General features: G+C 57.8%; 45 protein-coding genes, 1 tRNA gene and 4 pseudogenes (1 of these 50 running past the window's edge). 29 read left to right on the top strand and 21 right to left on the bottom strand.

Annotation, left to right across the window (positions count from 1 at the left end; all coding sequences use genetic code 11):
• Nucleotides 1–496, top strand: partial view of a lysylphosphatidylglycerol synthase transmembrane domain-containing protein gene (locus HDF10_RS19125; RefSeq protein ID WP_183816315.1) — the end only. 524 nt of this gene lie to the left of the window's left edge; only the last 496 of its 1,020 coding nucleotides appear in the window; the start codon falls outside the window, past its left edge; the stop codon is at nt 494–496.
• Between the two features lie 284 nt (nt 497–780).
• A complete protein-coding gene (locus HDF10_RS19120) occupies nt 781–2,814 on the top strand; it encodes an arginine--tRNA ligase (RefSeq protein WP_183816313.1) in 2,034 nt (677 codons plus the stop codon).
• Nucleotide 2,815: 1 nt separating this feature from the next.
• Here the strand turns inward: HDF10_RS19120 and HDF10_RS19115 are convergent, their stop codons facing one another.
• The 3 genes from HDF10_RS19115 to smpB form a co-directional block, all read right to left on the bottom strand.
• Nucleotides 2,816–3,262 carry a pentapeptide repeat-containing protein gene (locus tag HDF10_RS19115; protein WP_183816311.1) on the bottom strand — a complete coding sequence of 149 codons (447 nt, stop codon included), beginning with the start codon at nt 3,260–3,262 and terminating at the stop codon, nt 2,816–2,818.
• A gap of 31 nt (nt 3,263–3,293) precedes the next feature.
• A complete protein-coding gene (locus HDF10_RS19110; RefSeq protein WP_183816310.1) occupies nt 3,294–4,850 on the bottom strand; it encodes a leucyl aminopeptidase in 1,557 nt (518 codons plus the stop codon).
• A gap of 63 nt (nt 4,851–4,913) precedes the next feature.
• Nucleotides 4,914–5,453 (bottom strand): SsrA-binding protein SmpB, encoded by a 540-nt coding sequence (gene smpB / locus HDF10_RS19105; protein WP_260178021.1) that lies wholly within the window; start codon nt 5,451–5,453, stop codon nt 4,914–4,916.
• Nucleotides 5,454–5,665: 212 nt separating this feature from the next.
• Between smpB and HDF10_RS19100 the strand changes: the two genes are divergently transcribed.
• The 6 genes from HDF10_RS19100 (at nt 5,666) to HDF10_RS19075 (ending at nt 12,404) form a co-directional block, all read left to right on the top strand.
• A complete protein-coding gene (locus HDF10_RS19100) occupies nt 5,666–8,260 on the top strand; it encodes a cohesin domain-containing protein (protein WP_183816308.1) in 2,595 nt (864 codons plus the stop codon).
• Nucleotides 8,250–8,783, top strand: coding sequence for a type II secretion system protein (locus HDF10_RS19095; protein WP_183761282.1), 534 nt, complete (start codon nt 8,250–8,252; stop codon nt 8,781–8,783). Before HDF10_RS19100 ends, HDF10_RS19095 begins: the two co-directional genes overlap by 11 nt.
• Nucleotides 8,777–9,319: a type II secretion system protein gene (locus HDF10_RS19090; RefSeq protein ID WP_183816306.1), complete on the top strand. Its 543-nt coding sequence runs from the start codon at nt 8,777–8,779 to the stop codon at nt 9,317–9,319. Before HDF10_RS19095 ends, HDF10_RS19090 begins: the two co-directional genes overlap by 7 nt.
• Nucleotides 9,320–9,429: 110 nt before the next feature.
• Nucleotides 9,430–10,677: a M48 family metallopeptidase gene (locus HDF10_RS19085; RefSeq protein WP_183816304.1), complete on the top strand. Its 1,248-nt coding sequence runs from the start codon at nt 9,430–9,432 to the stop codon at nt 10,675–10,677.
• Between the two features lie 198 nt (nt 10,678–10,875).
• The gene (locus HDF10_RS19080; RefSeq protein WP_183816302.1) at nt 10,876–11,436 is read left to right on the top strand and encodes a carbonic anhydrase; all 561 of its coding nucleotides are present in this window, start codon (nt 10,876–10,878) and stop codon (nt 11,434–11,436) included.
• A gap of 59 nt (nt 11,437–11,495) precedes the next feature.
• On the top strand, nt 11,496–12,404 hold the full coding sequence (locus tag HDF10_RS19075; RefSeq protein WP_183816300.1) for a hypothetical protein: 909 nt from the start codon (nt 11,496–11,498) through the stop codon (nt 12,402–12,404).
• 58 nt (nt 12,405–12,462) lie between these two features.
• On the opposite strand, the gene HDF10_RS19070 is transcribed toward HDF10_RS19075, so the two are convergent.
• The 3 genes from HDF10_RS19070 to HDF10_RS19060 all read right to left on the bottom strand — a co-directional run bounded on the left by HDF10_RS19070 (nt 12,463) and on the right by HDF10_RS19060 (nt 14,605).
• Nucleotides 12,463–13,167 carry a CbtA family protein gene (locus tag HDF10_RS19070; protein ID WP_183816298.1) on the bottom strand — a complete coding sequence of 235 codons (705 nt, stop codon included), beginning with the start codon at nt 13,165–13,167 and terminating at the stop codon, nt 12,463–12,465.
• 192 nt (nt 13,168–13,359) lie between these two features.
• The gene (locus HDF10_RS19065) at nt 13,360–13,578 is read right to left on the bottom strand and encodes a CbtB domain-containing protein (protein ID WP_183816296.1); all 219 of its coding nucleotides are present in this window, start codon (nt 13,576–13,578) and stop codon (nt 13,360–13,362) included.
• 268 nt (nt 13,579–13,846) lie between these two features.
• Nucleotides 13,847–14,605, bottom strand: a complete 759-nt coding sequence (locus tag HDF10_RS19060; RefSeq protein ID WP_183816294.1) for a DUF4386 domain-containing protein — start codon at nt 14,603–14,605, stop codon at nt 13,847–13,849.
• A 251-nt stretch (nt 14,606–14,856) separates the two neighbouring features.
• Here HDF10_RS19060 and HDF10_RS19055 point away from each other — a divergent pair, with 251 nt between their 5' ends.
• The 7 genes from HDF10_RS19055 (at nt 14,857) to HDF10_RS19025 (ending at nt 21,503) form a co-directional block, all read left to right on the top strand.
• Entirely contained in the window at nt 14,857–15,429 is a 573-nt protein-coding gene (locus tag HDF10_RS19055) for a histidine phosphatase family protein (protein WP_311732827.1), read from the top strand.
• Between the two features lie 131 nt (nt 15,430–15,560).
• Complete coding sequence (gene queF, locus HDF10_RS19050; protein ID WP_183816292.1) at nt 15,561–15,989, top strand: preQ(1) synthase; 429 nt, start codon at nt 15,561–15,563, stop codon at nt 15,987–15,989.
• A gap of 240 nt (nt 15,990–16,229) precedes the next feature.
• Nucleotides 16,230–17,501, top strand: coding sequence for a spinster family MFS transporter (locus HDF10_RS19045; RefSeq protein WP_183816290.1), 1,272 nt, complete (start codon nt 16,230–16,232; stop codon nt 17,499–17,501).
• Between the two features lie 43 nt (nt 17,502–17,544).
• The gene (locus tag HDF10_RS19040) at nt 17,545–18,300 is read left to right on the top strand and encodes a DUF899 family protein (RefSeq protein WP_183816288.1); all 756 of its coding nucleotides are present in this window, start codon (nt 17,545–17,547) and stop codon (nt 18,298–18,300) included.
• Nucleotides 18,301–18,326: 26 nt separating this feature from the next.
• Nucleotides 18,327–19,526, top strand: a complete 1,200-nt coding sequence (locus HDF10_RS19035; protein ID WP_183816285.1) for a glycosyltransferase family 2 protein — start codon at nt 18,327–18,329, stop codon at nt 19,524–19,526.
• A gap of 361 nt (nt 19,527–19,887) precedes the next feature.
• Nucleotides 19,888–20,946 carry a catalase family peroxidase gene (locus HDF10_RS19030; RefSeq protein WP_183816283.1) on the top strand — a complete coding sequence of 353 codons (1,059 nt, stop codon included), beginning with the start codon at nt 19,888–19,890 and terminating at the stop codon, nt 20,944–20,946.
• Complete coding sequence (locus HDF10_RS19025; protein WP_183816281.1) at nt 20,943–21,503, top strand: cytochrome b; 561 nt, start codon at nt 20,943–20,945, stop codon at nt 21,501–21,503. Before HDF10_RS19030 ends, HDF10_RS19025 begins: the two co-directional genes overlap by 4 nt.
• A 163-nt stretch (nt 21,504–21,666) precedes the next feature.
• Here the strand turns inward: HDF10_RS19025 and HDF10_RS19020 are convergent, their stop codons facing one another.
• Both HDF10_RS19020 and ispG read right to left on the bottom strand, forming a co-directional pair.
• Entirely contained in the window at nt 21,667–22,476 is an 810-nt protein-coding gene (locus tag HDF10_RS19020; protein WP_183816279.1) for a hypothetical protein, read from the bottom strand.
• A 448-nt stretch (nt 22,477–22,924) separates the two neighbouring features.
• Complete coding sequence (gene ispG / locus HDF10_RS19015; protein ID WP_183816277.1) at nt 22,925–24,157, bottom strand: flavodoxin-dependent (E)-4-hydroxy-3-methylbut-2-enyl-diphosphate synthase; 1,233 nt, start codon at nt 24,155–24,157, stop codon at nt 22,925–22,927.
• A 65-nt stretch (nt 24,158–24,222) separates the two neighbouring features.
• On the opposite strand from ispG, the gene HDF10_RS19010 reads away from it, so the two are divergent.
• A tRNA-Arg gene (locus HDF10_RS19010) sits at nt 24,223–24,299 on the top strand.
• Nucleotides 24,300–24,769: 470 nt separating this feature from the next.
• On the opposite strand, the gene HDF10_RS19005 is transcribed toward HDF10_RS19010, so the two are convergent.
• Nucleotides 24,770–25,180, bottom strand: coding sequence for a hypothetical protein (locus HDF10_RS19005; protein WP_183816275.1), 411 nt, complete (start codon nt 25,178–25,180; stop codon nt 24,770–24,772).
• A 911-nt stretch (nt 25,181–26,091) separates the two neighbouring features.
• Between HDF10_RS19005 and HDF10_RS19000 the strand changes: the two genes are divergently transcribed.
• The 5 genes and pseudogenes from HDF10_RS19000 to HDF10_RS18980 all read left to right on the top strand — a co-directional run bounded on the left by HDF10_RS19000 (nt 26,092) and on the right by HDF10_RS18980 (nt 30,016).
• Nucleotides 26,092–27,111, top strand: coding sequence for an amidohydrolase family protein (locus tag HDF10_RS19000; RefSeq protein ID WP_183816273.1), 1,020 nt, complete (start codon nt 26,092–26,094; stop codon nt 27,109–27,111).
• 194 nt (nt 27,112–27,305) lie between these two features.
• Nucleotides 27,306–27,515: pseudogene (locus tag HDF10_RS21495) on the top strand (IS21 family transposase); the annotation flags it as partial.
• Nucleotides 27,516–28,027: 512 nt separating this feature from the next.
• On the top strand, nt 28,028–29,083 hold the full coding sequence (locus HDF10_RS18990; protein WP_183816269.1) for a multiheme c-type cytochrome: 1,056 nt from the start codon (nt 28,028–28,030) through the stop codon (nt 29,081–29,083).
• A 96-nt stretch (nt 29,084–29,179) separates the two neighbouring features.
• The gene (locus HDF10_RS18985) at nt 29,180–29,563 is read left to right on the top strand and encodes a hypothetical protein (RefSeq protein ID WP_183816267.1); all 384 of its coding nucleotides are present in this window, start codon (nt 29,180–29,182) and stop codon (nt 29,561–29,563) included.
• 54 nt (nt 29,564–29,617) lie between these two features.
• On the top strand, nt 29,618–30,016 hold the full coding sequence (locus HDF10_RS18980; RefSeq protein WP_183816265.1) for a hypothetical protein: 399 nt from the start codon (nt 29,618–29,620) through the stop codon (nt 30,014–30,016).
• A 21-nt stretch (nt 30,017–30,037) separates the two neighbouring features.
• Here the strand turns inward: HDF10_RS18980 and HDF10_RS18975 are convergent, their stop codons facing one another.
• Together HDF10_RS18975 and HDF10_RS18970 are read right to left on the bottom strand one after the other, a co-directional pair.
• Nucleotides 30,038–31,132, bottom strand: a complete 1,095-nt coding sequence (locus tag HDF10_RS18975) for a tetratricopeptide repeat protein (RefSeq protein ID WP_183816263.1) — start codon at nt 31,130–31,132, stop codon at nt 30,038–30,040.
• 566 nt (nt 31,133–31,698) lie between these two features.
• Entirely contained in the window at nt 31,699–35,262 is a 3,564-nt protein-coding gene (locus HDF10_RS18970; RefSeq protein ID WP_183816261.1) for a TonB-dependent receptor, read from the bottom strand.
• A gap of 468 nt (nt 35,263–35,730) precedes the next feature.
• Here HDF10_RS18970 and HDF10_RS18965 point away from each other — a divergent pair, with 468 nt between their 5' ends.
• On the top strand, nt 35,731–37,485 hold the full coding sequence (locus HDF10_RS18965) for a CRTAC1 family protein (RefSeq protein ID WP_311732826.1): 1,755 nt from the start codon (nt 35,731–35,733) through the stop codon (nt 37,483–37,485).
• Between the two features lie 307 nt (nt 37,486–37,792).
• On the opposite strand, the gene HDF10_RS18960 is transcribed toward HDF10_RS18965, so the two are convergent.
• From HDF10_RS18960 to HDF10_RS18950, 3 genes are all read right to left on the bottom strand, one after another.
• Nucleotides 37,793–40,471, bottom strand: a complete 2,679-nt coding sequence (locus HDF10_RS18960; RefSeq protein WP_260178018.1) for a glycoside hydrolase family 9 protein — start codon at nt 40,469–40,471, stop codon at nt 37,793–37,795.
• Between the two features lie 178 nt (nt 40,472–40,649).
• Complete coding sequence (locus HDF10_RS18955) at nt 40,650–43,334, bottom strand: glycoside hydrolase family 3 C-terminal domain-containing protein (RefSeq protein ID WP_183816434.1); 2,685 nt, start codon at nt 43,332–43,334, stop codon at nt 40,650–40,652.
• A gap of 120 nt (nt 43,335–43,454) precedes the next feature.
• A complete protein-coding gene (locus tag HDF10_RS18950) occupies nt 43,455–44,711 on the bottom strand; it encodes an alpha/beta hydrolase-fold protein (RefSeq protein WP_183816257.1) in 1,257 nt (418 codons plus the stop codon).
• A gap of 281 nt (nt 44,712–44,992) precedes the next feature.
• Between HDF10_RS18950 and HDF10_RS18945 the strand changes: the two genes are divergently transcribed.
• The 6 genes and pseudogenes from HDF10_RS18945 to HDF10_RS18925 all read left to right on the top strand — a co-directional run bounded on the left by HDF10_RS18945 (nt 44,993) and on the right by HDF10_RS18925 (nt 52,267).
• Nucleotides 44,993–46,570: an alpha-N-arabinofuranosidase gene (locus HDF10_RS18945; protein ID WP_221271894.1), complete on the top strand. Its 1,578-nt coding sequence runs from the start codon at nt 44,993–44,995 to the stop codon at nt 46,568–46,570.
• A 258-nt stretch (nt 46,571–46,828) separates the two neighbouring features.
• Entirely contained in the window at nt 46,829–47,833 is a 1,005-nt protein-coding gene (locus tag HDF10_RS18940; protein ID WP_260178017.1) for an alpha/beta hydrolase, read from the top strand.
• On the top strand, nt 47,745–49,886 hold the full coding sequence (locus HDF10_RS18935) for a beta-L-arabinofuranosidase domain-containing protein (protein ID WP_260178016.1): 2,142 nt from the start codon (nt 47,745–47,747) through the stop codon (nt 49,884–49,886). The genes HDF10_RS18940 and HDF10_RS18935 overlap by 89 nt, the downstream gene beginning before the upstream one ends.
• 565 nt (nt 49,887–50,451) lie before the next feature.
• Nucleotides 50,452–51,432: pseudogene (locus tag HDF10_RS18930) on the top strand (TIM-barrel domain-containing protein); the annotation flags it as partial.
• Between the two features lie 89 nt (nt 51,433–51,521).
• Nucleotides 51,522–51,620, top strand: a complete 99-nt coding sequence (locus HDF10_RS21490; RefSeq protein ID WP_406706800.1) for a hypothetical protein — start codon at nt 51,522–51,524, stop codon at nt 51,618–51,620.
• The gene (locus tag HDF10_RS18925) at nt 51,620–52,267 is read left to right on the top strand and encodes a glycoside hydrolase family 31 protein (RefSeq protein ID WP_183816251.1); all 648 of its coding nucleotides are present in this window, start codon (nt 51,620–51,622) and stop codon (nt 52,265–52,267) included. The genes HDF10_RS21490 and HDF10_RS18925 overlap by 1 nt, the downstream gene beginning before the upstream one ends.
• A gap of 21 nt (nt 52,268–52,288) precedes the next feature.
• Here the strand turns inward: HDF10_RS18925 and HDF10_RS18920 are convergent.
• The 7 genes and pseudogenes from HDF10_RS18920 to HDF10_RS21085 all read right to left on the bottom strand — a co-directional run bounded on the left by HDF10_RS18920 (nt 52,289) and on the right by HDF10_RS21085 (nt 56,726).
• A pseudogene (locus HDF10_RS18920) lies at nt 52,289–53,161 on the bottom strand (beta-galactosidase).
• Nucleotides 53,161–53,298, bottom strand: a complete 138-nt coding sequence (locus HDF10_RS21105) for a beta-galactosidase (protein WP_260178015.1) — start codon at nt 53,296–53,298, stop codon at nt 53,161–53,163. The pseudogene HDF10_RS18920 and the gene HDF10_RS21105 overlap by 1 nt, the downstream one beginning before the upstream one ends.
• 232 nt (nt 53,299–53,530) lie before the next feature.
• A complete protein-coding gene (locus HDF10_RS21100) occupies nt 53,531–54,082 on the bottom strand; it encodes an apurinic/apyrimidinic endonuclease family protein (protein WP_260178014.1) in 552 nt (183 codons plus the stop codon).
• Between the two features lie 810 nt (nt 54,083–54,892).
• On the bottom strand, nt 54,893–55,111 hold the full coding sequence (locus HDF10_RS18910) for a hypothetical protein (RefSeq protein WP_183816249.1): 219 nt from the start codon (nt 55,109–55,111) through the stop codon (nt 54,893–54,895).
• A gap of 58 nt (nt 55,112–55,169) precedes the next feature.
• Entirely contained in the window at nt 55,170–56,183 is a 1,014-nt protein-coding gene (locus HDF10_RS21095) for a sodium:solute symporter family transporter (RefSeq protein ID WP_260178013.1), read from the bottom strand.
• A 22-nt stretch (nt 56,184–56,205) separates the two neighbouring features.
• Complete coding sequence (locus tag HDF10_RS21090; protein WP_311732825.1) at nt 56,206–56,478, bottom strand: sodium:solute symporter family transporter; 273 nt, start codon at nt 56,476–56,478, stop codon at nt 56,206–56,208.
• A gap of 32 nt (nt 56,479–56,510) precedes the next feature.
• Nucleotides 56,511–56,726 carry a sodium:solute symporter family transporter gene (locus tag HDF10_RS21085; RefSeq protein WP_260178026.1) on the bottom strand — a complete coding sequence of 72 codons (216 nt, stop codon included), beginning with the start codon at nt 56,724–56,726 and terminating at the stop codon, nt 56,511–56,513.
• Nucleotides 56,727–57,264: 538 nt separating this feature from the next.
• Here HDF10_RS21085 and HDF10_RS18900 point away from each other — a divergent pair.
• A pseudogene (locus HDF10_RS18900) lies at nt 57,265–57,671 on the top strand (sugar kinase); the annotation flags it as partial.

The raw sequence follows: 57,671 nt of genomic DNA, 5'->3' as shown, positions 1-57,671 counted from the left end.
CAGCCTGCAGGCGCCAGTGCAGCGGCTCTTCGCCCGTCTCCCTGCCGGCCCCCTGTTGAAAAAAATCGAACACTGGATCACCCTCGCCCTCGACGCAACCGGCCGCCTCGGCGTCGTCGGCTCTCTCCTTCTGCTCTTGCAATCGGTCGTCATCTGGACCTGCGAAGGCATGATCTTTCTCTCTGCCATCCGTCTCCTCGGTCTTTCGGTCGACGGCATAGCCGCCTGGCTCGCCGTCTCCTTCGCCAACCTCTCCTATCTCATCCCCAGCTCCCCCGGCGCCATCGGCCCCTTCGAGCTAGCCGTCAAAACCTCTCTCGTCAACCACGGTGCGTCGATGTCGCAATCCGCTGTCTTCGGCCTCGCCATCCACGTCTGGATGCTCCTCTCGGTCACCGGAGCCGGTGGCATCATCTTCCTCATCCATCGCATCCGCATCCACAACCACAAGCCTCTGCTCGAAGAGATTGAAGATCTGCCGGCCCGGCTGCCGTAAAAGATAGGTCCTGCCAGACGGGCCTCCGGCGCTTAGTCACCCCACAAACGAAGACCTGTTTGTGGGGACCCCGATTCGGCGGGCGTTCACACGCCTTTTTAGAGCTTCGCGTGCTCCTCCCGTTGGTCGGCACAAGATCCCTCGCGACCAACGAGAGCGCAACCGAAGGGGTATACAAGTCACGAAGTGACCGCCCCACGCGCAGTGGGCCCGTCCGGCAGGACAAGCCTCTAGTAAACTGAACCCATCTTCCAACTGAATTGCAAAGTGGTGACCCCCAAAGCATGTATCGCACAATCCAGCAGTCTCTGTTGGCCCGCATCCAGGCCATCCTCCTCGCGAAGTACGACGTCACCCTCACCAACCTCGTCGTCGAGCAGCCCCCCAGCATCGCCCTCGGCGAACTAGCCCTCCCCGTAGCCTTCGAGCTGGCCAAGCGCCTCCGCAAAGCCCCCCGAGCCATCGCGACGGAGCTAGCCGTCGAGCTCTCCACCCAACTCCCCGAAGGCGTAGCCAGCGTAGAAGTAGCAGGCGCAGGCTACCTCAACATCCGCCTCGACCGCGCCGCCGCCGTTCGCCGCATCGCCGCCGACCAGCACGCCAACATCGGCGGCCCCGGCTTCCGTCTCGTCGAGCACACCAGCATCAACCCCAACAAAGCCGCCCACATCGGCCACCTCCGCAACGCCATCCTCGGCGACACCTTCCAGCGCCTCCTCCGTCCCGACACCTTCAAAACGGGCTACGAAGTCGGCGTACAAAACTACATCGACAACACCGGCGTCCAGGTCGCAGATGTAGTCGTCGGCCTCGTCTACCTCGAAGGCAAGACCCTCACCAGCACCCGCGAGCTCCTCACCGAACTCCTCGAGACCAACCAGCGCATCGACTTCTACTGCTGGGACCTCTACGCCCGAGTCTCCCAGTGGTACACCGCCGACCCCGAACACATCGAAGCCCGCAAGCAGCTCCGCCTCGACACCCTCCACGCGCTCGAAATGGGCCACAACGACACCGCAGATATAGCCGACCTCATCTCCACCGCCGTCCTTCGTCGTCATCTGCAAACCATGCAGCGCCTCAACATCGAGTACGACTTCCTCCCCCGCGAAAGCGAGATCCTCTCCCTCCACTTCTGGGACGCCGCCCGCGAACTCATGCTCGAAAAAGGTGTCCTCTACCTCGAAACCGCTGGCAAGAACAAAGGCTGTTACGTCATGCGCCGCGCAGGCACGCAAGAAGAACGCGCAGACACGTCAGAAGAAATAGCTGTCGAAGACTCCAGCCTCCCCGACGAAGACGCCAAGGTCATCGTCCGCTCCAACGGCACCGTCACCTACGTCGGCAAAGACATCGCCTACCACCTCTGGAAGTTCGGCCTCCTCCCCGGCAAGGACTTCGGCTACGCAAAGTTTCACGAGTACCCCGACCACTGTTGCTGGATCTCCACCTCCGGCCCCAGCGACCCCAAGCACCCTACCTTCGGCAAAGCCGACACCATCTACAACGTCATCGACTCCCGCCAGAACGATCCGCAGAACAACGTTATCGCCGCCCTACGCGGCATGGGCTACACCGAAGCCGCCGACCGCTACACCCACTTCAGCTACGAGATGGTCGCCCTCACCCCCCGCTGCGCCGTCGAACTCGGCTACACCATCAGCGAAGAAGATCAGAAGAAGCCCTTCATCGAAGTCAGTGGCCGCAAAGGCCTCGGCGTCAAAGCCGACGACCTGCTCGACCGACTCATCGCCGCCGCAAAGTCCGAAGTAGACACCCGCCACCCCGAGATCCAACCCACCGAGCGCCTCACCATCGCGACACAGATCGCAGTAGGCGCCCTCCGCTACTTCATGCTCCGCTTCACCCGCAACACCATCATCGCCTTCGACTTCAAAGACGCCCTTAGCTTCGAAGGCGAGACCGGCCCCTACGTCCAGTACGCCATCGTCCGCGCCGCCAACATCTTTCGCAAAGCCAACACCACCGAAGCCGCATCCCTCGCAGCCATCGCCACACTCGACCTCTCCACCCTCCTCGACACCGAAGAGGGAAGCAGCCTCTGGGAGACCTGGCTCTTAGCCTCAAAACTCACGCTGCTCATCGAGCAATGCATAGCCACGGCCGAGCCAGCCTACCTCGCGAAGTACGCCTTCCAGCTGGCCCAGCAGTTCAACAACTTCTACCACCGCCATCACGTCCTCAACGAAACCGACCCCACCCGAAAAGCCCTTTTACTCGCCACCGCAGCAGTAGCCCAACGCGAGATGACCCGCGCCCTGGCCTACCAAGGCATAGAAGCCCCGCCCGTCATGTGAGCTATTTTTCTACGAACAACATCCCTTGCGACTGTGGATCGAAACCTGCGGGGAAGATAGTCTCGCGGTTATATCTTGAGCCTTTGAGGTCGGCACCTTCCAAATTCGCTGATGAAAAGTCTGCCCCGAGTAGGCTGCATCCTGAGCGCAAATTATCGAAGGAAATATATGCGCCGTCAAGATTTGCAAATCGAAAATTTACGAAATCGAGAACAGCTCCACAAAAACGAGCTTTTAAAAAAATGCCTCCTTCGCAATTGGCTCTGAAAAAATTGGTCCAGTAGAACGTAGTTCCGCTGCAATCGGATTCGCGAAGGTCGGTATCCGAGAAATCATACCCTTCCAGATCCAGATGCGAAAAGTCTGCGTGGCGTAGAGCAGCTCCATCTAGCTGCGTCGTTTCATCCATCTCAATGAGAACATTTCCTGCTCTATCCTTGATCAGCATCCTATCCCGCGTGCCCTCGCTAGAGTCTCTTCTAAGCCTCGTACCCTCTTACCCACTCCAGAATCGACCGCACCGCCACCCCGCTAGGCCCATTCGCAATCCACGGCTTATTCTCATCGTGCCACGCACACCCAGCAATATCCAGATGCACCCACGGCGTCTCCCCCACAAACTCCTTCAAAAACATCGCCGCCGAGATCGCCCCACCCCAACGATTCGCGCCCGTATTCCGCATATCCGCGATATGGCTCTTGATCTGATCCTTGTAATCATCGGTGCAGGGAAGCCGCCAGAACTTCTCCCCCGAGATCTTCGTCGCGTCCACAAACTTCTGCCAAGTCGCCTCATCATTCGAGAACAGCCCCGCATTCACAATCCCCAACGCCACCACACAAGCACCAGTCAGCGTCGCCGCATCGATCAGATGCGTACACCCCAGCGTCTTCGCATAGTGCAAACCATCCGCCAGCACCAGCCGTCCCTCAGCGTCGGTATTAATCACCTCAATCGTCTTACCCGACATCGCCGTCACCACATCGCCCGGCCGATAAGCCTTCCCATCCGGCATATTCTCCGCCGAGCACACCACCCCGATCACCCTCACCTTCGGCTTCAGCTGCGCAATCGCCTGCATCGCGCCAATCATCGCCGCCGCACCCGCCATGTCGTACTTCATCTTCTCCATGCCATCGCCCGGCTTGATCGAAATCCCGCCCGTATCAAACGTAATCCCTTTCCCCACCAGCCCCAGCACCGGAGCATCCTTAGCCAGCACCTCACCCTTCCCGAGCTTCGGCTCGTACGTCATCACAATCAGCGCCGGCGGCTGCTCCGATCCCTGCGCCACCGCAGCAAACGCGCCCATCTTCAACTCCAGCAGCTTTGCCGTCGAATGCACCTCGCACTTCAATCCCATCTCCGCGCACATCGCCGCCGCGCGCTTGCCCAGCTCCGTCGGCGTCAGCACATTGCCCGGTTCATTCACCAGCGACCGCGTAAAGTTCTGCGCCGCCGCCACAATCACTCCAGCATCAAAGCCCTCCTGAATCTCCTCCCGAGTCGACTTCTCCGCCTCCTTCGCAATCACCGAAAGCGACCGCACTGAGCGGTCCTTCCGTTCACTCCGATACGTATCCCAATCCTTCTCCGCCAGCTCCGCTCCCTCTACCAGCACACGCGACAGCAACGCACAGGGCAGCGTCTCCAGATGCTCGTCGTCCAGCGCATGGTCTTCCGGAAACGCAATCGCCATCTCCCGCACTCCCAGCGGCTTGGCCGTGCGCACCGCAGTCCCCGCGCCCTTCCGCACCTCATCCACCGACAGGCTCTTCGCCTTGCCCAGCCCCACCACCAGCAACCGCTCCGTCTTCAACCCATTCGGGCCGTGCAGCAGCAACGTTTCGCCCACCGTAGCTTTGAACTCGCCCGAAGCCAGAACCTTCGCCACCGAATTCGCCACCGCATCAGACGTCGTCAACAAAGCCACCAGCGGCTCCGCATCTTTGCCCACTGCGATATCCACGGCAAATACAGCCAGCAGCGGCGTCTGGAACCCAGCAGCATCCTGAAAGAGTAACTTCGTGTCCATGTGTCTATCGTAACCCGACTGCACGTCGATCACTTTGGAAGTAAAACTACAACGAAAGTAGAACTACCCTCGTTGACTCCGGGCAACCGCGGCCTTGGCCTCGTTATCGGCCTCGCGCTTGCGTTCGGTGGCGCGCTTGTCCCACTCCTGCTTGCCCTTGGCCAGCGCGATCTCGCACTTCACCCGCCCGTTGCGAAAATAAAGTCGTGTAGGGATCAGCGTAAATCCCTTCTGCTTCGTCATACCCTCGAGCTTCCGCACCTCGCTCTTATGCAGCAGCAACTTCCTGGTACGCAGCGAATCATGGTTCATCGCATTTCCATGAGAGAACGGTCCGATGTGCGCATTCAGCAGAAAACACTCGCCGTCCTTCAGCAGCCCATACGCGTCCTTCAGATTAGCCTTCCCCTCACGGATCGACTTCACCTCGGTCCCGCGCAGCGCCACGCCGGCCTCAAACTTGTCTGTCAAAAAATAGTTAAAACTCGCCGACCGGTTGAACGCGGCATCTCTCTTGCCCGCCGCAACCGGGTCGCGGTCCTTCTCCTTCACCACCGGCTTGGGCTGGTGGGCGGCTGTCGTGTTGGACATAGAACGTGCCATGCAATCTCTTACTTTAACATGTCTGCAACTTTCGATTGACACCCGAGCCCTCACCCGCGCAAAGCCCCGCGCGTCTAATCACAACCTCGTCCGTCAGTCCTGGTTGACGTCATGAGTTCTGCCCAATCGTCCAGCCGCGAGCCGTGCCCCAAAACGACCGCGGACCAACCCAGACACCTACCCACTTTTTGACGAGGTCGACTTTGGAGCGAATGCTATACTCACCCGAGCGCAGCAGCCTGGCAGGCACGGCCCCCACAGGCAGCGCCCACGCCGGAAAGATCTTCCCGGCAGGCGTTATCTCCGGCAAACGCCAGACTCTTCACGGTGTAAAGGACGAAAACGGAAGCAGCATGGGTCGCCTGTACAAATCAATCAGCAATCTATTCATCACTCTTCGTCGTGTGCTCCCTGCTTTGCTCTTCTGCAGCATCGCAAGCCTCTGCGCCACAACCGCCCACGCCCAGTCGGCCGCCAAGTGGGACAAGCGCGGTCAAGACGCCGAAGCGCGCCAGGACTTCGACACAGCCTACGAGGACTATCACAAAGCAGTCCTCAAAAAGCCGAAGGACCTCCGCTTCCAGGAGCACTTCGACCGCATGCGATATCAGGCCGCAGTCTCCCACGTCGATCGCGGCCGTGTCCTCCGCCAGAGCGGCGACCTTCAGGGGGCTATGGCCCAGTTCACCCGCGCCCTCCAGATCGACTCCGGCAACCAGGCCGCTCAGCAGGAGATCAATCAGATCCAACGGGAGCAGCAGGTAGAGCGCGACAATACTCCGCAGGCGCAGGAGCAGATGTCGCGCCAGAACGAGACCCTCAGCACGCTTGGCTCCATCGCTGGCCCGGTCGAACTTAAGCCCGTCACTAACGATCCCATCACCCTCCACATGGTCGAGGATGTGAAAGTCATCTACGAGGCCATCGGCAAGGCAGCCGGCCTCAACGTCCTCTTCGACCCCGACTACAGCTCCAAGCGCATCCCCGTCGATCTCACCAACGTTACCCTCTCGGACGCACTCCGCATCGTCGGCACCATCTCCGGCACCTTCTACAAGGCCATCACGCCCAACACCATCTTCGTCGCCACCAACTCGCGCACCAAGCGCACCGACATCGACGAACAGGCCGTTCAGACCTTCTATCTCACCAACGCCAGCCAGCAGAACGACGCCAACGAAGTCGTCATCGCCATCCGCAATCTGCTCGACCCCAGCGTCAAGATCTATCTCGTCCCCAGCCAGAACGCTATCGTCATGCGCGCCACGCCCGACCAGCTCCTCCTCGCTCAGAAACTCCTCAACGACCTCGATCGTGCCCGCCCCGAAGTGGTCGTTGATGTAGCCGTCCTCGAAGTCAACAAGAACGTCGAGCACAACCTCGGCATCACACTCCCCACCTCCATCACCATCACCCCGCAGGCCACCCCCACCAGCTCGTCCAGCAGCGGCAGCGGCAGCACCCCGTCCAACGGCAACAACACCCCCTCCAACTTCACCCTCAACACCCTAGCCCACCTCAACGCCAACAACTTCGCCGTAGGCATCACCGGCGGCACCCTCAACGCGCTCCTTAGCGACGTTGATACCCGCATCCTCCAGAACCCCAGCATCCGCGCCACCGACGGCCAGCGCGCCACCATGAAGATTGGTTCGAAGATCCCCGTCGCCACAGGTTCCTACAACGCCGGTGTCTCCACCGGCGTCGCCAGCATCGGCGTTCAGACCCAGTTCACCTACCTCGACATCGGCGTTAACATCGACATGACGCCTACCGTCCACTATGACCGCGAGGTCACCCTCAAGATGAAGATCGAGGTGCTCTCGCACATCTCTGACGTCACCATCTCAGGCGTCACCGAGCCCGTCATCGGTCAGCGCACCTCGGAGCAGGTGATCACACTCAAAGATGGCGAACCCACCCTCCTCGCCGGCATCATCACCAAGACGGACAGCCTCAACATCAATGGCACTCCAGGCGTCGGCGAGATGCCCCTCCTCAAGTACTTCTTCTCCTCGCGCGACAAGGTCAACGACAAGCAAGAGATCGTCTTCATCATCATCCCCCACATCGTGCGCGAGTCCGTCCTCACCCGCGCCAACGTCCGCCCCATCGACACCGGCACCGGCCAGTCGATCGAGCTGCGCCGCGACGTCTCCGCCAACGACAGCGACTCTGAGCCCGTCTACAGCAACTCGGTTCGCAAACCTGCCTCACCCACCAGCGCAGCCAACGCTGCCAGCACCATGGTCCAGCAGCTAAGCCAGCAGGCTGCCCCCGTCGCTCCTCCTCCCAACTACGTGCCCGGAGCGCAAACTCCTGACACGCAGCCCGCAGCCACTCAACCCCCGGCAGCCCAAACACCAGAGACCCCGGCAACCCCAACCGTAGGTGGCCCGCCCGTCAGCTTCACCGTCGTCCCGCCCGACTCCACCCAGCCCGTCGGCAGCACCTTCCAGGTCGCCGTCATGCTCGGCAACGGACACGACATCTTCTCCGTGCCCCTCCAGCTCCAATTCAACCCAGCGCTCTTGCAACTCGTCAACGTCGACGCCGGAAACTTCCTCGGCAAAGATGGTCAGGCCGTCTCCCTCGTCCACCGCGAAGACAAGGGCCTCGTCGCCATCTCCTCCATCCGTCCGCCCAACACCCCGGGCGTCAGCGGAACCGGCAGCCTCTGCACCCTCACCTTCAAGGCCATCGCCCCTGGAGACTCCACCCTCGCCCTCGTCAAAGTCGGCGCTCTCAACAGCGCGCAGGCCAATCTTCCGGCCGTCGGTTCGCAGGCCACGGTGCATGTCAAGTAAATCAGGGTGTAGGGTGCAGGGTTCAGGGCGTAGAGTACGCTACACCCTAAACCCTAAGCCCTACACCCTACACCCTCAATCTGGCCTCACCCTCGTCGAGCTCATCATCTGCGTAGCCATCGTAGCCCTGCTCGCCTCCGCGGCCATCCCTATCGCCCGCTTCCAGGTCAAGCGCACTAAAGAGCGCGAACTCCGCCGCGACCTCTGGGAGATGCGCGACGCCATCGACCACTACAAGGACGCCGCGGACAAAGGAGCCTTCCAGATCAAAGCCGACTCCCTCGGCTACCCCCCCGACCTGCAAACCCTCGTCGACGGAGTCGAGGTCACCGCTGCCCAGGGAAAAAAGGTAAAATTTCTTCGTCGCATCCCCGTCGACCCCATGACCAACAACACCGATTGGGGCCTGCGCTCCAACCAGGACGACACGGACTCCGACTCCTTCGGCGGCCAGAACGTCTTTGACGTCCACAGCAAGAGCACCGGAACCGCACTCGACGGTACAAAGTACTCCACATGGTAGCCACCAATCCAATCCGGCAAAAGAAACACGTCATCCTGAGCGTAGCGAAGGATCCCCGCATTTTGTTCGGAGCGCCACGACTCTCACAGACCCCAGCCATCCCAACACCAGCCACAAAACCTGAGCCCTGCACCCTGGGCCCTGAATCCTCTCCCACCTCAGGCTTCACCCTCCTCGAGCTGATGATCGTCATGGTCGTCATCGGGCTGCTCGCCGCCATCGCCATCCCCGCCTACACCAGCAACATCCGCAATGCCAAAGAGGCCGTCCTCAAAGAAGACCTCCACACCATGCGCCAGGCCATCGACTCCTACACCGTCGACAAAGCCAAGGCCCCCCAATCCCTCGACGACCTCGTCCAGGCCGGCTACCTCAAGTCCATGCCCGTCGACCCCTTCACCCACCGCTCCGACACCTGGCTCCCCGTCCAGGAGGACACCAACATCAGCCTCGACCAGACCGAAACCGGCATCGACGACGTCCACAGCGGAGCCCAGCAAACCGCCTCCGACGGCACCTCCTACAACACCTGGTAACCCCCCCGCCGTCCAGTATCCCTTCGCTCACCAAAAGGCGCATACTATGGTCTAAGACTCGTCGAGCTGCGTCCGCCTCAGCAGGGAAGCGGCCCACCAGGAGACCCCACATGCGATCCGTCACGCACCTCGGCCTGACCGCCTTCCTCACCCTCTCCGTCGCAGCGTGGTCGCAGACTCAAACCCAAACCCCGGTCAACACGCCGCCTCCGCAGACGCCCAGCACGACACCGTCCAGCGCACCCGATCAAACCACCCCCACCACCGCCACCATCCCCTCCGACGTTCCCGCCGAGAAGCCCATCCCCGGCCACCCCACCGCCACCCCCAAAGAGAGCAAGGACGCCGCAGCGGCCGTCAAAGCCGCTAACAAAACCGACCGCCTCCCATCCCCCGGCGAGGACCTCAAGACCAACATCAAGCCTGGCAGCGAAGACGACGTCAACTCCGTAGGCACCCGCAACATCGGCGGCCGCGGCCTCGCCAACTGGTACTCCACCGACTGGGAGATCCGCACCGGCAAGCAGTACTCCATGGAGATCGAGAAATCCGCTCACATGGTCAACGACCCCCTCATCGTTGAGTACGTCAACCGTGTCGGCCAGAACATCGTCAAAAACTCCGACTGCAAGGTCCCCTTCACCATCAAGGTCATTGACTCCGACGAGATCAACGCCATGGCCCTTCCCGGCGGCTTCTTCTACGTCAACTCCGGCCTCATCCTCGCCGCTGACGAGGAAGCCGAGCTCGCCGGCGTCATGGCCCACGAGACCGCCCACGTCTGCGCCCACCACGCCGCCCGACAGATGACCAAGATGAACTACGCGCAGATCGGCTCGATCCCGCTCATCATCTTCACCCAGGGCAGTTGGACCGGCTACGGCATCTACGAGGCCACTCAGCTCGCCATCCCACTAAGCTTCCTGCAGTTCTCCCGCATGGACGAGGCCGAAGCCGACTGGCTAGGCGTCCAGTACATGTACAAGTCCGGCTACGATCCCCAGGCCTTCGTCCAGTTCTTCGAAAAACTCGACGCCCTCGAGAAGCACAAGCCCGGCACCCTCGCCAAGGTCTTCGCCGACCACCCCCAGACCCCCGACCGCATCATGCACTCTGAGGAGGAGATTGCCACCATCCTCCCCGCACGCCCCGACTACATGGTCACCACCTCCGAGTTCGACGATGTGAAGTCCCGCCTCGCCCGTCTCGAGAACAAGCGCAAGATCAACGACGGCAAGGGCGGCAACAAGCCCACACTCCGTCGCACTGCCAGCGGCAACGGCAACAACGACCCCAACAACCCGAACAATCCAGCCAGCAGCACCGACGACCGCCCAACCCTGGGCCGCCGCAACTAGAACGCGTCCAACAGAAGCAAAGGTGTACTCGCCACGAAGTGGCAGGCTCGCGCGTAGCGGGCGCGTCCGGCAGAACTCCTCTTTCTCATACGCAAAGAGTATGAATCACCCTTGCTCGACGGCGACTCTAAGCCCTATCTCGAACCATTCGCAATCAATGGACCAACGATCGCCCAACCGCTCTCGTGGAGAATGAACATGAGTAATCTCGACGGCCTGTTAGAACGTAACAAAACTTTTGTTGCTCAACAGTCTGCTTCCGGCACACTAATGCCCTCGCTTCTTGCCGCGTCTGGCACCTTAAAAGCCACGATCATCGGTTGCGCCGATATGCGCGTCGACCCGGCTCATATCCTGGGAATCAAACTGGGGGAAGCCCTCGTCATCCGTAACATCGGTGGCCGGGTCACCCCGGTCCTGCTCGAGGAACTCGGTCTACTCGGACGAATCGGCCAGGTCCTCGGCGGAGCTCCTGCTGGCGGCGGAGAGTTTCATCTCATCGTCCTCCATCACACCGACTGCGGCATCACCCGCCTCGCAGGCGACCCCGACAAGCTCGCGCATTACTTCCAAATACCCGAGAGTGAAGTCAAAGCAAAAGCCGTCACCGACCCTTACGCCTCAGTCGCTGCCGATGTCGCTCTACTCCGTGCAGTTCCCGCACTGCCGGCCAAGTGGCTTGTCTCCGGCCTGGTCTATGACGTCGCGACCGGACTCGTTGAGATCGTTGTCCCGCCAGCGCCGATTCGAACAACGTAACTCTGTGCCACGTGATATCCACCCGCAGCAACACGCAACCAGAATTGGTGAAGGAATCGATGAAGCTCTCAAGAAGGCAGTTCAACCAGGGAATAGGTGCGCTTGCGGCCGTAGCCACCTGCTCGCGCCAGAGCTTCGGATTTGCGGACAGTGGACTCAGACTTGGACTGAACACATGGAGTCTGCGAGCTCTCTCCCAGGAGGAAGCAATTCCAATCATCATTCAGGCAATGAAACAAGCGAGTCTGCACGACTGTCAGATTCTATTCACCCACGTAGAACCTGCGAAGTTCAACCCCGTGTTCCCCGCCGGTATCTTCAATCCACCCAAGTCGTCTCCCACGCCGCAGCAACTCGAAGATCAGAAAGCAAGCACAGCCGCCCTGACGAAGTGGCGACTCTCGGTTCCCATGAGCTACTTCGAAGACATCCGGTCCACATTTGAAAAACAGGGCCTCAGAATTAAATCCTATTCGGTCAGATTCGGAAGCTCTGAAGCAGAGATCGACCGGCTATTCCTGATGGCAAAAGCCCTGGGAGCGGACTCGCTCGTTACCCGCCTCCCGGCAGCGTTGACAAGCATGACGGCGGCTGCCGCAGACAAACATCGAATGATCGTCGGCCTTCAGTTCTCCGATGAAAGCGAATTGAAGACACAACTCGCCGCCTCTCAGTACTTCCGTATGGACCCGGACATAGGCGACCTGACCAAAGCAAAGATCGACGCCCTGCAGTTCGTCCAAACCAACTATGCGTCCATGTACGCGTTCGATCTCAAGGACGCGATGCCCGGAGGCCCAAGCGTTCCGTTTGGAGAAGGCGCAGCGCACATGAAAGAGGTCCTGCAGTTCTTGAAGGAGAAGCAACTTTCCATCACAGCATACGTAGACTGCGACTATGCCGGAACCGGTCGTTCGGTAGAAGAAGTAGAGAAATGTGCCTCGTATGCGAAAGCCATCATAGGCTGATCAATAGTCCTCGAACTAAGATCAAGCTTTTCTAAAACCTTCGGGATCGTCGCACAATTCATCTAGAGCTCGACTCGACCCACCACCCAAACCCCAGCCCCAGCGTCCCCCAAAGCACCGCCTGAATCTCCACCGCCGCCACGCGAAACTTCCACATCAGCGTCACCGGAAACCCCGCCGGAACCTCATCCACCTCCGGCAAAAAGTGCGCCACCACGCTCACGATCACCACAAACAAACCAGCCGCCAGCAGGGAACCGTTCCACTCCCCAAATCTCTTCGAAAACCGCCGCCGCATCTGCAAAGAAAACACCATCGTCACAATCGAAACCGCAATCAGTAAAAAGTAAGCGCCAGTCCGCACCCCAATCGTCTCCGCACTCCCCACAGCTGGAGGATTCGCCGGATACTTCAGATTCGGCACCAGCACAATCGCCACAAATCCGAGCCCAGCCAGCACCGCCGCGAGCGCCCGCGGCCCCAGCTCCCCGATCCGACCATAAGCAAACGCGAACACCAGCCCAAACAATCCACCAACCGCAGCACCATAGACCACCGCACCGGTAAGCAGTCCCAAGCTCTTCTGCACGCGACGGCTCACCATCTCCGGCTCAGGAGCCTCACCCCGAGCCTGATCCCCAGCAGTCTCAAACGCAATCGAGCGCTCCACCTGCGGCTCGCCGATCCATCGTGCAAACGCGAAGACGAGCAGGCCCGCAACAACACCCACCAGCATCCCGCGAAGGAGCAGAGTTCGAGTCATCAAAATGTTCTGGTTCCCCTTCACGTGTAGACGGGCATTCTAAACATCGAGATTGTGAGCATCGACAAACCCTTATGACTCGTCATCCTGAGCGAAGTGGCCCACGCACTTTGTGAGCCACGCAGTCGAAGGATCCCCGTATTTTGTCTTTGCGTCCGATTGCCCGCGCTTTACTTCAACGCAAGACCCGCTCTAGTGGCAGGGAAAGCCGAGAAGATGCCGGCCGTCATGCAAAAACTCATGCACCATCGTCCCACGGAACATCGAGGTAGCGCCCTGCTCCGCGCCGACAAAGTAGATCGCCAGCAACAACAGCAGCCCACCGAACACCGCATACGGCAGAATCTCACGCACCGGAATAACAGGAATCGAAACCGGCTGTGCAACCGAACCAAAAATAGACTGAGCCATCGTAAAACCTCCAGGGGATCGTGCGTCCCACACACTGCTCATTCGAACGAGGAAGGAACGTCTGGCTCTCGACCCGAAAATTCAAGTCAATCACAGTGGCGCGACCGCACCGGACTCTCACCGGCTTCTTCCACCCTCATCAAAATCTACCTCAACCCTATGTCCCACAATCATCAAAGTCAAGCTCTTCAATAATTTGGTGGTGGGTAAACTTCGAGTTCGGCACAAGAAGTCGCCGAAAACTGCATTTGCGAGAAGAGCGAGCACTTCAGCACGGGAGCACCGCAGTCTCTGCTTGGTCTTTCCATCTAGGGAGGTTTACGCCAACAATGAGGAGCCACAGGGTCAAGAGAATCTCTGCCAATCCTGCGGGAAGCATGACGTAGGGAAAAAGATGAACTCTGCTTGTGAGAGGTATGGCAGTTGCAAAAATGTTCGCGACATAACCGGCCCCGCCAATTGCAAGCGCAGCTCCCAGCACACGCGGGAGGAAGGTAGACCTAAAGATCAGGTATCCGACGAGAATGCAATGGAAGCCAAAGAACAACAACGCGATATCAAAGCCGAATGTACGGAGCCGAATGAACGCGATTGCGAGTGCTTGCAATTGATCGGTCGTAAAGGATGTTAGCGAGTCGGGGCCGCAGAGGAAGACCAGCGGTGCGAAGTGATTGACAATGTTGGCACATGCAATTGCGACGAAAACAAGCCTGAAAAATGTCGCGAGCAGGGCGATCCGCCTGTTGACTGGCTTGAGTAACTCGTAGAAAACCAGTGCAACTCCGATGTCACACGCATATACAAAGAGCTGAATGGCACCACCGAGAACGTATAAGGACTGCGATGAAAGAATTTTGGTTACGGTCGGCAATGCCGCATTCCCAAGCATCATTCCGGATGGCGCGATAGCGAATGGGGCGAACAGCCCCCCAAGAATGATGAGAAGGTACAAGAGGCCGCCAATTCTAGCTAAAGCGCGTGGCGACGTACGTCTCAAGATCGGGTTCATCGTTTGCTCGGCGGTCACGCTGACCTCCTATCAGGGCGCCCAGTACCATTATCGAAGAAAATGCCGCTAACTATGCCAGAGGGATACGTAGCCACAGCCCAATAGTTCCACGCTAAGATCGTTTGGCCGTGAGAAGGACGGTCACAGCGAATTTGGAGTCTTTCTTCGAGCGTAAGCTTTCGACAATCACATCGCTGAGCCAAGTTTACTCATCATCTTTGAAAAGCCTGAACATCGCCCTTAACTACACATCGCGGAGAATCAATAAAGTGCCAGCCCGCTTCACCCTTATCAGCCACGCCCCAACCTCCGCGCAACACCTCTCCGCCTTTCCCTCCGACGAGCCCCTCGAAGAATTCGCCCTCGCCAAACTCGTCACCCTCAACTGGCAACCACCCCGTGCCCACCACATCCTCACCGCACCCGAACTCCGCACTCAAGAAACCGCCAAAGCCCTCAACCTCATCGCCACCCCAACCCCTGAACTCCGCGACCTCGACTACGGCCCATGGCAAGGCCGCTCCCTCGCCGACCTTCACGCCGAAGACCCCGAAGCCATCACCCAATGGCTCACCAACCCAACCGCAGCCCCACACCAAGGCGAATCCATCGCCGCCCTCATCACGCGAGTCCAAAACTGGCTCACCACACTAGCCGTCGAAGAGACAAGCCACACCCTGGCCATCACGCACCCCGCCGTCATCCGCGCCGCCATCCTCCACATCCTCCACGCCCCACCCCAATCCTTCTGGCGCATAGACATCGCCCCCCTCACCCTCACCGACCTCCGCCACAACGGCCGCACCTGGACTCTCCGCGCCGCCGCCATCCCGTTAGCGTGATCAAAAGAAAAGATAGGTCATTTCGACCGAAGCGGAGCGAAGTCGAAGGGGAAGTAGTGAAACCCGCTTCCCAACCGCGCACACCCCAGCCCGCAGACCAAAACCCGCGCCAGACAAGCTAAAATAGAACCATGAGCACCGCAACCATCCCCACCCCGCACACGACCGGCTACACCGACGACCACGCCAAGTCCGGCCTCGACGCCACCTTCCCCCCCATCGAGACCTGGCAGAACCAGTTCAAGGCCTATGAGATCCTCGTCGACGACCCCGAGTTCACCAGCGTCTGCCCCAAGACCGGCCTCCCCGACTTCGGCCGCCTCACCATCCGCTACATGCCCCGCCAGAGCTGCCTCGAGCTCAAGTCCCTCAAGGAGTACCTCTTCACCTACCGCAACCTCGGCATCTTCCAGGAGAACATCGTCAACCAGGTCCTCGACGACGTCGTCAAAGCCTGCGGCCCCGTCTGGGCCGTCATCGTAGGCGACTTCCGCCCCCGCGGCGGCATCTCCACCGTAGTAACCGCCACCTACCCCCGCGAAGAGTCGCGCCCGAAGTAGTCCCGCAAAAATAAATCCTCAAAACATGGCGCATCTTTGACACCAGAAAATGCGCCAGCCAAAACACCACGTCCACCACACAAACCACCACGTTCTCACCACCAATTCACCACCACAAAACCCGCAAAAATCGCGATATCCCCAAACAAAATCACCCTCCACCACGCCACAAAAAATTCTCCCAAACCCACCTGCTATCCTTCCCTGAGACTGATTCCCAGCGGAGAAGCGGACACCCAGATGGCCTCCACCACCAAACCCACCCGCGCCCCCTCCGTCGCCGGAGCCACCACCGCCCTCGTCCTGCTCACCGCCCTCAACTTCGTCAACTACATCGACCGCTACATCCTCCCCGGCGTTCAGGAGCAGGTCAAGCACGAGTTCCACCTCTCCGACGAGCACATCGGCCGCCTCACCTTCTGGTTCATGATCGCCTACATGTTCACCTCGCCCATCACCGGATGGCTAGGCGACCGCTTCCCCCGCAAGCCCATGATCGTCACCGCCGCCCTCTTCTGGGCCGCCATCAACTTCCTCACCGCCACCGTCCACTCCTACGACTCGCTCAACCTCCGCCACGCCGCCCTCGGCATCGGCGAAGCCAGCTTCGGCATCTTCGCCCCCTCCCTCCTCGCCGACTACTACGAACCCGACCAGCGCAACCGCGTCCTCACCATCTTCAACGTAGCCATCCCCGTTGGCGCAGCGCTAGGCTACTTAGTCGGAGGCACCGTAGGCGAACACTACGGCTGGCGCATGTCCTTCATCGTCTCCGCCATCCCCGCCGCCATCCTCGCCATCCTCATCGCCATCTTCCTAAAGGAGCCAGCCCGAGGAGCCAGCGGAGACGCAGCCGCCAGCGAGCACGGCAAGGCAAAGCTCGAAAAGGGAACCATCCTCTCCCTCCTCAAGAACCCCGCCTACCTCTGCTCCATCCTCGGCTACGCAGCCGTTACCTTCTCCCTCGGAGGCATCTCCTGGTGGATGCCCTCCTTCCTCCAGCGCATCGACGGCCGCAGCCAATCCTCCGCCGCCTACATCATGGGAGCCATCACCGTAGTCGCCGGCCTCGGCGGCACCATCACCGGCGGCACCATCGCGCAACGCTGGTCCCGCACCAACTCCAAAGCTCTCTACCTCGTTCCCGCCATCAGCGCCGCCATCGCCGTACCGCCCGCGCTCCTCTGCTTCTTCGGCCCGCACAGCCTCACCCTCTACGGCCTCGGCGTAGCCATCTTCCTCATCTTCCTGGGCACCGGCCCCGTCAACGCCGCCACCCTCAACGCCGTCCGTCCAGAGATACGCGCCACCGCCATGGCCGGCCAGCTCTTCATCATCCACGCCCTCGGCGACGCCATCTCCCCCCGCATCATCGGCGCAGTCAGCGACCGCTCCACCCTCAACCTCGGCCTCGGCTCCACCCTCATCACCCTGCTCCTCGCCGCAGTCATCTTCTCTATCGGCTCCCGCTACGCCCCACCTTTGCACTCAGAAGAAACCGTAGCCGCCTGACCATCCATCTCATCTGAAAGCAATCCCAAGGAGCCACCAACTCGTGACCATCACCTTCCCAGGAGAGTCTCCCGAATACCGTGCCGCGCGCAATCGCCTCCTCGACGAAGAGATCAGCCTTCGCCGCGCCATGGAGTCCGTAGCAATCGCTCGTCGCAACCTGCCACCCGGCGGCCCTGTCCCCGAAGACTACCTCTTCGACACCATCGGCCCCAACGGCAGCCCTGAAAAAATCAAGCTCTCCCAACTCTTCACCCCTGAGCAGAAATCACTGGTCGTCTACAACTTCATGTTCCCACGATGGAGCAAAGACTCCCGCCCCGGCCCAGTCAACGGCTCAACCTCCGAGCTCAAGCTCGAAGACTCACCCTGTCCCTCCTGCACCGCCTTACTCGACTCGCTCGACCCCACCGCCATCCACTTCGCCCCCTCCGGCCTCAACTTCGTCGTCATCGCCAAAGCCCCCATCGAACGCATCGCAACCTACGTCCGCGAACGCGGTTGGAAGAACCTCCGACTCCTCTCCTCCGCCGGCAACAACTTCAAACGCGACTACCAAGCCGAAGACCCCAACGGCGATCAACTCCCCCTGATGACCGTCTTCCATCGCGACGGCGACCAGATCCGCCACTTCTGGAGCTCCGAGTTGCTCTTCGCTCCCCCAGACCCCGGCCAGGATCCCCGCCATCTCGGCACCATCGACACCCTCTGGAACATCTTCGACATGACACCCGAAGGACGTCCCGCGGCCTGGAACGAGCAGATCGACTACGACTGCTGCCATCCCCACCACCATTGATCCCGGCACATCGATATGAGGATTGATTGCACGTAGCCGCTCCACTCATCTTCAAAGTTCTCGCGTGGCTCATAGCCCTCGCCTGGCTTTGGAAGGCCATCACCTCCGCCATCGGCCTCCGTCGCGTCCCCGACCTCACCGCGCCCGCACACAATCGAACCCCGCCCAACCATCCCTCCATCACTGCCATCATCCCGGCCTGCAATGAAGAAAAGAACATAGGAGCATGTCTGAGTTCTCTTCTCCAGCAGGACTACGCCAACCTCCACCTCATCGCCATCGACGACCGCTCCACCGACAACACCGGCGCAATCCTCAACGCCCTCGCCACCCAGCATCCAGCCAAACTCACCGCCCTACACATCACCGAACTCCCCACTGGCTGGCTCGGCAAAACCCACGCCATGGCCTACGCAGCGCGCCACGCCATCTCCCTCCACCACCCCGACTATCTCCTCTTCACCGACGCCGACATTCTCTTTCGCCCTGAGACCCTCCGCCTCGCGCTCGCCCAATCCGTCGCCACCCAGGCCGACCACTTCGTCCTCCTCCCCACCACCCTCATCAAATCCCCAGGCGAGGGCATGCTCCTCAGCTACCTTCAGGTCATGAGCCTCTGGGCCGTCCGCACCTGGCGCATCTCCGACCCCAAAGCCCTCCGCGACGCCGTCGGCGTAGGAGCCTTCAACCTCGTCCGCACCCCCGTCTATCAGCAACTAGGCGGCTTCGAAGCCCTCCGCATGGAGATCGTCGAGGACCTCGCGCTCGGCACGCGCATCAAGCGCCAGGGCTTCCGTCAGCGCATCGCCACCGGCCCCGGACTGGTCAGCGTGCACTGGGCCAGCGGAGTCTCCGGCATCCTCAACGGCATGACCAAAAACTTCTTCGCCATCTTCCGCTACAACCCCGCCCTCGCTCTTCTCGCCTGCCTCTGGACCACCTTCTTCTGCATAGCCCCGGCCGTCTTCCTCGCGCTCCCGCAAACCCGAACCCCGGCCATCCTTACTCTCCTCTCCGTAGCACTTCTCTACGTCCTCTCCAGCCGTCAAAGCAAAGTCTCTCCCTGGTACGCCGTCTTCTTTCCCATCAGCGCCGCCCTCATCGTCTGCGCCATGCTCCACTCGATGCTCACCACCCTCAAGCAAGGAGGCGTAACCTGGCGAGGCACCTTTTACCCACTCTCAGAGCTGCGCAAAAAAACGCACCTCACCAGCCCCCAGAGCTAGTCTTCAAAGATTCCCGCCGGTTCAATCGCCGCTGCAAGGACGCTTGGGGTTAATTCTCCACGGCACCGCAGCACAAAAAAATACCAGGCAACACTAAGAATCACTTATCGACGGTTCTCACTCAAAGTTTTAGCTACCGCAGACGCGCTGCTAGATGCATATGGTCTGCCTTTTTTTATTCGTCCAGATTGAAATCACGCCATGAAGCGTTCCGACGGCCTGTGTATTCTTATCTCAGTTCGCGGCTTAGATCGCCAAAGCCAGACGACGAGGTGGATGCACTTCGTCAAGTGGCAAGAGTCTCCGGCAACACCGTGATGGTCTCGGTTTGAGATTTCCAGATGGAAGAAACGAGGTTTGAATGGTTCAGTCTCCTGCATCACCGAAGCCTTTTCGGCTCTGGCCGTTCGTATTCATTGCTGTCGTTGTCGGCGTCGCCGCGATTGGTTTCGCATACACGGCTGGATGGCTGTCACCGCACAGGCTGACGCCCAAAAAGTTGGTCGCCGCGTTGGCACCTCCGGGCGGCCCGGCGTTGGGGCATCGCCGCAACCACGCCAAAGGCATCTGCTTCACAGGAATCTTTGAGGCAAACGGCGATGGCTCAGCACTCTCCAAGGCACCCGTCTTCGTTCGGGGCCAATATCCGATTGTGGGACGGTTCAACCTTGGCACTCCGAATCCAAATGCTGAGGATGCAATGGTGCGTGTACGCGGCGTCGGCATCCTCATCACCACGCCGGACGGGCAGCAGTGGCGCAGTGCCATGATCAATGCACCGATCTTTCCCGTTTCGAATCCCCAGGCCTTTTACGACCTCCTGACTGCCTCCGCAAGCAAGGACCCCGATGCGATGAAGAACTTCATTGCCGCAAATCCGGGGTTCCTTACGTTTCTCCCCTGGGCTAAGAGTGACCAATGGACCGAGAGCTATGCGGAGGAGCCTTACAACAGTCTCAACTCCTTTCTGTTCGTCGATGAGTCCGGCACGAAGCATCCTGTCCGCTGGTCGTTGATCCCAGCGGCGCAACCTGTTTCTATTTCGCCACAGGAGCTAGCCAAGCGCGGTCCTGATTATCTAGAGCAGGAGATCACGCAGCGTGTGGCTGCGGGCCCTCAGCACTGGAACCTGATGGTTACCGTGGCCTACCCCGGCGACCCGACTGCGGACCCCAACAAGGCGTGGCCTGCTGATCGTCGTACGATCAACGTTGGAACAATGACGGTACAGCAGATTGAACCAGAGCCCAACGGCCCGTGCCGCGACATCAACTACGACCCAACGGTACTGCCGGCCGGAATCACTACGTCGGATGACCCATTCCCCGCTGCACGCTCGGCAGCGTACTCCCGGTCGTACAACAGCCGTACAGCCGAAGAGGCGGACTACCCGCGTACCGCGACAGGAGCCAGGCAATGACAACAACCCGAACACGCTTCACCGCGCCGCAGCGATTACTTCACTGGCTCATGGCAGTCTGCATTCTGTCCATGCTGTTTATCGGTGTCGGCATGGTCTCAACCGTTACCACCAAGTACCTCACATTGGTCCAGATTCATAAGCCGCTCGGCATCGCCATCCTGGTGCTGGCACTTATTCGTCTCACACTACGCCTCATCTACGGTTCGCCTGCGTTGCCCGCCGATCTACCGGAGCCGCTAAAGCTGGCCGCGATCTCGTCGCAGTACATCTTCTACATATTGATGATCGCAATGCCGCTGATCGGCTGGGCAATGTTGTCCGCTGCAGCCTATCCCGTCGTGCTCTTCGGCGGTGTGCATCTTCCGCCGATCCTGCCTGTGAGCGCCAGCCTGCATACGCTCCTGTGGCGTGCACATCACTACCTGGCATTCGCCTTCTTCGCAGTCATCCTGGCGCACGTCGCCGGCATCCTCTTTCATAAACTGGTCAGAAACGACGGTATCTTCGAAACAATGGCGCCGGTGCTCACACATGACCACCCAGAGAGCAAGTGAGCAAACCCACTTGTACGATGTGCACGTTATGCGTCCAGCTGGCGATTACTCAACATAAGCCGACATATGGGCGACTAATCCGTTCTTGCCTCATCGTGGACGCGACTTTTGATAACGAGAAAAGACAAATTACAGGCAGGCCAGCAACTTCGGGAGCACCCGGTTAGGGTTTGGTTGATGGGGCTACATGAACCACTATCCCGTGCTGGGTCTTGCAGTCCGTCAGCGTGTAGTTCAATGTCATCTTATTTTGTTCCGAGGTCAGCCCAACGCGCTGCGGAAGCTGAAATCCGTCGACGACCTGGTAGGTGTAGGTGAAGCGGGCTACGCCAGCATGGTCCGTATCGGTGGAGGACGCAGCTAGGACCAGACCTTTTGGTGCACTCACGAACTTGGTGGTGATCTCTATATGCTGTGAAGTATCAATAATGCCGCTGACGACGCGCAGATCATGGTCGAGGATGAGTTTCCCGGTTATGCCCTGACCGTCCATGGAGAGGTTATAGCCGGTTGCCGTTTTCTCAAATTGATAGTTGGTTGGGGCAATGGGAAGTACCTCTCCATAGGCGTATGGCACCCAATTGCTAAGGCCCACTTGCATAAGGTCACGGTTCGATTCTTCAAGTTGCGCAGCGAGAGGTAATTGGCTGAAATCTGGAAGCTTGGGCTGAGCTGAGACGGTTGCGCCGGAGCGGTCAACGAAGATCCGATATCTTATCGGTTTCAGAAGCTGTGCAATAGGACTGTCCGTTCGAGCAGCTTCGCCAAAATTGCTCTTGAGATGCTGCGCGAAGTCGAAGTCAATCGCACAGGAGAAGTTGATGAGACCCGAACGGAAAGGAGTGTCATAAAGCGCCTTGGTTTTGGCGAGCAAGCCCTCGGCATCACTGGGAGACTGTGCAAACTTCGGGGGTTGACAGAACAAATTGACGCACGAAATCCCAAGGATGGCGATGAGGAAATAACGGAGCATGGCCTATGCTACCGCGCTGTTCATTGATTCATCGGAGATCCGCGCGATTGGTCGGGCAAGTGAACCTGTCACCTCAACACCTCAAACGCTTAGAGCACGATTTTTACGCTTCGTTCTGATCGGCCGTCAGAATTTGTCAAGTCCCCAAATCGAACAAACCTTTTCAAAACATACACTTCCACGTGGCGCATTAGTTCTGTCCCGGAATCTATACTTGTTATAGACACCAAAACAGGGAACCACAAGCATTCAGGGCAACTCATTGATAAAAAGTATTTTAGGCGCAACTCATTTGTTATGAATGATTTGCAGTCGCTACCGCCCTTTAAACCATTGAATACAAGTATTTTGCGTCCAAATACCCGACAAGGGGAGGGGGTACCCGAGATCACGGAAAGCACTGAAATGTACCTCGCCGGAGACAGCTATCGAACAGAAAAGAAGGAGCTTAGACCTCGACCAGCACCCGGCCATAACGCTTCTCGACGTACTCATCGAGAATCACCTGAAACTCCTCGACGATCCGATCACCCTTCAACGTGGTGAACAGCTTGCCATCCACATAAACTGGGGCCTTAGGCTCCTCAAACGTACCCGGCAGCGAGATCCCGATGTTCGCATGCTTCGACTCGCCCGGCCCGTTGACGATGCAGCCCATCACCGCCAGCTTCAGCTCCTCGACCCCCGGATACTGCTTCTTCCACTCCGGCATCGAGGCCACAAGGTAGCCCTGAATCCGCTCCGCCAGCTCCTGGAAGTAGGTCGAGGTAGTCCGACCACACCCGGGGCAACTGGTCACCTGCGGCATAAAGCTGCGAATCCCGAGCGACTGCAGAATCTGCTGTCCGCAGCGCACCTCCTCCGACCGGTCCCCACCGGGAGTAGGAGTCAAACTTACCCGGACCGTATCCCCGATCCCCGAAAGAAGCAAAGGAGCCAAGCCCGCAGCCGAAGCCACCACGCCCTTCATCCCCATGCCGGCCTCAGTCAGCCCAAGATGCAGCGCATAGTCGCAACGCTTGGCCAACTCGGTATAAACATCGATCAGATCCCGCACCCCGGAGACCTTCGCCGACAAAATAATCTGATCCCGCCGCAGCCCATACCGCTCTGCCGCCGCCGCGTTATCCAGAGCCGACACCACCATCGCCTCCATCATCACGTCGCGAGCGGGCAGGGGATTGGCCGACTTCGAATTTTCGTCCATCATCTTTGTCAGCAACGCTTGGTCGAGCGAACCCCAGTTCACGCCGATCCGAACCGGCTTCTGATGCTCCACCGCAACCTCAACCATCGTCCGGAAGTTGTCATCATCCTTCCGCCCGATCGACACATTGCCCGGATTGATTCTGTACTTCGCCAGCGCCTTGGCGGTCTCGGGATACTTCTTCAGCAGCAGGTGACCGTTGTAGTGGAAGTCCCCAATGATCGGAGTCGACCAGCCCTTCTTCGCCAGCTCCTCAACGATCGCCGGCACAGCCTTCGCCGCCTCGTCGTTGTTGACCGTCACGCGCACCATCTCCGAGCCGGCACGAGCCAGCGCGGCAATCTGCTGCACCGAGCTCTCGACATCAGCCGTGTCTGTATTGGTCATCGACTGCACCACAACCGGTGAATCCGACCCAACCCGAACCCCACCAATGTTCACCGTTACCGCACGTCGACGCTGTATCTCAGGCATAAACTCTCCACCCCTAAGTTTACCACCGCACCACCAACAACCTACGCGATACACTACCGAAACGTGGCCCGGTAGCTCAGTTGCATAGAGCAGCGCACTCCTAACGCGAAGGTCGCAGGTTGGACTCCTGCCCGGGCCACCATGAAGACCTCACAAACGCCCTGTAGGAGGTTAATGTGATACGAAACGTGATACACGGATGCAAAAAAGAGAGGCAACCATGAAGCGGTTGCCTCTCTTTTGGGGAGTAGACGTAGGGCGGTCAGGACGCTTTAAATAGCCCGGTGTCGCCTGCCGCGAAGGATGTGGTCTGCGTTTTCGAGGACCGCTTAGGCGCGACGGGCGCGTTGTCATCGAGGGAGGCCTGCCTCAGGAGTTCGGCATGGCTGATTACCACCCGCCCACCGTGGCGACGAACCTTCAACGTGCCGTTGGCGATACGGTACGCGATGTTCCGTAGGGAAGTGGACAGGGTAGGCCCGCTTCCTTCCTCGAGTAGAGGAGGCGGGGGGCGGGTGGTCGCATAGAGATGACTTTGACGGAGGAGGTAGTCGACGTGCACATAACTGTCTAATACCCAAAATAGTAGCTGATCCAGAATATCTTCTTAAATTAATTTCTGACTTCTCTAAACTGCAGAGTTAGTTCAGCAATCGACTTTCCCGGAACACCCTCGCCAATCTTTACCTCGGATTCGTACTTCCGCCCAGACAGGGACTCATACGAGACGGTCAGCGTGTGGTCTTGGAACGTTCTTACGTGAACCCCGTCAGCAGCGAACAGCTCCGGTCTATCTGGGCGGGTTTTAAGATACGCTTCGTACATGATGGCGGACTCGGTAGCACTCCAAACTCTTTTCCAACCCACGTCCACCGCCACGCCGGATCCGACGTTTCGGATGTAAAGCTTTTCGGTCACGACCTTGGTAGGGTCGTGGGACCAGCCGATAGCTATGACCGGGCGGATAGGAGCTTCACGATCATCGTCAGCTGTCTGCAGCTGAGCCGAGGCCGTGTCCGCCATCCGCTTTGTATCAGTCGCGAAGTTTTATCAGTGTCAGGAATGTCAGAATTGCGAGGGCCGAGGTAGCCACCGCTGTGATCCAGTTGCTTATTATGTTCCAGTCTATCGAGCACATTTCGACAGCCTACCATCGCTCCTAAAGCAATCCCTTCACACTGACCTCAACGATTTCTGCAACGACTCCGGCAGGCAGCGGGCCTGCGCCCAATGAATTAGTCTCAAAGTGGCCTTGCTCTATGGGACGCAGTGTATGGCTGTGGCGCTGGCTCCGTCGAACAAATAGTTTCGGGGCAAACCGCCTGAAAGTCACTCCTGATGGAAAGCTCGTGCTGATTTCAACTCTCAGCAGTGGCGATTTAGTCATCTACGACACAGCTTCTCGCAAGGAATTCAACGGGTGAATATCGGCCACGGAGCAGCTGGCATTTTGATGGACCCTGGAGGTGTAAGATGCGGTTCCTCTCGGGCCATGTGCCATACAGGCAACGCAGCGACATCTCGGCTGCAAGCAGCGCATCCGTTCGACGTAAACGACCCAATCGGAATTGAACTCCGGACAAACCTGTGATCAAGGATCGATTGCCGACGATCCGCTCAGAAGTCGAAGTCGCCGGCCACAGCACTTCAGTGGCTGGACTCGTCGTTCTACAAACCGCACCATGAATTTTGGTGCCGGTCGGAAGGTACGACCGCGATGAGTTGCAAGCCCAATCCCTGATCCGATAGAGTTGTCGGTCTTGAACACTCCCGAGAAGACATGCATTACGAGGCGAACTCGTCAACCTCGCAATGCGCGTAACGCGGGAGGGGCCAATGCACCGAGAACTCTCTGGAGTGGCCGCAGAACCAGAGCTCCAAGCCAGTCATCTCCCAAGCCTCAGACCTTATCAATTTGTCAAAGGATTTCTTCGATGCTTTCTCACTTTCAGCAATCTGCACCCGCACGCCTTTGCGCTATGACTGTGATGCTCTGCTCTACACTGTCGTTCGCCCAGAACACAAGTTCAACCGTTCCTCCGGTCATCGACGTTCACGTTCATGCGATGGACGAGTCCTTCCCCGGCTTGGGACCAATGTGTCCCAACGAGGCAAAGTTTACGGCCTCCGACCCAGTCACAAAGGAAGCGCCATTTGGCTGGAGCCAGGAAGAATGCACTCCCAAGCTCTATCCTGCAGCCAAAGGCGAATACTTAAAGGGCGTCGTAGCTGAAATGGAACGGCTGAACGTGACAGCCGTCGTTTTCGGCGACCCCAAGAGCGTGCAGAAATGGAGAGAGGCCGCGCCCGGCCGCGTGATACCGGGCACAAGCTTCAGCGCAGGCATGCAACCAGGCGCTCACGTTCCGCTCGACGAACTCCGAAAAGACTTCACCAAAGATGGATTCAAGGTCATGGGCGAGATCGGCCTCCAATATGAAGGCCTCTCTCCCAGCGATCCCTCCGTCGATGCATACTTCGCACTGGCAGAGGAGCTGGATATTCCCGTTGCAATCCACATGGGCACGGGCGGCTCCGGCCGGGCCAACCTCGCGATGCCGAAGTTCCGCGGCTCCATGGGAAATCCTCTTCTGCTGGAGGAATTGCTGGCGCGCCACCCCAAGTTGCGCGTTCAGGTCATGCACGCCGGTTACCCAATGATCGACAACATGCTCACGCTTCTCCAGGCCAACTCCCACGTCTATGTCGACGTCGCAGGACTGATCTGGAGCTACCCGCTCAAGGAGGTTAACCGCTACATTCAGAGGCTTGTCGAGGCCGGCTTTGAAGACCGAGTAATGTTCGGGACCGATCAGCTGGGATGGCCCAAGTTGATGTCGTATTCCATCAGCATCATCCAGAACGCGGACTATCTGACGCCCGAGCAGAAACGCGACATTCTTTATAACAACGCAGCTCGATTTTTGCGGCTCGATGCCACTCAAACTAAATAGTAATGAACGAAGCTGCGCTGTCGTGATAGTCAGCAAGACAAATCGCAATGGTAGGCAAGACCCGCCGCAATGGAAACACAGCAGATCAAGCGCAATGGAGGCGGACACCTGGATGAGCGCCTCATCGCATCGCCAATGCACTCAACGAGCACCCCGCGTGCATCGGAGGTCGCCATCTTTCCGGCCCCGGACGAGCGCTGGATCAGGCCGCTCCGTTAGCATGCTGGGACCTGCCGCCGTGCCTCGCGATACTGCGGCGTCTGCTTGAAGCCCGGTTGAAGAAGCGTGGCAGCCGTGAGGATGTCCAAATGCTGCGATTGCTCGAGATCTTCTCGCTGAACGTGGTGACCCGTGCAATCGAGGGCGCATTGCAGTTGGGCACGATCGACTTCGACGCGGTGAAGCGAGCGAAGACGGTCACGGCTATACATGGAGAACTAGCCGCATCTATCACTGGCCAGGTCAACGCGCCGCTTGTATCTTACCGAATCGAATCATTCACTTTGTCTATTTACATACTGCTGTTGCATCGACGTTCAAGGAACTTATGAATCCTCAGCGTTCGTCATCCTGATTGGCTGCAGATTGTTTGACAGAAAAGCGCATGGGAAACGCGTAGACGCATAGTCATCCTTTCAACCCTACTTGTTCGCCTGGCAACGTGGTCTTTCCCGAAATACAGCTTCAATATGGTGTTGTTTTTTTTGCAGCTCCTCATTACAGTGGAGCGGTGCACTAAAACGGATAAGTCTGGATGATTCGAGTTGGCGCGTCTCTTCTTCTAGGCCTCATGGTCTGGCTTTGGCATGGCGGACAATCCGCGAGTCAGACCATTGCTTCAACTTCCCCAGGACATGAGGGCCGCGCAGACTACGTTGGAGATGCCGCATGCACTTCTTGCCATGGGCAGCAAAGCATGAGCTACATTCACACATCGCACAGTCTTACCTCGCGCCCTGTAAACAAAGACTCCGTGCTCGGCTCTTTCACAGAGGGTCGCAACATTCTGACGATCGTGGACTCCGCAAACGCAGCGGGTCAGCCGGGACTCTACTTCAAAATGGAGGAGAAGGAGGACGGCTACTATCAGACTGCGGTGACCGGATTCGATTCGCAGCTTCTGACACACACGGAGCGTATGGATCTCGTCACTGGTTCGGGAGTACGTGGCGCGACATATCTCTACTGGGAAGGTGATCAACTCTTTGAGCTGCCGGTAAGCTACTGGACCGATGGTCATCGGTGGATTAACAGTCCTGGATATACGAATGGTACGGCGGATTTTTCTCGTCCTATCAATCCCGGCTGTCTTGAGTGCCACGCAAGTTACATCCAGCCGCTCTCCACCGACCCGACGACCAACCATTACGACAGGACGAGCCTGGTGACGGGGATTGCATGCGAACGGTGCCACGGCTCCGGTGCGGAACATATCGCACGACGGAGAGATGGCACGGCAGGGCAAGCGATTCTGAATCCAGCGAGGTTCTCCCGTGACAGACAGGTAGACCTCTGCGCACTATGCCACAATGGGATCCGGCGCGAGGCCACCGCGCCGGCGTTCTCGTATGTGCCGGGGCAACCTTTGAGCAACTATTTCAAGCACTTGCCGGTTTCAACGGCGGAGCATCCTGACGTGCACGGGAATCAGGTGGGCCTGCTCGAACGTAGCCGGTGCTACCTCTCGTCGCCGCAGATGAGTTGCTCGACCTGTCACGATGTGCATGCCCTGGAACGGCCGGCCGCGGCGTATTCAGAACGCTGCCTTAACTGCCATAAGTGGCAAAGCTGCGGAGTCTCAAAGAAGCTGGGGCATGCCATCACTAATAAGTGCATCGACTGTCATATGCCGGTGGAGCAAACCAACGTCATTGTCTCAGAGACGGGAGACAGAATTGTTCAGGCGTCCATGCGCAATCACTGGATCAAGGTGTATCCACTGCCTCGTTCTAAACCGGCTGTAAAGCATTGAGGTCGTGCAAAAGTCCCGCGAGAGAGACTGCTTTTCGCTGGACGAAGTTTGTTGCAATCTGATTCACTCTAATCAGCCGGTGGCGGGAGCCAACTCATGCCAGCCCTAAGTAGCAGACTAAGGTCAATTCGGAGACTTATTGCAGTTGCTGCGGTGAGTTACGGCCTCTATTATGTTGCAGCGGCGCAGAACCAACAGATTTATCTCCCGAATCCGACGCCACGCGATCCTGACCTGCACGATAAATACAAGGAAGACCCGCTTGAGAAAGTGCGACAACAACAGGCTGCTCAACTTCGCAAGGCTCAAGTCAGGCAACAAGTGGCCGCTGCGACCGATAGGCTGGTCCGATTGGCGCAACAACTGAAGGACGAGATGGAGAAAGGCGACAAGGGCAGCCCGCTGAGCGTCAGCGCTCAGAAGGCTGCCGAGATCGAAAAGCTGGCGAAGACGGTGAAGAATTCCATGAAGTCACAGTGATGACGACTGCTAAGGCTTGTTTTGGGGATGGAGAAGGAAGGTATAGGCGTCACTATGAAACTGGGTTTGTTTCGTTTTACGCTTGCTGCCCTGGTGTTTCTGGTAATGCTTTGTAGTTTGGTGGGAGCGCAGGCACAGAAGGAGACTCCGCCTCAGCAGAGCTGCGGCGATTCCCCCAATGCTCAAAGCCAGACTTGTGCGCCGACTGACAAGAAGTCCCCCGATACATCAGTACAGAAGCAACTGGAACCCTCCAAACCGATGACGCCTGCCGAGGCACTTCGGGCGCAGTTGATGGCCGACACTCAGAAGCTTTACCAGCTCACGCAGGAGCTGAAAGCTGAGGTGGCAAAGAGCAACAAGGACACACTTTCGATCGCTGTCATCAAGAAGGCAGAGGAAGTTGAAAGACTGGCAAAGAGTCTGAAGGAGAAGATGAAGGCGGCTCAATAGACTCCCTCGCGTCGGGCGGAATCACTGCGCTGGCTTTGGCGCTGTTGCCAGCTTCTGAGAAAGGGCCTGGATCGACTCCTTATTCATACTGCTGGCCTTAGCAAATTCAGCCTTGGCTTCTTCCTTCTTTCCCATCGCCTGATCAAGCTTGGCAAGGCGCCAGTGCGGAGCGACATCTTTGGGGTCGAGCTCAATCGCTTTTTGTAACTCGCGAACGGCGTCTTCTTTGCGGTCCTGATCGGCGTAGATGATGCCGAGATCGCGATGGGCCGGGCCCAGGGTCGGGTCGGCCGCGAGTGCTTTTTCCAGCTCCGGTTCTGCTCTCGCGTAGTCGTTGAGTTGAACGTACGAGTCGCCCAGGCAGGCGCGGGCCTGGACGTGCTGCGGGTCATTGTCCAGTTCGGCCTGAAATTCTTTGGCAGCATCTGCATATTGGCTCTGGGTCCAGAGCAGATATCCCAGGCCAAAGTGTACGTTCGGTTCCTTTGGGTTGGTGTGGACGGCGGCGCGGAACTGTTCGATGGCTCCAGAACTGTCGCCTTTCTCGTCCAGCGCCTCGCCGGCAAGCATGTCGGCTTCGGCGGAGTCTGCGTTGAGTGCGAGGATCTCTTTGTAAACATCGAGGACGCACTGGAACTGCTTGCTCAACATGCAACTGTGCGCGAGGGTCAGGCGCAGAGGGAGGCTCTGCGGGTCGCGGTCGGCGGCCTGTTTAAGGTAAGGAATCGCGACGAAGTAGTCGCCCATGCCGTAGTGGGCCATGCCGATCAGGATGATCAATCGCTGGTCGCCGGGGTGCTTCTGCAACTCGGCGGTGAAGGGCTTGATGGAGTCTTTGAAGTCCTTCGCCTTGAAGAAAGCGAGGCCGAGGTTCATCTGCAAACCGGGCAGTGCTGGATTTAGCTCGAGCGCGTGGTGATAGCTGGCGAGGGCTTCGCCGTAGTTCTCTTGGCGCGACTCGACGAGGCCCAGATGCGCGAAGGCCTCAGCGTTGTGCGGGTCGCCTTTTGTTATCGCGCGCCAGGCAGCCTCCGCTTCCGCGTTCCTGCCCTGCTGCTCCAGGGCGAGTGCGTTTTGTCCGGCGTTGTTTTGGGCTAGAGCTCCCGACATGGCCATCCAGCAAGCTCCGATTAGCAACCATGTCCGGCTGTGTCGCTTCACTCCCCCCTCCCGGTTTTTGCACAAATTACTCTCATAGAGCGTTAAGTCCGGACCTGGTCGGCAGACTCCCCAGGGGTACCTCAGCGGCTAAGGCCATATTTATATTACTGGGGTTGAGGCACGGTTAGAGCGGCTACCTTAGGCGAAACGGACCTTTCGGCCTCCCCTTCAGGCAGTGAGAAAGGCCCGGTGGCTGGAGCCTTTCTCTTTGCCATTGATTTCCCTTTAGCAAAATGGCGGGAACTACTCCGCCATTCCCTATGAGCTTGTTTAGGTGATCTGGAGGTTGACAGATGTTCTTGCCGGACAATTGGGAAAGATAGAGTTGTCACCAATTAAAAATGGACTTACTTTAGGGAGGTCATGATGCAGGAGTCACCGAGGCTCCCCGTTTCATTGAAGTTTAGGATGGGCTACAGGCAAGCAGCAGATTTCTCCACTCCGCTGCGTTCCGGCCGGAATGACAGTCAATAAAAAGGGCGCGGCAGGATGACTGCCGCGCCCTGGGGTTGAATGTTGGTTTAGAAGATGAGCTTGCCTCCCAGCTCGAGGGTTCTGGGGTCAAACGTACTGGTGACCTGACCAAAGCTACCCTTCGCGCTGCCATCGGTATTAAATCCTTGGAAGCTGTTACCGATATTGGCGAACTCGGTGTGGTTGAAGGTGTTGAACGACTCGAAGCGAAGCTCGAAGCGAGCTCGTTCCGTAATCGCGAAGGCTTTATAGAGCGATGTGTTGAAGTTGACGCGACCTGGGCCGATAACTACGTCCTTGCCAGCATTGCCGAAGCCCTGGGTAGTACTTCCTGCCCATGCCGGAAGCGGGGCTTTGAACGCAGACTGATCAAACCACTGGTGCTGCTTCTTGACGTAATGAATCGGGCCGACTACGTCGGGACGATTGTCGTATCCGCCGCCCAGGCCGATGGTGTCATAGCCTACGCTCAGGCTTGTGCCCAGGTTGCCAATACCGCCGTTGTTGACAATGGTGCCGGTTTGAAAGACAGCTGTGCCGGAAATCTCCCATCCACCCAAGAGCGTGTGCGTCAGACCCGGGCTCGTGAAGAAGGGGAGCTTGTAGATGTAGTTCACGTTGAAGATATGACGTCGGTCGTACGCGCCGGAGCCTTTGTCATACTTCAGGTCGTAGGGGTTGCCGACCTGGGTCAGGTCCCCGCTGGTGAGGTCGATTGTGTGCGACCAGGTGTAGTCGGCTTCACCGCTCAGATTATGCCAGCTCTGCGCGCGAACACCCAACTGGAAGCCGTTGTAGTTTCCATTGGTGGTGTTCTCCTGCTGGGTAAGCTGCTGCCAGCCCTGGAAGGTGCGGTAAAAGTCGCCGTTTGAGCGCTGCTGCGCAACGCCAGGTGTTGTGCTTGGGAAGGTGTTGGTTCCGGAAACGTTGTTTGAGTCACCCGCCCAGGCGCGGATGGCCATAGGGGTATTGAGGGGATAGTTGTTGATACGGCGCTCGATGTTCTGATGCCATGCAAGGTTGCCGACATACTGAATGACAGCGACGACCGACGGAGCGATTTCATGCTGGATACCCAAGCTGAACTGCGCAACCTCCGGCGCGGGATAGTTTTTAGCCAGTGTTGTAGCCGACTGGGCGAAGAACGGTTGTGCAGCGGTCTGTCCACTCACCCAGCTTGTGCTTGGATCTGCGACGTAAACGTTGGACGCCGACGGATTGTTGAAGAAGGGCGGAGTTGTCGCAGCGTTGTAGATATCGTTGCCCTGCAAGCGCTCGAAGAAGGTGCCGAACCCGCCGCGAAGGACCGTCTTCCCGTCTCCGAACAGATCGTCAGAGAAGCCTACGCGAGGCTGCAGCGTTGAATAGTCGTTGTTGACGAGCCCGCGAGGGGCGCCGTTCGCTCCCGCCACATAGATGCCATTCAGGTAGAAACGCGAACCGTTTACTGTGGCGAACCCTGGCCCATTCGGGTCCAACTCACCGGTGAAGATGCCGGGAGTTGAACTTGCGACATAGCTTGGTGCGTTGTTGGGGTTATAAGCCTTGGGATCGAAGTTGGAGACATTGTTACCGCGCTCCCATGCATGGGGCAGAGCGTCGTAACGAAGCCCCAATTGGAGGCTGAGGCGCGGGGTTATTTTCCAGTTGTCATTGGCATAGAACGAGGTGGTCTCGTTGACGTAGTGGCGAACGGGTAGGTCCTCCGCCTGCGAGAAGCTATCGGTAAGGCCGAGGACCATGTCCATAAAAGGATCGCCCGAGTATGTGACACCTTGATAGGTTCCGCCGGTTTCAGTATTGAACGTGTAAGCACCGCCGGGATTACCGAAGAGCTGCTGGTTCTTGGTATAGCGGTTATAACTGAACCCAAACTTCATTGAGTGCTTGCCCTTGAGATAAGAGATATCAACCTTGGGTGAGTAGTCCTGGGCCGCGTTATGCCATGGACCCGATGCGGGGTTTTCATTAGTCCCGCCATATTGGCCGTTCCATTGCATATTCGGCAGATTCTTCGAACTGTTGTTGAAGAATCGATTAGCAGTGAAGCCGGCGGGCCTTAACGAGTTCGGGCTGTTAACGATGTTGATAACGTTGCCGTCATAGTTGAAACTGGCCTCCACCAGAAGAGTTGGCGAGATGCTTCCGGTGAGCCGGACAGCAGCACTGTTAGAGGGATTGTTGACGGTGCTGGTAATGGTGTTGTAGCTGCCACCGGACCACCCCAACATAGGTCCACCCTGAGTTTGCGTGACCGAATCGTGGATGTAGTGCCCGAGAATCTGCCATTTGTCGGTGACACGATGGTCGATTCGAACGACGTCGTCGCGCACATTGAGCGGTGTAGGCGCCGATGTGAGCGCCTGACCGTTGGGGGTGTTCGGTTTTGGAACAACGCCTGTCGCGAGATAGGCCACGGCGTTAGGATCGATGAGAGCCGCGGGAATCGTGTCATTGGGGAAGGGGGTTCCGGGTGTCAAGCCAAGCGATGCCAATTTCGCGAGGAATGCGGGGTCGGAAACAGTGCTTGGCACGAGGATCTTCGAGTTGCTGGCAAAGGCGGGAGCAACGTATTGCAGAGGCTGGCCGGCAACTGGAAAATCCGCAGCGGCCAATGTGTTGTTGGTGTTGGGTGAAGGGGATTGCTTGATCTTGCGCCACTCCTCGTTCCAGAAGAAGAAGGTCTTCTCTCGGCCGGTGTTGTAGACATGGGGAATCGTGACCGGTCCGCCGATATTGAAGCCGTAGATGTTGTAGTTCAGGCCCGGACGTGGTTGGTCGCTCTGTTTATTGAGGAAATAGTTGGCGTCGTATACGGTGTTGCGATTAAATTCCCAAAGTGAGGCGTGGAAGTTGCGAGTGCCGCTCTTGATGCCGAGGGAGATGGTTGCACCTGAGGAGATGCCGTAGTCCGGAGGGTAGTTGCTGGCGAGCACCTCAAACTGGGAGATAGAATCCTGCGAGGGCATAATCTGCATGCCGCCGGCGCCGCCGCGGTCATCAGACTCGCCACCGTCGACGAGCCAGATGTTGTGACTTTGGCGGAGTCCGTTGATGCTGAAGTTAAAGCTGCTGCCTCCAGCGCCGGAGGACGGCGTGTTATTGTCTGGCATCAGCGAGCTTGCGCCGAGGCCGATTGCGGCAAGAGCGGCGAAGTTGCGGTTCTGGGTTGCGATTTCGCTGATCTGTTCGGCGTTGATGAGGGTGCTGACGACGTTAGAGTCCGTCTGCACGGTAAGGGCGGTGGCGGAAATCGTCACCGTCTCAGTCACGCTGCCGATGCTCATCGGTACGTCATAGCGCAGCACCTGGGAGATGTTGACTTGCAGCCCTTTGCGGACCGCTGTGTTGAAGCCCTTCGCCTCCACCTTCAGGTCGTAGGTGCCAACGTTGAGCGCGGGAAAGCTGTAGATGCCTGCTGCATTTGTATCCGTGTTGTTGACGAAGCCTGTGTCCGCGGCGGTGATCGTTACCTGGGCGCCCGGGATCGCCGCGCCTTGATTGTCTGAGATTGTTCCTGTGATTTCTGAGTTTTGCTGCGCGTACACACCTATACTCGCCAGCATAAGAATCGACAGGGCAAGTACCCTGTACCACGATCGGTTCGTCATGATTTGCCTCCGCAAAAAACTTTCAATTTCTCGAGTGTTAGAGCTTGCGATAACTCGGCTCTGCATTTTGTTTGACTGTTTAGAATTTGGTACACCATCTAGAAATCTCGTTTCGTACATTAGAGTGACAGGGCTCCCAATACTGTCTTGAAGCGCCCCAAAAGTGTCTTGAGTGCATCTGTAAAATCAGAAGTATTTATTTCGGGTCGAAGACTAAACCTGTATTTGTTGCGCTGTCAACACAAATTATTAGAGCAAAATCATCCTTTTGTAGGATAGGGTTGCAGGGGGCGTATGCAAGGCTGTATACGCTGTGGGAGCAATAGTTACAGTACATTCTTGCAGCGGAGGACCTGTTTTAGCATGGATTCGAAGATAAGTCGTAGTCTCGTTCTTGTGGGTGTGCTCTTTTGGCCGTTGATCATTTGGCCGCAAGCACCTTCCCCCAAGCCGGGTGGAACAGGTGGTATGGCCACTGGAGGGACTTTTCCGGCTGTCTTCGACTCAGAGAAGCGGCCAATCACTGCCGGCGGTTTGGTCAAAACCGGACCGATCGTCTTCATGAACACGGCCGAGCAGGCAGGCCTCACACGTTGGCGGCATAAGGCCGGTACGCCAGAAAAGCGCTTCATCCTGGAAGCCAAAGGGCCGGGCGTCGCTCTGCTGGATTACGACAATGACGGCTGGCTGGACATCTACTTCGTGAATGGTTCTACAGTCGCTGCGCTCAATGGGAAAGAGGCATCGCCGCATGCCGCGCTCTTTCACAATAACCACGACGGCACATTTACCGATGTCGCCGCCAACGCCGGAGTAACAAATGATCGATGGGGATATGGTGTAGTCGTTGGGGACTTCGACAACGATGGCTGGCCTGATCTCTACGTCACCAACTTCGGCAAGAATCGTCTTTACCGCAATAATCACAACGGAACTTTCACCGACGTTGCAGAGAAGGCCGGCGTAGCACTCGGGACATGGTCCACTGGTGCGACCTTCGGAGATTACGACGGAGATGGGAGGTTGGACCTCTTCGTCGCCGGTTATCTGAGTTTTGACATCAACGATCCTCCCGCCGCCGGCACCAAGGCTGTCGGATATGCCTCGTGCGTGTACCGCGGGTCTCCGGTGATGTGCGGACCACGCGGTCTGAAGGGCGAGCGGGACCATCTTTTTCACAACAATGGGGACGGGACTTTTACAGATGTCAGTGAGAAGCTCGGAGTTAGCGACCTGGACCGGTTCTTCGGACTCGGCGCCCTCTTTGCGGACGTAAATAATGACGGGAAGCCAGACCTGCTCGTCGCCAATGACACGACGCCGAACTACCTCTACATGAATAAAGGGGACGGCACGTTCGAGGACCAAAGCTACGCGAGCGGCTACGCTCTGAACGGCGACGGCCGCGAGGTCGCGAACATGGGCATCGCCGTGGGCGACTACGAGAACAATGGCCGTCTCGATCTGGTCAACACGACCTTCTCGGATGACTTCGATGTTGTCTTCAAAAACGACGGTACAGGTGTTTTTACCGATGTCAGCTACAAATGCGGTGTTGCTGCAGCCACGATCCCGTTTGTCGGTTTTGGGGACGGCTTTCTCGACTATGACAACGACGGATGGAAGGACCTTCTCATTGCGAACGGCCACGTCTACCCCGAAGTGGACAAGCATCCGGACTGGGGCACGACCTATGGACAGAGGCCTTTGCTGTTTCGCAACTTGGCCAATGGTAAGTTCGAGGTGGTGCCGGCGGTTGAAGGTACAGGACTCGCAACAGTGAGCGTCGGCCGGGGCGCGGCCTTTGGCGATCTGTTCAACGATGGAAAAATCGATGTAGTCATCAGCAATATGGACCAGCCGCCTGTGCTTTTGCGCAACGTCAATCCGGACCATCATCATTGGGTCGAGTTGAAGCTTGTTGGGGGCACCAAAAGCCCTCGTGATGCGGTGGGTGCCACGGTGTATCTAACCGCAATGGGCATCCGCCAGCGCGGCGATGTGCTCAGCGGTGGAAGCTATCTTTCGTCAAATGACATGCGAGTACATTTCGGTCTAGGCGAAGCAAGCGCGGTGTCGAGCGTCGATATACATTGGCCCAGTGGAGCGTCCGAGAAGATTACGCTGCCTGCGGTTGATCGCATCTTTACCGTCACCGAGAGTAAAGGAATTACTGATTCACTCGTTATTGGCAAGGAGGGCGTACTACAACGTGCTCATTGATCAGGACGGCCTAGTTCGATGGATTGGCGGGAGTCAGCCATTCTCTTGCGAACCGAGGTGCAATCGATCCTACTATGTGACCAGCCCCTCCATGATGGGGGGCTGCGATAGTGTAGATCAGTTTGAAGTTTGTCGGTCCGTTGCATGCACCTGCTGCAGGGCGTAAATTTGGCGGTTCATTGCTACAATGAAGGGGTTCTTGGATGAGGCCCTTCTCGTACTGCAATTGAAGGCGGCGCCGCGATCGGATCTCTGCAAAACAAAGCGCTCGGAAGTCTGGGGCCCCGGAGCGTTCTCCTTGTTGGTGCTATTTCAATTCCTTAGTGATCGCGTCCGCAGCGTTGCCGGCCACGACCCAGCTTGCAGACCCCGCTACGACGGCTTCGTCCTCGAACCAAAGGAATCCGAAATCGTCGATGCACTCCGGAAAATCCGGCTTGATGATGATGTATCCCGGGATCACTGCACCGGGAATGTAAGCATTGTCGGCGCGATTGTTGCTGTACGTCTTCGTCTTCGAGACCGTGCCGACGCCCGCTACATACGAACTGCTGGATACCGGATGCGTGCCGAGAATGTAATTGACGGCGCGCAGCGTATATTCGGGGCCCACAAGGTCCGGAAACGTCTTGTGCAGGAAGTACATCCGGATGGCCATGTCAACCACGGCGCCCGATCCGCCCCAGGTGCCCAGGCTTGGGGGCACGCCGAACGGGGTGGCGTCCAACTCCTTATCCAAGCCCACCATGTATGTCTTCACCGCTTCCCGCATTTGATCCTTCGCGCTCGCGTCGAGATAAGGCAACGCCCGGACTGCGGTCCAGCCACGGACACCCATCTGCTGCGGGGTGATCATCTGAGGGAACAACTCCTTCAGACGGGACTTGTAGGGCTCGGCACCATTGGTGGCAATCGTCAATTCCAGAGCCGCAGCCCAGTCCTGTCCGACGTCACTGCCGCCACGGCCGAAGCCGGCCGGCGGAGCTGTTTGTGCGCTAGTGGTGGCAGGACTTGCCGGAGCGCGAGAGCTGCCCCGTCCGTTAGGATCGCCTTGAGGGCCAGACACCGCACCCTGAGATGCGGCCAGCACGCCTCCTCCGGGAGCCCCTGCCGGAGCCGCTCCGCCTAAGCCGCCGCCCACCGGATTCTGCGTTGGGTGAGCCTTCTCGTCGTTCCATGCTTTGATTGCGGTCTCCAGGCAGTCTTTCGCTAATGCGTCGTCGTAGCCTTTCAGCACATCGGCCGATGCAGCCAGCGCCGCGATGGCGTTCCACTGGAAAAACGGGTTGTTCGTGGAGAAGATCCAGCGGTCGTCCGGCTTGCCCGAGTAGTCGCCCTTCACTTCGTTTGCACCGAGCTTCGGGTCATAGATGCGGCCGTCGGTTTTCGTTGCTCCATCGCCCAGGTGCGTGTATTGGCGCAGATCCGGTTCGTGCGTGCCGCGGATTGCGTGGCCGATATTGTGGAATTGCGCGAGGATATACAGTGCGCCGTGCTTGACTTGCTCCACCGTATCGGGCACGCCATCGGGACGGTGCATCTCAACCTCACGCGCGACTTCATCCACCGTAAGCTCGTCGTATTTGAGATCGAATTCGCGATACGCCAGCGCTAGACTTTGAATCACGCTCAGTTGAGCAGGCTCCTCGAGGTCGAAATCGCCGGCATCATACCAGCCGCCTACGTTCATCCCCGGAATGTGATCGCCGCCTTTGTACTTCCCGTCCGTTGCCGTAGCCTGATTCCAGCCGTCGAATTGCTCCCCAAAGACGGGCGCCAGGCGGCCGTCATCGAGGTGCGAAGCGCCGTGCCACACGCGGTAGGCTTCGCGAACGGAAACGTGATCCATCTGCTCCGCGAGGTGATAGTCCAGGGTGTCCTGCCAGATGTTAGCGTAAGCGTCGTTGGAGATGGGGAATGGCGCCGTGCGCTGGCCTGCATACTCGATTACATAAAGGCCGGGGTCCTTGACCGGGGTGAAGTCGAATTTCGAATAAGCGTAGCGGAGCCAGGGCGCTGAAGGCGTGATCGGGCCTTCAAACGCCCGCTTGTAAGATCCGTCTTCCATCAGGCGCAGCACTTGGGCTGTCTTAGGGCCGTTGTACTTCGGATCGAGTTCGAATACCGCCACCTTGGAGAAGCCCGGCGCATAACCGACCTGGCTGTGCGCGATCATCGGCGGCCGTGTCCAGTCCGGAATCATGTTCGGCCTGATGTGCCATACGATGGCGCCGGTGGTCTTGCCCGAAGGGATCAGCGAACGCAGCACGAACCACCCGTTCTGCGCGCGATTGCGTCCATCGAAAAGCAGGAGGTCGGCCGTATCCGACTTGACGTTGATCCGGGCCAGCGCGTCGTCGACCCCCAACGTGATGCTCTCGCCTTTGGCGAACGGCAGCGGCTGAGTGTATCCCTTAGCCTTCTCCCAGTCCTCCAGGTAGTACGCCTTTGTCGGTTCATCAGGCAAAGGCAACACCTTGACCATCGCGTCGTTTGGCGTTCGCGGGAAGATGCCGGCTTTAGTTCCGTCCACCAGGTAAGTCTTGCCCATGTAGATCGAGGGCAGGAACTCCAGATTGAAGCCCGCCCGCCCAGCCAGTTTCTGCGCTAGCGGCTTGTCGAGATTGATGCTGACCTTCACGCCGCCTGGTTCGGCTGCGACTTCCAAGGTGTAGCTGAGATCGAAGGCCGGGAAAGCGAGCTTGGCGGTGAGCCGGTTGTTCGTCTTATCGGCCTCGCGCCCTTTGAGGGTAGCCACCAGGTCCCACTGTTCGGGCGTTGGCATCAGGCGCACATCGCCGTTGGTGGCGATGCGCTGCCCGTGGAGAATCATCTCCATGGCCGTGTTCTTTTGATCTACGAAAACGGGATGGTACGTGCTGTCGTAGAGAAACACGCTAAAACCTTGAGTGTCGAGGTAATTCTTGTCGGTGACCTTCATGGCAAAATCGCTGCCGAACAGGCTCGTTCCGGAGGTAAGGGCCAAGAAGTAACACACTCTGATTAGGTTGAGCACAGATTGAGTCAAGTTGCTCCTTTGCTTCAAAAGTACATGAAATGCACACCGTCTCAGATTGCCAGAAGATGGGTAAGGTGGCCTTCATACGGCACGCCTGCGTTTGCGCCAGACGTGTCCGCGCCCTGGACTCCTTCGGATGTATCGCTCAATCTGGCAATGCGATTTGACCTTCGATACGGAACTTCTCGGTAACTACTGACGCTCCTGTGTCCGGCTGGCCTCCGCCAACGCTGATCGTATATTCTCCTTGAGCGACGATTGGGTTCCCATCCTCGGTGACTATGCCCAAGTCGCGGTCCTTCAAGTCGAAATGAACCTTCTGGCTCGCACCCGACTGGAGATGAACCCTTCGAAATCCGCGGAGCGCGATCAGCGGCGCACCCTTCACTGCGGGAAACTTAAGATAGACCTGCACGACTTCATCTCCTGCAACTTTGCCTGTGTTGGTCACCGTCACATCGGCGACCACAGGCTGCCCCGCTGCCACAGCCTGCACCGAAACACTGAGGTCGCTGTACTTAAAAGTCGCATAGCTTAGCCCATAGCCGAAGGGATAGAGTGGTTTGGCCTCGAAGTAGCGGTAGGTCCGGTTCGCCATGCCGTAGTCCTCGAAGTTTGGCAACTGGCTGACACCGGTATAGAAAGTAATCGGCAGCCGGCCAGAAGGATTGTTCTTGCCGCTCAGCGTCTCAGCCACTGCCGCTCCTCCCTCTTCCCCCGGGTACCATGCTTCCAGTATGGCGTTGGCATGCTCGTTGATCCAGTTGACGGACAGTGCACTGCCGTTCAGGAGAATCACGGCAAGCGGCTTACCTGTGGCTGCCACGGCTTCGACGAGTTCTTCTTCGGGGCCGGGAAGATCGATGCTTGTGCGATCTCCGCCGAGGAATCCCGGCTCACTCACGGGCATTTCCTCGCCCTCGAGCTGGCTCGTGATGCCGACGACGGCGATGACCACGTCCGCATTTTCCGCCGCACTGATGGCTTCAGGCGAAGGCGCGTTGTTTACCGCGGACCAGATCAACTCAGCTTGCCGCTTGCCCTTGGTGCTGCCATAGCTGATCTTGAGGACGACCTTGTGGCCCTTCTCAAGGTGGACGCGACCGACGCCCGCAGCGGGGGTGCTGCCGCCACCGAATGCCACTGCTATCTGCTTGCCGTCCACTGTAAGCCTGGCAAAGCCTTCGCAGCGAATTCCTAGGATGAAGTCTCCCGACTCCGTTGGAGTCAGAAATCCTGACCATTGCACGCCGAAAGCCTTTCTCCCGGCAATATCAGGCGGCAAATTGCTGTCGGTGAGTTTGACGTTGGGCTCGGTGCGGCTGGCCAGGGGTGTTGTGCTCGCTTCGGGAGACGGCCCGTCTCTCGTCATGCCTTCGTTGTAGTCGGCCTTGAGGCCGGGCTTACCATCGGGAGTGGTGAGAAGGTTGTCCGGCACAGGGGTTCCATCGGTGCGCAGGAACTGGGTTCCAGGGACAAATGTTATAGCCGCGTTCGGGAACTCAGCGCGAAGGCCTTCGAGAATGGAGACGATATGCGTGGGCTGACCTGCATAGTTTCCGATCAGCGGGCTTGTCTGGTCGCCGAGCGGACCAATGACGGCGATCTTTTTGATTCCCGGATTGAGGGGAAGCAAACCATCGTTCTTCAGCAGGACCATGGACTCATTCGCGAGTTTGCGAGCATGAGCGCGATGTTCGGCACTATCAAGTTCCTTCTCATCGATCTTGGTAAATGGGACCATATCCGGCGGGTCGAACATGCCGAGCTTGATGCGAGCGGTGAACAAGCGGATGAGGGCTGTGTCGAGTGTGCTTTCAGGCAGGTATCCCTCCTGCACCGCATCGATATAGGCCTTTTCTACGGGCTCTCCAAATCTTGAAGTAAAGGTGACGCATTCGTTATCCATGCCTCTGATGACGGAGATAGCCGCGCCTTGTGCCTGCGTCGGACGATAACGATGATTGGCAGCGACGTCGCGAACCGCGTCGCAATCCGAAACCACATAACCCTGGAAGCCCCACTTGCCGCGCAATTGATCCTGGAGCAGGTATTGGCTGGCGCATGCCGGTTCGCCATTGATTGCGTTGTACGCACACATCACAGAGCCGGCTTTGCCTTCCACTATGGCAGCGCGGAAGGCAGGCTCGTAGGTATCGACCTGATCGTGTTTGCTGACGTCGACGTCGGCAAAATGCCGCGTTGGCTCCGGCCCGCTATGCACGGCATAGTGTTTTGGTGTCGCAATCGCCAGGTAGTACTTCGGATTGTCGCCCTGCAATCCGGTCACGTATGCAACGCCCATGCGGCCGGTGAGGAATGGATCTTCGCCGTAAGTCTCCTGACCCCGGCCCCAGCGCGGGTCGCGAAAAATGTTCAGATTTGGGGACCAGAAATCGAGCCCTCCCATGATGCCCGTATGTCCTTCGCGTATGTTTTGCACGTGCTTGATGCGCCCCTCGATACCAATCTGGGCCGCCATGGTGTGAATTCCCGGTGCATCGAACGTGGCAGCGAGACCGATGGGCTCGGGATACTCGGTTACCCCCTCGTTGATGACGCCGTGGAGGGCCTCGCTCCACCATTGATATGCGGGAATGTTGAGCCGTGAAACGGCAGCGGAATTGTTCTGCATCTCCGAGGCCTTCTCGGCGAGAGTCATCCGGTGCACCAAGTCGGCAGCCCTTTGTTCAGGCGTCAAATTGGTATCCAAATAAGGGAGAGTCGCTTTGGTGTCCAAATAAGGGAGAGTCGCTGCACCTTGAGCGACCACGGTCTGTACGGCCAAGGCAAAGAAAAGCGATCCAGTTACCAGGACAAATCTTTGCATCATTTGCGTCATGCATTTGTTCATGTTTTGAACCTCAAGTTGGGACATAGGCTGGCTGTCTTCCGGCTGACGTATCTTTCCTCAAAAAAAGCTTGCATGCGAATCACAATACACAGACCATCACAACTTCAAACTTGCGTTCTTCTGCGTCGCTTTACCGCGCTGCCACGGCCGGTTGCCCCCCGCCTGGAACAGCCGCGGCGCGAAATCTTTCAGGTCGCGGCGCCACGTCTGCCACTCATGAGCGGTGCCCGGCGACTCATAAAAGACGTGCTTGACGTTCGCTTCCGTCAACGAGTCATGCAGTCTCACGATGCCGGCATGCATCTGTTCCGGTTCCTCGGCTCCCACGCCAATCCAGAGTAGGTGCACCTTCTTTGCAAATGCTGTCGGGTCGGCCAGAGCGCCGTTGAAGGCTGTTTTCATGTCGGGCTTCTCGTTGCTGCGCATCATCATCATTCCGCCCGCTCCGCTGAAGCCTCCAATGTACGAGAAGAGGTCAAGGTGATCGAATGTGACCAGGAAGGTCTGCATGCCCCCCATCGAGAGCCCGGCCATCGCGCGATGCTCGCGGTCGGCCCTAGTCCTGAAGTTCGAATCGATGTAAGGAATCAGAGCCTGGGTCAGATCGCCCTCAAAGGTCTGCGACATCTCCTGCATTGCTTTCATCATCTCCGGCGAGCCGAAGGGCTTTCCTGTCAGGTCCGGGTCAGGGTGACCCACACGCCGAGCATAGCCGTAGGCCATCACGATAATCATCGGCTTCGAGGCTCCGCTCGCAATCAGGTTGTCGAGGATGAAGTTGGCATGGCCTTGCTTGATCCAGCCGGTCTCATCTTCACCGCCGCCGTGCTGAAGATAAAGCACGGGATAGCGCATCTTAGTCTGAGTGTCGTAACCCGGCGGCAGATAAAGGACGGCATGCCGCCAGCTCCCCGTGATCTTAGAGAAATACCCTATCTCGCGCACGCCGCCGTGCGGAACATCCTGGGGAAGGTAGTATGTTGCCCCTGGTTCGGGAATCTCGATGCCGCTGGCGTCCCTGCCCCCGCCGTATACGGCATGGCTTCCCGCATCGTTCACATCCACTCCGTCGATGACGAAGTTGTAGTAGTGAAAGCCGGGCACGAGAGGAGGAGTGGTGGCGGTCCAGAGCCCGTCGGAGCCCTTTACCATGTCGAGTTTAGGATTGCTCCAGAAGTTGAGCTTCACAGCCGTGGCGTTAGGGGCCTTGATGCGGAACTCGGCTCGTCCGCTGGCGTCGACGCGTGGGTACTCCGCGCCCCACACATCGGTCAAGGCAGGCGCGAACCCATCGGTGGTTTGTGCGAAGCAATAGCTTGAAAGCAGAAGTATTGCGACCGCAATTCTCTTCATCAAATCCTCTTCATGCCTGGAACGGCCTCTCAATTGCTTTTGAAAGGACCGGGATCGAAAGCATTCCCCCGGTGACTCCTGCGCCTCGGCGACGTGTATGCTTCGATTCAAGAACGGCGCCATTTTGCTGGACCAAGATTCTCGAAGAATAATCACATTTCTTAACTAAGTACACCAATTTATTCGATATATTCTCAAATCATGGACACAACGCTGGCTTGGATGGATCATGTCCTTGTTCGACCATTTCCAGTTATTTCTTTTGTCTCGCGGAGAAATTCATGAAGTGCAGGCATTTGCTGAGTTTCGGTCTCATGTTTGCGATGATGCCTTTGCCGATTATGGAAGCGGAAGACGTCCATCTATCCATCGATGCCTCCAAGACGGAAGCCAGGATCGATCGCAACCTCTTCGGACAGTTCGCCGAGAATCTTGGACACGGGCTGTATGAAGGAATCTGGGTCGGTCCCGATTCTTCTATTCCGAATACTCGTGGGATCCGCAATGACGTGGTCGCGGCTCTGCGTGAACTAAAGGTTCCAAATGTCCGCTGGCCGGGGGGCTGCTTTGCCGACCAGTACCACTGGCGCAAGGGAATCGGCCCGGCGGACAAGCGCCCGGCTACCGTGAACTCGGCATGGGGCGACGTGATTGATACGAATGTCTTCGGCACCGACGAGTTCATGGACTTCATCCAGCAGATAGGCAGCACACCGTACGTGTCCGTCAACGTTGGTTCAGGGACTCCCCAGGAAGCGGCCGAGTGGTTGGAATACATGACCGCCGCAGCGCCGACGGCGCTCGCCAAAGAACGTGCTGCCAATGGTCATCCCGAGCCCTACAAAGTCGGATTTCTCGGCATCGGTAACGAGAGTTGGGACTGCGGCGGCGCGATGACTCCCGACTACTACGTGAGCCTGATGAAGGTGTACAGCCGCTTCGTGCTCAATATGAATCCGGCGCAGCACGGCAAGGACCAGATGCTGAAGATCGCAGTGGGTCCAGGTACGCCAGACACTGAATGGACTGAAGCCGTGATGAAAGCATGGAAGAAGCACACCTGGGCCTGGGATATCAACGGCGTTTCCCTGCACTGGTACACCGTTCCCAACGGCTGGCCACCCTCAACCAACTCCGAGAAGTTCGGAGTAGACGACTACATGAAGACCCTTAAATCGACGCTCTTCATGGATGAGTTCCTGCGCAAGCAGGAGGCTGTGATGGACAAATACGACCCGGAGAAAAAGGTGACCCTAACTGTGGATGAGTGGGGTGCCTGGCACGCGCCGCTCTCCGGCTCCAACCCTGCTTTCCTCGTGCAGCAGAACAGCGTCCGCGACGCTATACTCGCCTCGCTCAACCTGAACATCTTCGCTCGTCACGCCGATCGCGTCCGCATGGCCAACATCGCCCAGATGATCAACGTGCTCCAGGCAATGATCCTTACGGACAAGGAGCAGATGGTTCTGACGCCCACCTACTACGTCTACAAAATGTACGTTCCGTTTCAGGACGCCGCGCTTATTCCCATCGTCTTCGATGCGGGCGCCTACACGCACGGCGGTGCATCCCTGCCGCGGGTCGACGCGATCGCTGCGAAGAGCACGGATGGAAAGCTGTTGCTTGAGATCACCAATCTCGACGCGGAGAACCCCGCGGTTGTCGACGCCGACTTGACCGGCATTGTGGCAAAGTCGGCCAAGGCAGAAACGTTAACGGCTCCGTCAGTCGACAGCACGAACACCTTTGAATCCCCAATTACAGTTACGCCGAAACCTGCAGCGGTGAAGTTACAGAACGGCAAGCTTTCACTGACGGTAGCGCCTCGATCTCTGACTGTCGTTTCGATTGAGCCGTAATTGCGAGACGCGCTCGATTGAGAGCCTCGGACCATCCTCGCTTTTCAACGACAGCCGCCGATCGCCCAACGGCATTTTGCTCCATCCAGTATCAGGAGAAAACGGACCATGCACTCGTTCCAAAAGCCAGCGTTCGCGAAAACGCTTTCCCTGCACCGGACGGTATATATCCTGCTGCTTGCGCTGCCCTGTGCCGCTTCAGTATGAGCATTTATTATTCCCCGTTGCAGTAGCCAGATCTTTCGAGGGAGGGTCGAGATGAAATCAACGAAGCTGTTACTTGCATGTGCAATGACATTGGCCGTTACGTCGGGATCAGGGCTCATGGCCCGGGTGGAGACTAATATTCCCGACATCATTCCCGGTGCAAAGCCCGTCGCAGTAGAGCACATCAAGGTTCACGGCACGGCGCTCGAAGGCAATCTCGAAGGCGACGCGGTCGATCGCGATGTCATCGTCTTCTTGCCGCCCAGCTACCAGAAGGATAAGAAGCGCCGCTACTCCGTCGTTTACGCGTTGCACGGTTACTCCATTGGCGCGGAGCAGTGGACGCGCGAAATCCACGTACCCGAGACCGTCGAAGGCGCTTTCGCAAAAGGCGCTCAGGAGATGATTGTCGTCTTGCCGGATTCCAAGACCATCTACAACGGTTCGATGTATTCGAGTTCGGTCACTACCGGTGACTTTGAGAATTACATCGCGCGTGACGTCGTGGCCTACATAGACGTGCATTACCGCACTATTCCACAGCGTACCAGCCGTGGCCTCGCCGGCCATTCCATGGGCGGCTATGGTGCGTCGCGCATCGGCATGAAGCATCCCGACGTATTCGGCGCTCTCTATATCTTGAGTCCCTGCTGCATGTCTTCGATGGTCGGAGGCGGCCCAGGCTCCGCCGATCAGATCAAGGAGCGGGCGATTGCCAGCGAGAAGAAGGTTCCCGCGGCCAAGTCTCCCGCAGACTTGGCTGCAGAGGCGCCTGGCTTCGCCGCCGCCCAGTATGCGACGGCAGCGGCGTGGGCGCCCAATCCAAAGAAACCTCCGCTCTACTTCGATCTGCCAAGCAAGGACGGTCTTCCGCAGCCCGAGATCGTAGCGAAATACACGGCTAACTCACCACTCGCCTTTGTCGATCAGTACATCGGCAATCTGAAGCAAGTACCGCGCCATCGCTATGGACGTAGGCGATCAGGACGGCCTGCGGTACGATGCCACCAAGCTGCACGATATCCTCGATACCTACGGGATCGAGAACAGTTTTGAGATCTACTCAGGCACTCACGTGAGTGCAGTCGCCGATCGCTTTCAGAATCAACGTGATGCCGTTCTTCAGCAAGAACTTGTGCTTCAGGGCAGATTGCCGGTAAGCAGAATGTGGAGGAAATCCGCCATGACGAATCGATCTCGCCGCGACTTTCTCAAGACGTCCGTCAGTGCCGGCGGCTTCTGCATGGTTGCATCCTCGACGGCCGCTCTGGCCCTGTCTGCTCAGCAACTCCGGCCCTCTTCGGGAAGGCTCGAACCCTTCCCGCTCTCCTGTGTCCGTTTGTCGCCCGGCATGTTCCGCGATCAGGAAGAAATCAACGCACGCTACCTCGACTCGCTCGCAGTCGACCGGCTCCTGCATACTTTCCGCCTCAATGCTGGCATTTCCTCTAACGCGATGCCCTACAAAGGCTGGGAAGATCCAACCTGCGAACTGCGCGGCCACTTTGCCGGAGGGCACTTTCTTTCTGCTGTGGCGCTGGCTAATGCGGGTTCAGCAAACGCCGACTTGAAAGAGCGCGGCGATAAGCTCGTTGCTGGTCTCGCGGCATGCCAGCAAAAGATCGGAACGGGCTATCTGAGCGCGTTTCCACCTGAACTCTTCGAGCGCCTTGCCCAAGGCAGGCCAGTCTGGGCGCCCTTTTACACCTTCCACAAAATCATGGCCGGTCTTCTCGATATGTACCTCCTCGCCGGCAATTCAGACGCCCTCAAAATCGCCGAAGGCATGGCCCAGTGGGCGCAGGATTTTATGGCGAATTTCAGCATCGATCAGCGCTTACGGATCTTGCGCACTGAATACGGCGGCATGAACGAAGTGCTGGTGAATCTGGCAGCGGTAACAAAAAAGGATCGCTACATTCAGGCGGCTCATCTGTTCGAGCAGCCTGGTTTTCTTGATCCGCTCGCCGAGCGCCGCGATGAGCTACAAGGCTTGCACGCAAACACGCACGTTCCTAAAATCATCGGCGCGGCCCGCATGTATGAAGTCACCGGGGATCGCCGCTATCGTCAAATTGCAGAGTACTTCCTTGCCGAGGTTCACGGCGCGCGAAATTACGCAATTGGCAACACGAGTCTCGACGAACATTGGACCACTCCGGCGGATGAACTCAAGGGCACATTGGCATGGACGAATGCGGAGTGCTGCGTGGCCTACAACCTCATGAAGCTCCAGCGCCAGGTCTTCAGCTGGACCGCAGAAGCGCGCTGGATGGATGAGTACGAGCGCGCCCTCTTCAATAGCAGGCTCGGCACTCAAAACGCGCAGGGCCTCAAGCAATACTTCTTCCCGCTCGCGGCAGGCTACTGGCGCGCGTACAACTCACCCGAGGAATCGTTCTGGTGTTGTACCGGCACGGGCGCTGAAGAATTCGCTAAGATGGCGAACACGATTTACTTCCGCCGTGACAGCGATGTCTTAGTCAACCAGTTCATTGCATCCACACTTGATTGGAAGGAAGAAGGCTTTAGGCTGGAGCAGACCACGCAATTCCCGCATGAGAAAGGCACAACGCTCAAAGTCAGGTCTCCAAGGCCAGCGCCACGGGCTATTCATGTGCGCATTCCGGGCTGGACAAACGAAGATGCAGAGGTAAAGATCAATGGCCGCGTGATCGAAGTGATAGCGGACCCGGGCTCGTATCTCTCCATTCGAAGAATCTGGCAAGATGGGGACTCGATCAGCATCAACCTCCCCATGAAGCTTCACCAGGAGCCTTTGCCCGGCGACGACTCCGTGGCCGCGGCGCTCTACGGCCCGCTGGTACTTGCGGCCGATCTCGGTCCGGCCCCGGCCGATGGCCCCATGCGAGTCATTCACGGCCGTGACACCGTTCCCCAGAATCTGCCCGTGTCATCTCCCATGCCAAAAGTTGCCGGCGCACAAGGTACGGACACGAAGCATTGGATTCAGGTTGCATCCGCGACGGAGCTGAATTTTACATGCTCTGGCGAAGACCAAAAATACAATCTCATTCCGATGTACGAGATTCGAGATCAACGTTACTCGATCTATTGGCAAACCGGGGATTCTAAACTGCGGACTTAGCTTGTAAAGGAGCGGGATGCGAATGTGCGAATTGAAACGTGCAATCCAATGAAGTTCGGATTGAGGGCAGGCGTTGGGGTGCGGTGCGTGTCGCCGGATTTTATTCGAGCTATTCTGATCTTGCTGATCGTGTCAGGAACTGTCGGCATTGCGGCACAAATGCCGGGCCAGAAGGCGGTTGCCCCTCCACCTGCGCAGATCGAACAGACGAGTTACGGCCTCCGCGCCACTGCGGGCAGGCTACGCCCGAACCTTCCACTCCCACCTCGCCGCGCCCGTGGATGCTCGAAGCACAGCAATCATGTCCGGGGGCGCCGTTCACCTTTGTGCAAGATGCAAAAGTGGCCAGCATAAAGACCTCTCAACTTGAAGTCACCGTGAACATCGAGCGCGGCAACCTTACGTTTCGGACACTGGGCGGAGAATCGCTCTAAGCGAAGGCAACAGCATCCCGCGTACCTACGAACCGATCGAGCTTAATGGCGATCACACCTACCGCGTTACGGATCGCTTTTCCCCATCGATCACGGAAGCGCTCTACGGGCTTGGTCAGCACCAGGGCGGCATGTTCAACTACCGCGGCGCCATGGTGGAACTGGGGCAAAACAACACCGATGCCGCGATACCTCTGCTGATTTCCAGCAAGGGCTACGGGCTGATGTGGAACACGGCAGCGCTCACCATCTTCGACAATCGCTTCCCGCTCGATCTGAAGCTGACCTCAATCGCTGGCAGGTCAATCGATTGCTACTTTCTCTACGGCCCGGCGATTGACGGCATTGTTCGCGGATACCGCACCATGACCGGCCACGCGCCCTTGCTGCCAAAGTGGGCCTACGGGTTCTTTCAATCGAAGGATCGCTACGTATCGCTCGACGAGATTCGCGAGATCGCAAAGCGCTACCACCAGGAACACATTCCGCTCGACGCCATGGTGCAGGATTGGTTCTGGTGGAAAACCGAGGGCGATCCAATTTTTAATCCCAACTATCACGACGTAGCCCAGAATCTCGAAGCACTGCACAAAGAAAACGTGCACGCCATGATCTCTGTCTGGGGTTTACTCGATCCCCAATCCGACACATACAAGCTCCTCGACGACAAGCAAGAACTTGTCTCCGAGGCACACGTCTACGACGCCACTAACCCTGAGGCGCGCAAACTCTACTGGCAGCACCTGCCCGGAAAACTGCTGGCGCAGGGATGGGATGCATTCTGGCTGGATAGCGCCGAGCCCGAAGAATATTGGCCGCACATGGGCGACGCCATCCTCCGAAGCCGCCAGATCGCCATCGGCAATGGCGCCGAATTCACCAACGTCTTCCCGCTTGCGCACACCTTCGGTGTCCAGGATCACTGGAAAGCTCAGGAACCCGGCAAGCGCGTCTTCCTGCTTGCACGCTCCGCATTCCTCGGCCAGCAGCGCGTCGGCGCCACTGTTTGGTCGGGAGACGTCTACGGAATCTACTGGGGCTTAAGCCGCCAGGTCCCCGCCGGCCTCAACTTCGCTCTGTCCGGATCCCCATATTGGACCACCGATATCGGTGGGTATAGGCCGCCCCACGACGATCCTCTGCCGATCCCGCGTTCCAGGAACTCTATGCACGTTGGTTTGAGTTCGGCACATTCTGTCCCATCTTCCGCACTCACGGTCACCGGCCCCACAACGAGCTGTGGAGCTTCGATAAAGTCGAGCCCATTCTGGTGAGCTACGATAGCTCCGCTACCGCCTGATGCCCTATATCTACTCGTTGGCCTGGAAAGTGACGAGCGAGAACTACACCATCCAGCGGCCGCTCGTGATGGACTGGCGCACCGAACCCAACACATGGAATCTCGGGGACGAGTTCATGTTTGGTCCTGCCATCCTCGTCAATCCCGTGTTGAAGGCCGATGTAACGAAACGAAACGTTTACCTTCCCGCGGCGCCTGCGTGGTACGACTTCTGGACCGGCAAATCGCTCAAAGGCAGCCAGGACGTAGAAGCGGATGCGCCTCTTGAACGTATGCCCCTCTTCGTGCGCGCGGGTTCCATCGTCCCAATGGGTCCGCAAATCGAGTACGCCGCGCAGGATCCCGGAGGGCCCATCGAGCTCCGAATTTATCGCGGCGCCGATGGCAAATTCGATCTCTACGAAGATGCAGGCGACGGCTACGAGTACGAGAAAGACGAGCACGCTGTGATTCCAATTCGCTGGGACGATCACACCGGCACGCTGACAATCGGCGCTCGCGAAGGATCCTTCCCGGGGATCGTCGAACATCGCAGATTCCGCGTCGTCCTCGTTGCTGACGGGCGCGGCGTCGGCGTTGACGTGACCGACGCGGCGAACGCTGAAATCAGCTACGACGGCAAGGAAGTTCCTGCAACCATCAAGTAACCCGCGCCTGCGCCGGACCCGCTAAGCGAGGGGGTGCGCTACGCTGACGGGTGTCCCATCGGCCCCAATCAACGTACCGTGGTGTTGCTCCTGTCCATTCAGGGCGCTCCGCGACTGCCAGTACTCTACTGCCTCCGAGCCATGCCCGATCGCATTCCACGCCATAGCCCGAACTTCGCCCTTGTCGAGCGCATTGTTGTCTGTCTGCCAGTTCACAAAGCCTGGCTGCGTCTCCATCACCTAGAAGTTTTTTCGCAAAAATCCGCGAGTCAAATCGTGTGTTGCACCATTGCGGGCCGGGTCCACATGTCCCGTTCCTACATAATCGTCTCACGAAGCAAAGTCCAGATCCTGCGCCACGGTGTAGTGATCGTACGCGTCGAACCACCCCATCATGTTGGTCGTGATCATCTGTCGAGGCTCAGTATGCGCACGGATCGCATCCAACTGATTTTCTGATACTCCGCCATGTATCGGAGACGAACTCCTTCCAGTTGAGCATCAGGCCTGGGTTGCCCCCATGTCCGGCGATCGAATCTGGCTCCAGTCCTGGTAGGTCTCACTCTAATAAGCTGTAGTCCACGGCGCGTTCAGATTCTCAAGCGTTCCATACTTGGCGCGAAGCCAGTTTTGAAACTGAGTCTGCGTGGTTGCCCCATAGCTCTCATTGGCGTATTCGTTGTCAATCTGCCAGCCGATCACATTAGCATCGTGGCCGAATGCCTCCGCCATCTTCTCCGCGACCCTCCGGCTCAACTCCCGATATTTTGGATCGCTCCAGTCGAACTGTTGACGGTTTCCATGCCCGTCCTTTCTGCCGTTCTCCATCGTTCGCAGGGTCTCGGGATATTTCTGTGTAAGCCAAGCTGGCGGCGCGGCGGATGGCGTGCCCATTACAACTGTGATGTGATGCCGTTCCGCCGCCGCACCGCCTGCCGCAACCACTCAAAATGAAATTCGCCTTCTTGAGGTTCCATGGCGCTCCACGCAAACTCACCCACGCGCACAAAATTGATATGCGCCTGTTTCATGAGCGTGAGGTCCGCATCCCATTGGCTCTCCGGCCACTGCTCGGGATACCACGCCGCTCCGAGCCCCAACGCAGACGTCGCGCGTCTGTTGGCAACGGAACCTGCGCAATAGCGGGAACACCCAAAGTCAACAGGAAACGAATGCAGATCGTGTAAGCCAACGCCGAAAAATCATCGGAACTCCTTGAGGACCACATCGGTATTCACTGTCCGATGCGGCATGTTGCTTCGACTACAGGTAACGGTTGATCAGGTTTTCTAAGTGCTCCTGCTGCCCCGATCGCGGCTGGGGATTGAGGTTGCGTTCTTCGCTTCGGGCAGTGATTGCGTCCAGCGACTCCATGCCCGCAAGCATCGCCTGGTTCTCCGGCAAATTCCAACCTGCATAGCGGGCACCCACGATCTCAGCGAGACGTCCTTCTTCATGGATCTTCGCCGCGGTGAGGAAAGCACGAGCACACATATCCACCCCACCAATATGCGGGTGTAGCAGATCCTCAGGCTCGATCGACTGCCTACGTACCTTTGCATCGAAGTTCATGCCGCCCTGTCCGAGCCCCCCGGCCTGGATCACGTGATACATCGCAAGGGTCATCGAATACAGATCTACCGGAAACTGATCCGTGTCCCAACCAAGCAACGGATCGCCGCGGTTAATATCGAGCGAACCGAGAATCCCAAGGTCAGCGGCAGTAGCAATCTCATGCTCGAAGGTGTGACCCGCCAGCAACGCATGATTCCCCTCGAGGTTTACTTTTACTTCGCTTTCAAGGCGGAATCTCATCAAGAACCCGTACACGGTCGCCGCATCAAAGTCATATTGATGTGCGGTTGGCTCCTTCGGCTTCGGTTCTAGCAATATCTGACCATTAATCCGATCTTGTGTTTGTATTCGACCACCAACGCAAGCATGCGGCCCATCTGCTCCAACTCATGTTTCGACTTGTGTTCAGCAGCGTCTCGTAGCCTTCGCGTCCGCCCCGTAGCACGTAGTTTGCGCCACCCAGTCTCATCGTGACGTCCATGCAATGCTTGATCGTCGTCGCACTGTAAGCAAAGACTTCGGGGTCTGGGTTGGTTGCGGCGCCAGACATAATCGCGGATGACTGAACAGGTTCGCCGTCCCCCACAGCAACCGTGTCTTTGACGACTCCATCTTCTTCGCCAGGTAATCCGACATGCTGTGAAGATTGGCAATGGATTCCCGCAGGGTTCCGTCCTCGGGAGTGACATCGCGGTCATGGAACGTGTAGAAGGGAAGATCAAGAACACGAAACAGATCGATGCAGCGTCAGCCTTATCCTGTGCCGCCTGCATCTCATCGCTGCGGTCCATCCACGGACGACGAATCGTCGGCGCGCCAAATGGATCGCTACTGTTCATCGCCGGACTGTGCCAGTAAACGACTGCACAACGCAGATGCTCGCGGGGCGGCTTTCCCAACGCTGTTCGGTCCGCATCGTACCAGCGGTACGCCAGGTCGGATGTGCTCTCGGCTCCCTCATATCGGACGGTCGGAAAGTTGCCATAAATCGATTGACCCATATATACCCCAAAATAAACGTGTGTTTTGTGCTGTGTACTGCACATAAACTTAATCCACCGAGTGCGTCGAAGGCCGGAACCGCACAGTGTAGAACGTTTCGAACAGGGTTAGGAGAACGGCCCACCAGAGCGTCGGCTGCAGATTCGCCAAAACTGTTGCGGGGGCATGTCCGAAGTGTTCGAAAATACCTTGACCCAACAAAACCACACCATCAGCCAGCATTAGGATGCCGCAAAAAAACCAGATGGAGAGCTTCGCTCTGGCCATCTACCCTTCCAATTCGTGAGGACGATCCTCTGTCATCGCAGCTCCTCGCATTTCGCTTCTAGAAAAACACTATGTTCAGGATGAAGAACACAACGATAACAACAACTGCCCAGAAGGCTGGCTTTTGCCAGAGAGTTGCAGCCCCATCGCTCGGTAGCGGAGTGACTCCGTACACCAGCCCCGAAAGCTGCGCGGTAGGTATTGGCTTCGTCATCAGGCTGACAATCACTGTAACTCCGACACAGATCAGCCAACTCCACAGCGCGTGATAGAGGTTCTCCGCCATTGGACGGGCATCGGAACTTATCGCGATGTATCGCAGACCGTCGGCGTTTATGCGGACCCACACAAACATCCCTATTGAAGCCACCGTCCCGCAGAGCAGCCCCCAGAATCCTCCGGCCCTCGTCGCCCTCTTCCAAAGCATACCCAAGATGACAGTGCCAAAGAGCGGCGCTATAAAAAAGCTGAATAGAGCCTGCACATAATCCATAATCGACGCTGCGTTCATCACAAGGTACGCTGTTGCAATCGACACCAGCATGCCGATGACCGTTGACCATCGCCCCATCGCGACGTAGTGCCTGTCCGACGCTTTTTTGTTGATGAAGGCGCCGTAGAGGTCGTGGGTCCAGACGGTCGAGAATGCGCTGATGTTGCCCGCCATGCCGCTCATAAAGCCCGCTATCAAGGCCGTGATTCCAAGTCCTAAGAGTCCCGGGCCACAATAGCGTATCAACATCAACGGCAGTACATCGTCATAGCTATGCTGTCCGGTCGCCTTCGCTACACTCCCGGGCACCAAGTGGAACACCATGGAGCCATCCGCATTGTGCAATCCAAGCGCGATCAGGCCAGGCAGGATCACGATTAGCGGAACTGCCATCTTGACCGCCGCGCCGATCACAGGCGCCATCTTTGCGGAGCGGAGGCTATTGGCACTCAACACACGCTGCACCACAAGAAAATCCGTCGTCCAGTAGCCGAAGCTGATGACAAACCCAGGCCAAAGACGATGCCCGTCCAGTGCACGCCCATCGGATTGTCCTTGAACCCTCCGAGCGTGTTCCATAGGTGTGTATGGTTGGCGTTCCCTACGTTCGTCGCAATCTGCGATTGGTCCAGCCATGGGCCTCGATCAGCCCCAAAATTGGAATGGTCGCTGCCCCCGCCCATATCAAAACAAACTGCTGCACCTCATTGATGATGGCCGAGCGCAGGCCCCCGAGCATCACGCACAGCGCTACTGTCCCCGCGCCTACCCAGATCGAGAAAGTCAGATTCCAGCCAAGCACTGTCTGCATCACGACAGCCATGGCGTACATATTCACTCCGCTCATAAGGATCGTCATCAAGGCAAACGACACTGCGCTCAGCGCTCTCGTGCCCTCGCCAAACCTCAGTTGCAGATAACCCGGTACAGAGTGTGTCTTCGAGATGTGGTAGAACGGCAAATCATTACGATGCCCAGAAACAGCATTGCCGGAATCGCGCCGATCCAGTACCAATGGGTTGCGAGCATCCCGTATTGATAGGCTGCTCCTGCCCATCCCATCAGCTCCAGCGAGCCCAGGTTCGCTGACACGAAGCTCCGCCTAGCGACCCACGCCGACATCTCCCTTCCAGCAAGAAAGAACTCTTCGCTCGGGCTAGTGGACCCCGTCATATAAAACCCAATGAAGATAACCAAAGCAAAGTAGAGCAGCAGGATCAGGACGTCGATTAAATTAAGTCGCGTCAGCTGGGCGCCGAGTAGAGATAGGTTAGAAGCGACAGAAAGCATTAGGATACGAAGAGCCTTCCAGAAGTAGATGAAGCGTCATGGAACAGTATTTTGCTCGCGACGCGAACTATATCGATTAGTCTGCAAAGTTGCAATGAAGATCCGTTTGTGCCAAATCCATATCATCGCTCTGCCTCACATAATTAGGTGTTTGCCGGTTTTCTACGGATCTCTTTAGAGATCACTCCACTTATCTCTATAAATAGCAGCGGGGCGCAGCTATACTGGATCCCGACGAAATAGTTCCTACGATTTATTAACTCAAGGATACTTACGCACATCTATGCAAAGTCGAGATACGGCAATTTATGGGAGCAGCACCACTCCCGCTATGGAGTACTAATGAACTCTCAGCTCGTGCGAGCTCACCATGTCTGCTAAAGGAAGAACAGAGCACGTTGACAAAGGTTTTAGGCCCGTCGACCTCGCCTATGTAGAGCTCGCATCGAGCGAGATCGCTCGCGACATCAACCGCGACATCGTGCTGGAGATCGTTCGTTCCAAACAGCCCATCTCGCGTGCCGATCTCTCACGAGTCTCTGGGTTGCAGCCTAGCACCGTCTCTAATATCGTCGAGCAGCTCCTACAGGAGACTTGGATTGTTGAGGGCGCCGTAGCCCGCAGGCCGCGCGGCCGCCGCCCGACCATGCTCTCCCTCAACGACAACCTCGTGATGTTGGTCGCCGACCTTCGGCCCCGCAGAGCAATCCTTGCCATTATCGACCTCAACGGTCGTATGCTCGCGCACGAAGAGATCAGCATCTTCTCGGATCCCGA

Source organism: Tunturiibacter empetritectus (assembly GCF_014201375.1).
Taxonomy (GTDB): Bacteria; Acidobacteriota; Terriglobia; order Terriglobales; family Acidobacteriaceae; genus Edaphobacter; species Edaphobacter lichenicola_D.
This window is presented reverse-complemented; position numbering and strand designations above follow the sequence as displayed.

What these genes read in the sequence shown, in the direction of transcription:
- HDF10_RS19025 (WP_183816281.1), top strand. Translation starts at nt 20,943, where the DNA reads ATGACAACAACCCGAACACGCTTCACCGCGCCGCAGCGATTACTTCAC.
- HDF10_RS18970 (WP_183816261.1), bottom strand. Translation starts at nt 35,262, where the DNA reads ATGACGAACCGATCGTGGTACAGGGTACTTGCCCTGTCGATTCTTATG.
- HDF10_RS21100 (WP_260178014.1), bottom strand. Translation starts at nt 54,082, where the DNA reads ATGAGATTCCGCCTTGAAAGCGAAGTAAAAGTAAACCTCGAGGGGAAT.
- HDF10_RS18945 (WP_221271894.1), top strand. Translation starts at nt 44,993, where the DNA reads ATGAAGTGCAGGCATTTGCTGAGTTTCGGTCTCATGTTTGCGATGATG.
- HDF10_RS19110 (WP_183816310.1), bottom strand. Translation starts at nt 4,850, where the DNA reads ATGGACACGAAGTTACTCTTTCAGGATGCTGCTGGGTTCCAGACGCCG.
- HDF10_RS19070 (WP_183816298.1), bottom strand. Translation starts at nt 13,167, where the DNA reads ATGACTCGAACTCTGCTCCTTCGCGGGATGCTGGTGGGTGTTGTTGCG.
- HDF10_RS19080 (WP_183816302.1), top strand. Translation starts at nt 10,876, where the DNA reads ATGAGTAATCTCGACGGCCTGTTAGAACGTAACAAAACTTTTGTTGCT.
- HDF10_RS18950 (WP_183816257.1), bottom strand. Translation starts at nt 44,711, where the DNA reads ATGAAGAGAATTGCGGTCGCAATACTTCTGCTTTCAAGCTATTGCTTC.
- HDF10_RS19030 (WP_183816283.1), top strand. Translation starts at nt 19,888, where the DNA reads ATGGTTCAGTCTCCTGCATCACCGAAGCCTTTTCGGCTCTGGCCGTTC.
- smpB (WP_260178021.1), bottom strand. Translation starts at nt 5,453, where the DNA reads ATGGCACGTTCTATGTCCAACACGACAGCCGCCCACCAGCCCAAGCCG.
- HDF10_RS19095 (WP_183761282.1), top strand. Translation starts at nt 8,250, where the DNA reads ATGTCAAGTAAATCAGGGTGTAGGGTGCAGGGTTCAGGGCGTAGAGTA.
- HDF10_RS19020 (WP_183816279.1), bottom strand. Translation starts at nt 22,476, where the DNA reads ATGCTCCGTTATTTCCTCATCGCCATCCTTGGGATTTCGTGCGTCAAT.
- ispG (WP_183816277.1), bottom strand. Translation starts at nt 24,157, where the DNA reads ATGCCTGAGATACAGCGTCGACGTGCGGTAACGGTGAACATTGGTGGG.
- HDF10_RS18985 (WP_183816267.1), top strand. Translation starts at nt 29,180, where the DNA reads ATGCCAGCCCTAAGTAGCAGACTAAGGTCAATTCGGAGACTTATTGCA.
- HDF10_RS18910 (WP_183816249.1), bottom strand. Translation starts at nt 55,111, where the DNA reads ATGGCCAGAGCGAAGCTCTCCATCTGGTTTTTTTGCGGCATCCTAATG.
- queF (WP_183816292.1), top strand. Translation starts at nt 15,561, where the DNA reads ATGAGCACCGCAACCATCCCCACCCCGCACACGACCGGCTACACCGAC.
- HDF10_RS18955 (WP_183816434.1), bottom strand. Translation starts at nt 43,334, where the DNA reads ATGCAAAGATTTGTCCTGGTAACTGGATCGCTTTTCTTTGCCTTGGCC.
- HDF10_RS21105 (WP_260178015.1), bottom strand. Translation starts at nt 53,298, where the DNA reads ATGAAACAGGCGCATATCAATTTTGTGCGCGTGGGTGAGTTTGCGTGG.
- HDF10_RS19100 (WP_183816308.1), top strand. Translation starts at nt 5,666, where the DNA reads ATGCTATACTCACCCGAGCGCAGCAGCCTGGCAGGCACGGCCCCCACA.
- HDF10_RS19115 (WP_183816311.1), bottom strand. Translation starts at nt 3,262, where the DNA reads ATGCTGATCAAGGATAGAGCAGGAAATGTTCTCATTGAGATGGATGAA.
- HDF10_RS18980 (WP_183816265.1), top strand. Translation starts at nt 29,618, where the DNA reads ATGAAACTGGGTTTGTTTCGTTTTACGCTTGCTGCCCTGGTGTTTCTG.
- HDF10_RS19075 (WP_183816300.1), top strand. Translation starts at nt 11,496, where the DNA reads ATGAAGCTCTCAAGAAGGCAGTTCAACCAGGGAATAGGTGCGCTTGCG.
- HDF10_RS18975 (WP_183816263.1), bottom strand. Translation starts at nt 31,132, where the DNA reads ATGGCCATGTCGGGAGCTCTAGCCCAAAACAACGCCGGACAAAACGCA.
- HDF10_RS19085 (WP_183816304.1), top strand. Translation starts at nt 9,430, where the DNA reads ATGCGATCCGTCACGCACCTCGGCCTGACCGCCTTCCTCACCCTCTCC.
- HDF10_RS19065 (WP_183816296.1), bottom strand. Translation starts at nt 13,578, where the DNA reads ATGGCTCAGTCTATTTTTGGTTCGGTTGCACAGCCGGTTTCGATTCCT.
- HDF10_RS19120 (WP_183816313.1), top strand. Translation starts at nt 781, where the DNA reads ATGTATCGCACAATCCAGCAGTCTCTGTTGGCCCGCATCCAGGCCATC.
- HDF10_RS21085 (WP_260178026.1), bottom strand. Translation starts at nt 56,726, where the DNA reads ATGTCGGCGTGGGTCGCTAGGCGGAGCTTCGTGTCAGCGAACCTGGGC.
- HDF10_RS19045 (WP_183816290.1), top strand. Translation starts at nt 16,230, where the DNA reads ATGGCCTCCACCACCAAACCCACCCGCGCCCCCTCCGTCGCCGGAGCC.
- HDF10_RS18990 (WP_183816269.1), top strand. Translation starts at nt 28,028, where the DNA reads ATGAGCTACATTCACACATCGCACAGTCTTACCTCGCGCCCTGTAAAC.
- HDF10_RS19000 (WP_183816273.1), top strand. Translation starts at nt 26,092, where the DNA reads ATGCTTTCTCACTTTCAGCAATCTGCACCCGCACGCCTTTGCGCTATG.
- HDF10_RS18940 (WP_260178017.1), top strand. Translation starts at nt 46,829, where the DNA reads ATGAAATCAACGAAGCTGTTACTTGCATGTGCAATGACATTGGCCGTT.
- HDF10_RS18965 (WP_311732826.1), top strand. Translation starts at nt 35,731, where the DNA reads ATGGCCACTGGAGGGACTTTTCCGGCTGTCTTCGACTCAGAGAAGCGG.
- HDF10_RS18935 (WP_260178016.1), top strand. Translation starts at nt 47,745, where the DNA reads ATGGACGTAGGCGATCAGGACGGCCTGCGGTACGATGCCACCAAGCTG.
- HDF10_RS18925 (WP_183816251.1), top strand. Translation starts at nt 51,620, where the DNA reads ATGCCCTATATCTACTCGTTGGCCTGGAAAGTGACGAGCGAGAACTAC.
- HDF10_RS19005 (WP_183816275.1), bottom strand. Translation starts at nt 25,180, where the DNA reads ATGGCGGACACGGCCTCGGCTCAGCTGCAGACAGCTGACGATGATCGT.
- HDF10_RS19090 (WP_183816306.1), top strand. Translation starts at nt 8,777, where the DNA reads ATGGTAGCCACCAATCCAATCCGGCAAAAGAAACACGTCATCCTGAGC.
- HDF10_RS21095 (WP_260178013.1), bottom strand. Translation starts at nt 56,183, where the DNA reads ATGGAACACGCTCGGAGGGTTCAAGGACAATCCGATGGGCGTGCACTG.